The following is a 50,309-nucleotide window of genomic DNA, read 5'->3' on the forward strand; positions in this document are numbered from 1 at the left end:
CAAGGACTCCGATTTCTACGCCAAGAACGTGGGCGCAGACGTTGCCGTTAAACAGCTGGACGCCAGCACCACCGAGAACTCGCGTGGTATTCGCCTGGGTTCCTTGCCGCAGATTCGTGACATCGAAGACGGTGTGATGGAACAGATTTTTGCTGGCAAAGTCACCCCTGAAGAAGGTTTGAAAGCCATGCAAAGTCGTGGCAACGAACTGCTGGAGCGCTTTGAAAAGAGCGTGAAGTAAGCCCGGCCCGCCTTGCGCGGGTGGTTTACAATCGAGCGTATGAGTGTGCGGACGGCGTCTTGTCTAGGCCTCAGGCCAGCAAACTGTCACCATCTTGTCCAAGCCGCTCATACGCTTTTCGTTTCACTAGAAGTCTGTCCACCCTGATGGTGGCGCTCCCTTCCCATTGCGCGCAAACCTATGGAAAAACGTGTCGTCTTTCGTCATAAGACACTGCCCTATTTGCTACTTGCTCCGCAGCTAGCCATTACCCTGATCTTCTTTTTCCTGCCTGCCGGACAAGCGCTGTGGCAGGCTTTTCATTTGGAAGATCCCTTTGGCCTGTCTTCGCAGTTTGTAGGCCTGGACAATTTTGCCGAGCTGTTCAGCAGCTCGGAATATATGGCCTCGTTCAAGACGACGGCAGTATTTTCGCTTGCCGTGTCGGTACTGGGCCTGGTGGTGGCGCTGGTTCTGGCCGTGATGGCGAACCGGGTGATACGGGGTGCCCTGCTGTACCGCAGCTTGCTGATCTGGCCATATGCCGTGGCAACGGCGGTAGCCGGGGTGTTGTGGTTGTTCCTGTTTTCCCCTTCCGTGGGGATTGTGGCCGTGTTCCTGCTGGAGCATGGCATTCAGTGGAATCCACGCTTGAATGGCAATGACGCCATGTTGCTGGTGGTGATCGCTTCGGTCTGGAAGCAGATCTCTTACAATTTCCTGTTTTTCCTGGCCGGCCTGCAAGCCATTCCGCGCTCCTTGATTGAAGCCGCGGCCATGGATGGTGCCGGTCCCATGCGCCGTTTCTGGGGCATTGTGTTTCCTTTGCTGGCCCCGACGACCTTCTTCCTGCTGGTCGTGAACATTATTTATGCCTTCTTTGACACCTTCGCCATTATTGATGTGGTCAGTCAGGGCGGGCCGGGCGAAGCCACCTCGATTCTGGTTTACCGTGTCTACAACACGGGTTTCCGTGGCCTGGATATTGGTTCTTCAGCCGCCCAGTCTGTGGTGCTGATGGCCGTGGTTGTGGCGCTGACGGTGATTCAGTTCCGCTATATTGATCGCAAAGTGACGTACAGCTGATGCGCAGCAAGGAACACAGTCATGGTTGAACGACGCCCTATTCTTGATTTTTTCACGCATCTGACCCTGATTCTGGGTGTGATCGTGATCGCCCTGCCCCTGTACATCACCTTTGTGGCTTCCACCCAGACCAGCGCAGAAGTGGCCCGCGCGCCCATGTCGCTGTGGCCGGGCTCGCACATGGTGGAGAACTACATCACCGCCTTGCAGGGTACGGCTACCAACTCTCCGCCGGTGGGACGCATGTTGCTGGTCAGTATGGTGATGGCGCTGGGCATTGCGATTGGCAAGATCATTATTTCCATGCTCTCGGCCTTTGCCGTGGTGTATTTCCGCTTCCCTTTCCGCATGCTGTTTTTCTGGATGATTTTCATCACCCTGATGCTGCCGGTGGAAGTGCGCATCATGCCCACATACAAGGTCGTGGCGGACCTGCAGTTGCTTGACAGCTACGGGGGCCTGATCCTGCCCCTGATCGCCTCTGCAACCGCTACCTTCCTGTTTCGTCAGTTCTTTCTGACGGTACCCGATGAATTGATCGAGGCTGCCCGTATTGATGGCGCTGGCCCGATGCGGTTTTTTAAAGACGTTTTGCTGCCTTTGTCCAAGACCAGCATTGCCGCTCTGTTTGTGATTCAGTTTATCTACGGCTGGAACCAGTATTTGTGGCCGCTGATCATTACCACTAAAGAAGATATGTACCCGATCGTGGTCGGTATCCGCCGCATGATTTCCGGTGGTGACAGCGTGACCGAGTGGAACGTGGTGATGGCAACGGCCCTTTTGGCCATGATCCCGCCTGCCCTGGTGGTGATGCTGATGCAAAAGTGGTTCGTCAAAGGTCTCATCGACTCTGAAAAGTAATTCTCTACAGGCTTTATTGAATGGCTAGCTTACGATTTGAAGGCGTCAAGAAAACCTACCCGAACGGGACGGTCGTTATTCACGGCATTGATGTGGACGTGAAGGACGGTGAGTTCGTGGTGATTGTGGGCCCCTCTGGATGCGGTAAATCGACCTTGATGCGTATGGTGGCGGGTCTGGAATCCGTCACCGCGGGTCAGGTGCTGATTGACGGCAAAGTGGTCAATGATCTGGAACCGGCGGAACGCGATATTGCCATGGTGTTTCAGAACTATGCGCTCTACCCCCATATGTCGGTCTTTGACAATATGGCGTATGGCTTGAAGATCCGTAAGTTCTCCAAGGATGAGATCAAGCAAAGAGTCAATGCCGCCGCTGCGATTCTGGAATTGGGTGCCCTGCTGGAGCGTCGTCCTGGGCAACTGTCGGGTGGTCAGCGTCAGCGTGTTGCCATGGGCCGTGCGATTGTGCGTGAGCCCAAGGTGTTCTTGTTTGACGAGCCTCTGTCCAATCTGGATGCCAAGCTGCGGGTACAGATGCGTCTGGAAATTCAGAAACTGCATCGCCGCCTGAAAACCACCAGCCTGTACGTCACACACGATCAGATTGAAGCCATGACCTTGGCCGAGCGCATGATTGTGATGAATCAGGGCATGCCCGAGCAGATTGGCACACCGGCCGAGGTGTTCGAGAAGCCTGCTTCTGTCTTTGTGGCCACGTTCATCGGTTCACCGCCCATGAATTTGCTGCCTGTGCAGGTCGATGAGCAAGGCCAGATCAAGCAGGACAATGGTCAGCCTGTACAGTTTGGCCCAGAGATGGTGCCTGCTGCGGTACGTGGTCGCAAGGTGTTCCTGGGTATACGACCAGAGCACATCAAGCTGCATGTGCCCGGTGTGACCACGCAAGTGGAAATGGTGGAAATTCTGGGCTCCGAGCAGTTGCTTCATCTGGGTTGTGGCGATTACCGCATTATCGTGCGCTGCCCGATTGAGCAGACCCGTGAATACCCGATTCAAATTGGCGAGGCCATCCAGATCGGTTACATGCCGCCCCACCCTTTGCATTGGTTCGATCGTGATACGGGCTTGCGTATCGAAGCCTGAGCAAGGGCCCTGATTGGCGGACTTAACGCAAGAACTCCAGAATGATGTGCAAAAAAAAACCGGCCCGAAGGCCGGTTTTTTTACGAGCAAGAATCAGGGATTACTTGCCGTAGACGGTCTTGGAACCGTCAGCGTGCCAGCTGAAGACGTCAAATTTGAAGTCGTTCAGGTCGCCCTGCTTGTTCCAGCTGATTTGACCGATTGGCGTTTTCACGCTGTTGGCGTGCAGGTAGTCGGCCACTTTGACTGGATCGTCCTCGCCAGCGCCCTTGATGCCTTCGGCAATCGCAATCGTGGCTGCGTAAGCGGACAGCTGGAACGCGCCGCTAGGATCGCGCTTCTTGTCCTTGAAAGCCTGGACGATGGCCTGGTTGTCCGGATCTTGCGAGAAGTCCGCAGGCAAGGTCAGCAGCATGCCTTCAACGGCTTTGCCGGCAATCGCATTAATGTCAGGGTTACCCACGCCTTCTGGACCCATGAAATGGACTTTCACGCCTTGCTCAGCGGCTTGACGCAGCAGCAGGCCCATTTCAGGGTGGTAGCCACCAAAGTACACGAAGTCCACGCCGGTGGATTTCAGCTTGGTGATGACGGCGGAGTAATCGCTGTCGCCCGCGTTAATGCCTTCAAACAGGGCAACTTCGGTACCGGCTTTTTGCAGTTCGGAACGAACCGAAGCGGCAATACCTTGGCCGTAGGATTGTTTGTCGTGCAGGACGGCAACTTTAGTGGGCTTGATCTGTTCCAGAATGAACTTGGCAGCGGCTGGGCCTTGCTGATCGTCGCGACCGATGGTGCGCAGGATCATTTCGTAGCCTTTGCCGTCGGTAACAGCAGGTGCTGTTGCCGATGGAGTTACCATCAACACGCCTTCGTTGTTATAGATATCGGTGGCCGCGATGGTTGCACCCGAACAAACGTGACCGACAACATAGTGGATCTTGTCATTCACGATACGGTTGGCTGCGACGGGACCTTGCTTGGGTTCGCAAGCATCGTCAACAGTGACCAGTTCGAGCTGTTTGCCCAGAACGCCACCGGCAGCGTTGATCTGTTCGATGGCCGTATCGACGCCTTGTTTGACCATGTCACCGTATTGGGTAACCGAGCCTGTGAAAGGACCGGCCAGCGCGATACGGATGTTGTCAGCGTGAGCAGCACCGGACAAGAGCAGACCCGTTGCCAGGCTCATGGCCGCTGCAACAGGAGTGAAACGAATTTTCATAGAAAACACCTCCGTGAATATGCAGGAAAGCATACACCGATAACAGGGCTTTATGCCTGCCTTGGAGCCTAATTCAGGGTTTTCTATAGGAGGAACAAGAAGGGCCACCGTTTGGTGGCCCTTTTTTATCGCTATCTGAGGGCGATAAAGCCGGAATTACTGCAGCAGGCTGCGCAGCATCCATGCATTTTTCTCGTGCACGTCCAGGCGCTGGGTCAACAAGTCAGCGGTGGGCTGGTCGTCGGCCGAGTCGGCACGATCAAAAGCGGCACGCGCGGTACGAGCCAGGGCTTCGTTACCTTTGACCAGCAGTTCGATCATGGTGGTGGCATCAGGCACGGAAGCAGGCTGGGTGATGGAGGACAGCTTCTGGAATTCGGCGTAGGTGCCTGGGGCGTAGTGACCCAGGGCGCGGATACGCTCGGCGATGTCATCCAGGGCTTGCCACAGTTCGGTGTACTGCGTCATGAACAGCTCATGCAGTGTCTTGAACATGGGGCCGGTGACGTTCCAGTGGAAGTTGTGCGTCATCAGATACACGGTGTAGGAGTCGGCCAGTACCTTGGACAGCTCTTTCACCACAGCAGCACGGTCTGCCGTCGAAATGCCGATATCAATCTTTAGTGCGCTGCTGGCAGCGCTGGCAGGTGCAGCGGGCTTGGCGGCGGCAACAGGCTTGGTCGCGGCAGGCTTGCGGGCAGCGGCTGGTTTGGCAGCAGGCTTCGCAGCGGGTTTAGCAGCCGCCTTGGCGGGAGCTTTGGCTGCGGTGGCAGGCTTTTTGGCGACGGCCTTTTTAGCGGTCACTTTTTTGGCGGGGGCCTTGGCGGCTGCCGGTTTTGGTTCAGCCTTTACATCGGCTGCAACTGCGACCTTGGTATCAGTGTTCGGGGCTTCTTCGGCCTTGCTGACCTTGGCTGTTTTACTCACTGCTTTCACGGCTTTTGCCATAGTGGACTCCTGTTGAACAGAGGGCTAAATAGGTACTGAAGCAGAATAACACGCAGTAGGTGTGCGACTTACGCTAGTTCAGGATACGGGAAATTGCTGTTGTATTCGACTTTTAAGTAGTTGACCCCCGCCAAGCCACTTTCCATGATCCCACGGGTCAAGGCATCAATGGCGGAGATACGTGGAAAACTTTTGCGCCAGACCAAAGCAATGCGCCGATCTGGAATGGGCTTTTTGAAGGGGACATAGGCCAGCAGTTCATTGGCCTGGCCGGGGGCTGTCAGCGAGCTGGCAGGCAGCACTGTCAGACCGATGCCGGTGGCCACCATATGACGGATGGTTTCCAGCGAAGAGCCTTCAAAGGTACGCTGTATGCCTTCGCTGGACGCGGAAAAGCGCGACAGTTCCGGGCACACGTCCAGCACCTGATCGCGGAAACAATGACCGGCACCCAGCAGCAACATGGTCTGGTCTTTCAGCTGTTCAGGATCAATTTCCTTGCGCTTGGCCCAGGCATGTTCATGGGGCATGGCCACTACAAAAGGCTCGTCGTACAGCTCGCGGATGACCAGGCCGGTTTCGGGTAAAGGCAAGGCCACAATGGCGCAATCAATCTCACCTTGGCGCAACAGTTCCAGCAGGCGCACAGTAAAGTTTTCTTGCAATAAAAGTGGCATCTGCGGGGTCAGCTCGATCTGTTTGGGAACGAGCTTGGGCAGCAGGTACGGTGCCACCGTGTAAATAATGCCGACGCGCAAGGGACCAGCCAAAGGATCGTGACCCTGGCGGGCAATCTCACGCAGGTTGGCGCCCTCTTCCAGTACTTTCTGGGCCTGGGTGACAATGCGCAGTCCAATGGGGGTAATAGCCACTTCGGGCCCGCCACGCTCGAAGATGACCACGCCTAACTCGTCTTCCAACTTCTTGATGGCCACCGACAGGGTCGGTTGGCTCACAAAGCAGGCTTCGGCAGCACGGCCAAAATGACGCTCGCGTGCTACGGCAACGATGTACTTCAGCTCGGTCAATGTCATGACAATTCCTTGTGCAAAACAGCATTAAGACCTTGGGTTAACTACGGAGTAATTCTTCCCGGCCCTTCATCCAGCGCTGTAAATGGTGGTAAGCGTGGTCTGGATAATCACGGCGAAAGGTGCTGGCCAATGTTTGGGCCTGCTCGATCAAATCTTCATCGGACTCCAGGCTGGCAAAACGCAAGCCTGCCTGCCCGGATTGGCGCATGCCCATGAACTCGCCCGGGCCGCGTTGCTCCAGGTCGCGGCGGGCAATCTCAAAGCCATCAGTGGTTTCATACATGGCGCGCAAGCGCAGGCGGGCAATAGCTGACAGCGGTGCCTGATACAGCAAGACGCAGACGGACTGAATCTGCCCCCGCCCTACCCGGCCGCGCAACTGGTGCAGCTGGGCCAGGCCGAAGCGTTCGGCGTGTTCAATAATCATTAAAGAAGCATTGGGCACGTCTACGCCGACTTCAATCACGGTGGTTGCGACCAGCACGTCCAGATTGCCGCTGCGAAAGGCTTCCATGACCTCCGCCTTTTCCGTGGAGGACAGGCGGCCATGAATCAGGCCAACCCGCAAAGGGGCCAAGGCTTGCTCCAGAGCGGCATGGGTATCCACGGCGGTTTGCAATTGCAGTGCTTCGCTTTCTTCAACCAAGGGGCAGACCCAATAGGCTTGTCTGCCTTGGGCGACTTCGGCCCGGACTCGTGCCATGATTTCATCACGGCGATTATCCGCGGCCAGCTTGGTAATGATGGGACTGCGGCCTGGGGGCAGCTCGTCAATCGCGGAGACATCCAGATCGGCGAAAAAAGCCATGGCCAAGGTACGTGGGATGGGCGTGGCACTCATATTGAGTTGATGCGGCAAGTAGGCTTGCCCTTTCTTGTCCTGCGCATCCCCTTTGCGGTTCAGTTCCAGACGCTGGCCAACACCAAAGCGGTGTTGTTCATCCAGAATCACCAAGCCCAATTGCTGGAACTGCACATTGTCCTGAATCAGGGCCTGGGTGCCGATGGCCAGTCTGGCTTGTCCGGAGCTGATGGCTTCATAAGCCAGACGTTTGGCTTTGACGCCCAAACTGCCGCTTAACCAGGCCAGCTCGACGCCTAAAGGCTCCAGCCAGGCACGCATTTTCAGATAGTGCTGCTCGGCCAGAATTTCAGTCGGTGCCATCAAGGCTACTTGAAAACCGCTGGCAATTGCTTGCACAGCGGCAATGGCCGACACAATGGTTTTGCCGCTACCCACATCCCCCTGCAAGAGCCGATGCATGGGATATGAGCGCTTCATGTCCGCGCTGATTTCTTTGACGCAGCGTTTTTGAGCTGCCGTTAGTTTGAAGGGCAAAGAGGCCAGCAAGGCTTTGGCCAGATCACTATTGCCTTCACGCATGGGCTTGGCGCGCTGAGCCTGACGGGCGGCGCGAGCCTGGGCCAAGGACAATTGCTGAGCCAGCAATTCATCAAACTTGATGCGGCTCCAGGCCGGATGACCATGCTCGAACAAATCGTCATAGCTGAGTTCGGGCGGCGGGTAATGCAACAGCCGGATAGCCTCGTTAAAAGGCATCAAACCATATTCGGTACGCACTTCTTCAGGCAGGGTGTCGCGCAGATCCGCATTATTGAGTGCATCAGCAATGGCTTTGCGCAGCTGTACCTGGCTCAAGCCATCGGTAGTGGGATACACAGGGGTCAAGGCCTGGGCCAGCGGCTGGCCGGCTTTGGTGACCTTGGGATGCACCATTTCCAGGCCATGAAAGCCCTGACGCACTTCGCCGCGTACTCGCAGCGGCAAATCCCCTTGCAGCTGCTTGAGCTGGCTGGGATAAAAGTGCAGCCAGCGCAAAGCCAGCTCGCCACTTTCATCGGCAATACGTGCATGCAGCTGCGCACGGGGACGAGCCTGGACGTCTGTACTAAGGATGCGTCCTTCAATTTGCGCCATCTTGCCAGGGTAAAGATGAGCGATGGGCTCGACCTGAGTCTCGTCCTCGTAGCGCAAAGGAAGATGGACCACGAAGTCGGCAGGCTCTCGTAGGCCAAGCTTTTCAAACTTCTGGTCCAGACTGAGCGCTTTGCGTGGCGCAGCCCGTTTGGCCTGAGGCGCAGGCCGACCTGCGGTCATGGCAATACGTCTTTAGAAATTGAGGATAGCCTCGACCTCGAACTGAGCGCCTTTAGGCAAGCTGGCCACACCGATGGTGGAGCGTGCGGGAAAAGGCTGAGGAATCAGTTCGGCCATGATGGCATTGGCGCTGGCAAAACGGGACAGATCTGTCAAAAACAAGGTCAGTTTGACGATGTCGCCAAGATTGGCACCAGCTTCTTTGACCACAGCTTCCAGGTTGGCAAATGCCTGACGTACCTGACCTTCAAAATTTTCAGATACCAGTTCGCCCGTGGCAGGCTCCAGACCGATTTGGCCAGACAGAAATACTGTCTTGCTGCCCGAAGCGATAATGGCCTGAGAGTATGGGCCTACAGCTGCCGGAGCGGCATCGGTGAAGACAACTTGCTTAGTCATAAGAAACCTCTGATGAGTGTTGTACTATCAGAGTTTAAGCGCCTATAGCTAAAATTAACAGATCTTGGCGTGATTATTTTTCCACGAAAGCGCGTTCAATCACATAGTCACCGGGTTGACCCACACCAGGTGACACTTCAAAACCGCGCTTATCGAGCATGGCGCTGATATCGGCCAGCATGGCGGGACTGCCACACAGCATGGCGCGATCCTGAGCGGGGTCCAGTTGAGGAATGCCCAGGTCTTCGCACAGCTTACCGGTCTCGATCAGGTCGGTAATGCGGCCGGTATTGCGGAATTCTTCGCGGGTGACGGTGGGGTAATACAGCAGTTTTTCGCGCACCACTTCACCAAAGTATTCGTTCTGTGGCAATTCGTTCTGGATGAAATCCGAGTAGGCCAGTTCGCTGACGAAACGCACACCGTGTACCAGCACGACTTTTTCAAAGCGCTCGTAGGTGTCAGGGTCCTTGATGATGCTCATGAAAGGAGCCAGTCCGGTGCCGGTACCAAACAGGAACAGATTGCGGCCCGCGCGCAGGTCGTCAATCACCAGGGTGCCCACGGGTTTGCGGCTGACCAGAATGGTATCGCCCTCTTTCAGGTGTTGCAGGCGCGAAGTCAATGGACCGTCCTGCACCTTGATGCTGAGAAATTCCAGATTTTCTTCGTAGTTGGCGCTGGCAATACTGTAAGCGCGCATCAACGGCTTGCCATCGACTTCCAGACCGATCATTACAAAGTGCCCATTATGAAAACGCAGGGCGGCGTCGCGGGTGGTGGTAAATGAGAACAGAGTGTCATTCCAGTGGTGGACGCTAAGCACTTGTTCGGTATTGAAAGCTGCCATGGTAATTGTCGTCTCGTGGGGCAAAAGTGCCCGAATCAGTAAGCAAATATTTGACCATTGTACCGAGTTCCCCAGGTAAATCCATGCTCATTCAGCAATACGGTTTGATCGCAATCAGGACTTACCATTAAGTTTTGAAAGCCGCGATTTTCCTGGTTTGAAAGAGATTTCATCGTGAAAGATGAAGACTGAAGCGCCTGACAGCTAAATAGCTCTTGCCTAGTTTTTGCATACGTTTGATAATCATTCACATTTGCTGGCTTCTGGCCGGTTTTCACGCTATTTCCGCCTGTTTTGGAGTGTTGATAATGCGCTTTACTCTTCGTAGCCGTGCCCTGACCCAAGCTTTGCTTCTGTCCGCTATGGGCACTATGTCGATGGCGGCTTTTGCCTCCGGCGAAGTCAACCTCTACACCACACGCGAACCTGGCTTGATCACTCCCCTGCTGGAAACCTTCAGCAAGGACACGGGCGTGAAGGTCAATACCGTGTTTGTGAAAGACGGCCTGATCGAGCGTGTGAAAACAGAAGGCGACAAGTCGCCTGCCGACATTCTGATGACGGTGGATATCGGTAACCTGCTGGATCTGGTTGAAGCCGGTATTACCCAGCCTATTGAGTCCACCACCCTGGACGGCGCCATCCCCGCCAATCTGCGTGGTGCTGACAAACAGTGGTACTCCCTGTCCTTGCGGGATCGTGTGGCTTACGTTGCCAAGGACGTGGATGTGAAAAGCATTCACTACGAAGATTTCGCTGATCCAAAATGGAAAGGCAAAGTCTGCATCCGCTCCGGCCAGCATCCCTACAACACGGCCTTGGTTGCTGCCATGATTGCCCATAATGGTACGGAAGCGACCGAACAGTGGCTGCGTGGCGTGAAAGACAATCTGGGCCGCAAGGCAGCCGGTGGTGACCGCGACGTAGCCCGTGACATTCTGGGCGGTATTTGTGATGTGGGTATCGCCAACGCCTACTACGTAGGCCGCATGAAGAACGCCGAACCCGGTAGCGATGCTTACAAATGGGGTGAAGCCATCAATGTGGTGCGTCCCACCTTTGCCGACACCAAAGGCGGTGGCACACACGTGAATATCTCCGGTGCTGCGGTCGCCAAGCACTCCCCTAATAAAGACAATGCCGTCAAACTGCTGGAGTACCTGGTTTCCGAGAAAGCCCAGAGCCTGTACGCCAAGGCCAACTACGAATACCCCGTACGCGCCGGTGTTGAGCTGGACCCTGTGGTTGCCAGCTTCGGCCCCATGACGATTGATCCTTTGCCACTGACTGAAATCGCCAAACATCGCAAACAAGCCAGCGAGTTGGTAGATAAAGTTGGCTTCGACAACTAAAATCGCCCTACTCTTTTTCTACGACCGCCAGCTTTGAGAAATCAGAGCGGCGGTCGTCGCGCATTTAAGCGCCTGTAATACCTAGCCTTTCATAATGCCCTTTTTTCGTCGTCTGCCCCTTTGGTCCTTGGCTGCTGCTGTGATTGCCCTGATCGTGGCTGCGCCTGTTTTTACCTTGCTGACTCACGCCTTGGGCGGCTCGACCGAGCACTGGTCACATCTGTTCCAGTTTGTTCTGCCCCAAGCCATGAGCAATACCTTGCTGCTGCTCCTGGGGGTAGGCGTGGTCGTGAGCTGTTTGGGAGTCGGTTCAGCCTGGCTGATTACCGCCTACGAGTTTTCCGGACGACGAGTCTTGCAATGGGCTTTGTTGCTGCCCCTGGCGGTGCCGACATATATCGTGGCCTTTGCCTATCTGGACTTGCTGCATCCGATCGGTCCGATTCAGTCTGCCATCCGCTATGTATTGGGCTATAGCAGCCCGCGTGAGTTTCGTTTGCCGGATCTGCGCTCTTTGGGCGGGGCGATTTTCTTGTTGGGCTCGGTGCTCTACCCCTACGTTTATCTGAGTACGCGCGCCATGTTTGCCACGCAATCGGCCAGCCTGCTGGAGGCGGCCCGCATTATGGGTGAATCGGGTCGCAGCGTGTTTTTCCGTGTTGTGTTGCCCATGGCTCGCCCTGCAATTGCGGTCGGTGTCAGCTTGGCCTTGCTGGAAACCCTGAACGATATTGGTGCCTCCGAGTTCCTGGGCGTGCAGACCCTGACGGTGTCCATCTACACCACGTGGGTGACCCGCTCGGATTTGGCAGGTGCGGCGCAAATTGCCGTTTCCATGCTCTGTCTGGTGGCGGCGCTGATCAGCATCGAGCGCTATGGTCGCCGTCGCCAAGCCTATTCCAGTAATCAACGCTCTGAACCTATTCGGCCTACGCAACTGAAAGGCTCGGCCGCCTGTATTGCCATTGCTTTGGGCGTGGCGCCTGTGCTGGTGGGCTTTGTCGCCCCGTCTCTGTATTTGTTGAACGAGACGGTCAAGCATGTGAGCCTGGCAGGCGGTGTATCGGCACAATTGCTGAGCAGTGCCTGGAACACCTTATATATCGCTGCTCTGGCAACTATTGCGACGCTTTCTTGTGGTTTGATCGTGGCCTGGGCTGCTCGTACGGTACGTTCGGGGCGCAAGCCGCGTCTGGCCCGCTTTCTGGCTGGTGTCAGCAGTCTGGGTTATGCGATTCCGGGAACGGTGCTGGCGATTGGCCTGTTGACGCCCTTGGTCATGTTTGACTCCTTTTACAATCACCTCATGTCCTGGTTGGGTATCTCGGCGACGGGCCTGTTGTTGATGGGGTCCACGCTGGCCTTGGTCCTGGCCTATACCCTGCGTTTTTTGGCGATCTCGATCGGCGGTATTGAAGCTGGTCTGGCTCGTATTCCTGCTTCTTTGGAGCAGGCTTCCCGTTTATTGGGTGAAACCCCGGCAGGTACGCTCAAACGCGTGCACTTGCCCTTGTTGCGTCCCGCCATGGGCGCGGCTGCCCTGCTTATTTTTGTGGATGCCATGAAAGAGCTGCCCGCGACCTTGCTGCTGCGTCCGATGAACTTCGAGACCCTGGCAACCTGGCTGTACGCGGAAGCAGCTCGCGGGACGTATGAGGAAGGTGCAGTTGCTGCCCTGGCCATTGTGCTGGCCGGCCTGATTCCCGTTATTTTATTGGCACGTACTCAATTGATGGCCTCTGGCCCACGCGCATCATGAACGATTTTCTGGATTTGCAGGCGATTACCCTGTCTTACGAAACGTCCGAAGGCTTTCGACCAGTTGTTGACCAGCTCAGCCTGCATCTGCCCCAAGGAGAAATTGGCTGTCTGCTAGGCGCATCGGGCTGTGGCAAGACCACGGTTTTGCGAGCGATTGCCGGTTTCGAGCCCTTGCGTACCGGGCATATTCTGTTGAATGGCCGTGTCTTGTCGGCTGTTGCTCAGCAAGTGCCGCCGGAGGATCGTCATGTGGGCATGATGTTCCAGGATTACGCCCTCTTCCCTCACCTGACGGTAGAGAAGAACGTGGCCTTTGGTCTGCGTAAATGGGATAAAGCCCAGCGTCAGGCCCGAGTTCTGGAAATGCTGGAACTGGTGGATTTGCCGCGTCTGGCGCAGCGTTACCCGCATGAGTTGTCGGGCGGTCAGCAACAGCGTGTCGCCCTGGCACGGGCCTTGGCTCCCAAACCTTCCCTGTTGTTATTGGATGAGCCCTTTTCCAATCTGGATGTGGATACCCGCGAACGTCTGGCCTTCGAGGTGCGCGATATCCTGCAAAGCGCAGGCATTACCGCGATTCTGGTCACGCATAATCAGGCTGAAGCCTTTGCCATTGCCGATCGCATTGGCGTGATGCAGGCTGGCAAGATCATTCAGTGGGACACACCCTACAGCTTGCACCACCGCCCGGTGAATGATTTTGTGGCGGACTTTATCCGTCGCGAAGCCATCATGGCGCAGCGGGCCCAAGCCTTTTTGCGAGGCGAGCCCGCTGAACTGTAAGCAGTACCCAGCCATCTCTGGCAGACTGGGGCTGTGCGCGTATGGCTTCTGGTCTTGTGTACTGCTAAGCGCTTAGCAAGGATGGCTTGATCATCATCCAGACAGCCATCGCAACCATCATCAGGTTTTCAGTGAGCGATACAAAGCCCAGGGGCACCTTGCTGTCGCCACCCACGCAAGCGCATTTCAGTTCGCGCTTGTCGATATAGACCGCCTTGAACACTGACCAGGCACCTATGCCGCCAATAAATAAAGCAATGGGCACAGACAGCCACATCATGGCGCCGGCCAGCATCAATACACCGGCCAACGCTTCGCCGAAGGGATACAGATAGGCATAACGCACCCAGCGCTGGGCCAACAGATCGTAGTTCAGAAACATGGTGGCAAAGCCGTCTACATCCTTGAGTTTTTGAACGGCCAGCAAACACATGGCAATGGCAATAAACCACTCCACCGTCTGCAGCAGCACGATTTGCCCGAAGGCCGCCCATGAAACGGCCAATGCCATCAAGGCAGCCATCACAAACAAGGGGATGACGGGCGTGTAGCTGACGGCATCCTTGTCCTTGACTGTCCCGCCGAAATATTCGACCAGTTCGTCATAGCCCCCTATGCGCTTCCCATCGATAAAGGTTTGGGGGGTAGTGCTGACATGATGCTCAGCCTTGAACGCATCAATCTCTTCGCGATTCCTTAGCCAGTGATCCTCCAGCTCGTAGCCTTTGCGTTTGAGCAGTGCGCGAGCCTTCAGTCCGAAGGGGCAGATATGTTCTGCAGTCACCATGCGGTAAAGCTCGGCGCGTTTGGCGGCGTGTGTAGCCATATGCGACTCCTTTGACGTGATGCTGTTTGTCGGAAGCCCTCCCCTGACGCTCATGCAAGCGTTTACCTGACACCCTAAACCAGGTGCCAGGGAGTATGCGTAAGCAGGTGTAGAGATTTAGTAGTGTTAGTGATCAATTGTTCGCATTTGATCGTCACTCATGCAGGGCTTGGCGGCGGCCCCTCGCATTAAAACGGGCAAGGCAAGCGCGACCAGGGCAGTCAGTAGCAGCAAGACATTCAGCGTTGATAGGGACATGTCCAGCGTACCGAGAAGCAGGGAGGGAACCGCCAAGGCAATAAAGCTGCCTATATGGTTGCTCGTGGTCTGCAAAGCCATGAAACGGCCCCGCTGAGCTTGAGTGGGATAGCTGGCGCTGCAAGTGCTGGCGCACACCAGACGGGTGTAACTGCCAATCATGAACAGGGTCATGAATCCGTAGGCGGTCCCCCACCCCAGGGCCAGCATGGCCAAGGACAAGAGCAAGATCAGCGTGCCCAGATCCGATACCAAGGTCTCCCCCCATTTCTTGATGCCCGTGGCAGACAGGCGTGAGGCCACCAAGGCAGCGACCCCACCCAACATGAATATCGCTGGCATCTGCTGCAATTGAGTGCCATAACGTAGTGCCAGAATGGGGATCAGGACCGGGATCAGTAACAGTGAGCCTGCCTGTGCGATAGCCGGCAGGCTTAGCCAGCGCCAGGCCTCTTTACCCAGAGGCAGCTGTGATGCTTGAGCAGCAAGGGGCTGGCTGGAGGGTAGATAGCGACAGGCAATGGCAGCGGCAAACAGGCAAAGCCCAGCCAGAACCATCAAGGCGATACGCCAACCCAGCTCCACCGCGATGAACAAGGTGGCGGGCATGCCGATAATGCTGACCAAGGCAAAGGCGCTGACCACAATGGCAATCGCGTCGGTCCGTTGCTCCGCATTCATGCCGTTCAGCAGCAAGGTCAGGGCGGCGCTCATCAAGAAACCACCTAACAAACCGGCCCCAAAACGCAGCAAGATAAACAGACCAAACTCTGAGCTGACGGCTCCCAAAGCGGTCAATACAGCCAAAAGAATCAGCGCCAGCAGCAATAAAGGCTTGAGAGTGGCTCGGTGCATCCAGCGAGCGGCCAAGATACCCGATAAAGCGGCGGCGCCCATATAAGCGGAGGCGGCATAACCGGCATAAGTAGCTGGAACAGTAAAGTCCATCGCCATCCAGACGAACAAAGGCGTTAAGGCCATGAACTCCAGAGCATGAACAAACTGGATGAAAGAGACGGCACGGGCACGAAGCCGGGGGTGAAACACTTCAGAATCAGACATGGCGAGACGTATAAAGAGAGAAGGCTCCAGCCTAATTCTTCGTGGTTTTGATAAGTAGTCTCTATAATTTGAATATCAAATTATCAAAACCGGGATAATCCTATGACTTCCCAGCTGAATCTGAATGCCTTGCGGGTTTTTGTCCAAGTCGCTGAAAGCGGTAGTTTTACGGCCGCAGCCCAGGCACTGGATTTGCCAACCTCCAATGTCAGCCGCTATGTGGCGCAACTCGAGCGGCAGATTGGTCAGCGTTTACTGGAACGTAGTTCCCGGCAGTTGCGCTTGACCAGTGTGGGCCAAGGCCTGTTCGATACGGTTCAGCCCTGGTGGGGAGCATTAAAACAAGCCGAGCAGGATTTGCTGGATCAGCGTACCCGTTTGTCGGGACGCTTGCGGATTTGCATCCCCTCCGAGGTAGGGCCGTTTTTATTGGCGGGGATTTTGGCGGATTTTGCGGCGCAACATCCGGAGCTGGAGCTGCACTGTCAGACCAATCTGGAAGGTCCAGGGGTACTGGCGCAGGATTTTGATCTGGCTTTGCTGATGTGTCGGGGGGCTTTGCCGGACAGCAGCCTGGTGGTGCAGGAGTTGTGTTCTTTTGATTGTCAGGTCGTCGCCGCGCCTGCTTTGATCCAGCAATACGGTATGCCCACCAGCCTGGAAGAGTTGGAGCACTTGCCCTGCATTACGACTGATACGGCTTTGGATGGCCAGGCCTGGCAGTTTGTCTTACCCGATGGTCGCTTTCAAATTCTGAATGTTCCCAGCCGTTTTCGTGTGAATAGCGGCTTGCTGGCAGGAGCTGGTGCCGTCAAAGGGCTGGGTTTTGCAATGCTGGCGCAGCAAGGGTGTGAAAAAGAGATCAAACAAGGGCGCCTGGTTTCCGTTCCCCTGCCCTTGCCTCCTGCCCCTTTGCGTCTGGTACTGGCGTATACACATAGACGGCATTTGTCGAACTCGGCGCGTGCCTTGATTGAGTATCTTAAGGCGCAAGACGATATTTCCGCTTTGCCTGGCTTAAGTGAGCAGTAGACCCTATCAAGCGATGACAGCCGCTTTGACCATATCAATATGAGCAATGCCGTCCTCGTCGTAGATCTCGCCCACAGGTTCAAAACCTAAAGAACCGTAGAATTTCTGTAAATGCGCTTGTGCGCCAATGCGTATGCCTGCGCCAGGATAGTGGGTTTCTGTAAAGCGAATGGCTTCAGCCACCAGTGCATAGCCAATTTTCAGGCTGCGGAACTTGGCTAGGGTCAGGACACGGCCAATGGAAGGCTCCTCATACTTCAAGCCAGGCTCCACAACGCGGGCATAGGCAGCCAGTTCGCCGTCTTTGAGCACGGACAAATGCCAGGAATCCAGATCCAGGCCGTCAACTTCCTGGTAGGCGCAAGCCTGCTCCACGACAAACACGGCCTCGCGAGCCTGGATGATTGTGTACATTTCCCGCGTGGACAGATCGTCCAGCCGTTTCCATTGAAAATCCAGGTCCATCTCTGCTTCCATGACGATAGTGATTTATAGACTGCGTATGGTAATCGTCTGAACGGAGAATAAAAAGAGCGGCCCGAAAGCCGCTCTTTTTGATCGTGCTGGCCAACGCCAGCGCCTTCGATCTTACAGGCTGTAGTACATGTCGAATTCGACCGGATGCGGCACCATGCGCAGACGGGTGATTTCGGCTTGTTTCAGCTCGATGAAGGCGTCCAGCATTTCATTGCTGAACACACCGCCACGGGTCAGGAATTCGCGATCTTTGTCCAGGGACTCGATCGCTTGTTCCAGTGACACACAAACGGTTGGGATTTTTGCATCTTCTTCGGGGGGCAGATCGTACAAGTTCTTGTCGGCTGCATCGCCGGGGTGAATCTTGTTCTGCACACCGTCCAGACCGGCCATCATCAAGGCCGAGAAAGCCAGGTATGGGTTGGCCATTGGATCGGGGAAGCGGGCTTCCACACGTCGTGCCTTGGGGTTGCTGACGTAAGGAATGCGGATCGAGGCCGAACGGTTACGGGCGGAGTACGCCAGTTTGACCGGAGCTTCAAAGTGCGGCACCAGACGCTTGTAGGAATTGGTCGTGGGGTTGGTGATGGCGTTCAGGGCACGGGCGTGCTTGATGATGCCGCCAATGTAGAACAACGCGAACTCGGACAGACCGGCGTATTCGTTACCGGCAAACAAGTTCTGGCCGTCTTTCCAGATAGACTGATGCACGTGCATGCCGGAACCGTTGTCACCAACGACGGGTTTGGGCATGAAGGTGGCTGTTTTGCCATAAACATGCGCCACGTTGTGGACGGTGTATTTCAGGATTTGGTTCCAGTCGGCACGCTCGACCAGAGTCGAGAAGCGCGTGCCGATTTCCAGTTGACCGGGGGCCGCCACTTCGTGGTGATGGATTTCAACAGGAACGCCCTGCTGTTCCAGCAACAAACACATTTCGGAGCGCAAGTCGGCAAACGAATCCGTGGGCGAAACAGGAACGTAACCGCCTTTGACACCAGGACGGTGTCCCAGGTTGTTGCCATTGAGTTCCAGACCGCGCGACCAGGGGGCTTCTTCGGAACGAATCTTCACGAAGCTGCCCGACATGTCGTCGTTCCAGGTAATACCGTCGAACACGAAGAATTCTGGCTCGGGACCAAAGTACGCGGTATCGCCCAAACCGCTGGAGCGCAGGTAGGCTTCAGCACGCTTGGCCAGCGAACGTGGATCGCGGTCGTAACCCTTCAGATCGGAGGGCTCGACCACATCGCAGGTCAGAATCAGGGTGGGCTCTTCACGGAACGGGTCCATACGGGCGGTTCTGGCGTCCGGGATGAGCAACATGTCCGAGGCTTCAATTCCTTTCCAGCCAGGCAAGGAAGAGCCGTCAAAAGCGACACCAGACTCGAAGCGATCCTCGTCCACCGCGTGTGCGGGGGTGGTCAAGTGGTGCTCGCGGCCCAGAGTATCGGTAAAGCGGAAATCGACAAACGTGATTTCGCGTTCGGCAATGATCTTCAGAACATCTTCGGGGGAGGACATGATTACTCCAGCGTCAATGACGTTAACAAAAAGTGAGGAGGAGTGGCGCGGATCATTGTGTAACCCACTAAGGCAGGTCTTCAACACGCTTATCAAAATCGGGGCTGAATTGATGCAAACAGACCGGCATCGATAAATTCGTTATGGCATAGGACTTACCAGAAATTAATTGTAGAGCAATTGTGCAGATGCACAATAAAAAATGTCTTAAATAAACAATTAAATGTCAGGAAGCTTCATCAGGCAGGAATGCTTCCTGTAAATCATTTAAGAATCGCCAGCCTAAATCCGTGGTGCGAATACGAACTGGATCGGACGCCAGCAAACCTTTCTCGATATTGCGCTTGATCACGGGCAGGATGTGAGCAAGGGGCACACCCGTGCGTTCCTGGAAGTACTGGGCGGGTACGCCCTCTTTCAGACGCAGCACATTCAGCATGAACTCAAAAGGCAGTTCTTTCGGCATGACGCGGGCATTGTGTGCATAGTGGCTGCCGTCGCGCTTGATGGCGTTCTGCATCCATTGCGCCGGGCTGCGCGTGGTGGCGGTACGGATAATGCGGTCGTGAAAGGACAGTTTGCCGTGGGCACCCGGGCCTATACCGATATAGTCGCCAAATTCCCAATAATTCAGATTGTGGCGGCTATGGCCACCCCGTTTGCTGTAGGCTGAGATCTCGTACTGGTTCCAGCCACGGCTGGCAGTCAGCTCGATCAGGCGGTCCTGCATGGCAGCGCTGTCGTCGTCATCAGGCAAGACTGGCGGATACTTGGCAAAGACCGTGTTGGGTTCCAGCGTCAAATGGTAGAGCGACAAGTGCTCGGGCTCATAAGACATGGCCTGCAAAATGTCCTGCTCGGATTGTGCTGGGGTCTGGCCTGGCAAGGCATACATGACGTCCAGGTTCACGCGGTCTACGGCCTTCATGGCGGCTTCAACGGCCTGCTGCGCTTGCTGGCTGTCGTGAATGCGGCCCAGCGCTTTCAGGGCTTCGTCGTTAAAGCTCTGGATACCCAGGGAAATCCGGTTCACGCCACTTTGCGCAAAATCCATGAAGCGCGAGGCTTCCGAGGCTCCGGGATTGGCTTCCAGGGTGATTTCCGCATCAGGCAACAGGTTCAGATGGGAGCGCAGCAAGGCCAGCATGCGGTCCAGCGCCTGGGCCGACAGCAGGCTGGGCGTGCCGCCACCGATAAAAACGGAAATTACCTGCCTGCCCCAGACCAGCGGCAGGGTTTGTTCCAGATCGGCCTGCAAGGCGTCCAGATATTCGTTTTCGGGCAGTTCAGCGGGTGCTTCGTGTGAGTTGAAGTCACAGTACGGGCATTTGCGTACGCACCAGGGCACGTGCACGTAGACGGACAAGGGCGGCAGGCTGGGCAGCAGAGTGGCAGGTCCAGAGCCAGGCCGGATGCGCACTTCAGGAGAGAAAACAGTCATGTTTTTACTCGGCGGCCAGGCGGGCCAACAAGGCTTGCATGGCTTGTGCCCGGTGGCTGTATTTGTTCTTCACTTCCGGCGAGAGCTGTGCCGCGGTTTGCTTGAACTCGGGCAGATAAAAGTGGGGGTCGTAGCCAAAGCCGTGCTCGCCAGCAGGCTGATCCTGAATTTCCCCTTCCCAGACGCCTTCAATCACGATGGGCCGTGGGTCCTGGGCATGGCGCACATACACCAGAACGGCCACATAACAGGCGCGGCGGTCGCTTTGTCCTTGCAGACGCTGGACCAGCAAGGCGTTATTGGCAGAGTCGGACTTTTCACCGCCCAGTTCGCGGGCAGCAAAGCGCGCGGAGTAGACGCCGGGGGCTTCGTCCAGGGCGCGCACACAGAGGCCGGAGTCATCGGCCAAGGCGGGCAGGCCGCTTAACTGGCTGGCATGACGGGCCTTGGCCAGCGCATTCTCGATAAAAGTGGCAAAGGGTTCCTCAGCCTCGGGAATGTTCAATTGGCCTTGAGGAACCATGCTGATACCGGCCTGGGCCAGGATGGCGGAAAACTCCTTGAGCTTGCCGGCATTGTTGGAGGCCAGCACGACACGCTTGGATTCAGTGTTCATAAGTCGCAGCAGGCGGCAAAGCGCCCTGTTCAGTAAAAATGGCAAGGCGCCGTGCCAGGCAGTGTGTGCTGCATGGGACGGCGTCCCAATAGCGGTTTGTCCCGCTGCCTGGCGGTGTCGCGCAGGGAGCAGGACAGACCCGTTGCATCGTGATCAGCCCTGCAAGGCTTGTTTCTGGGCTTGCATCAGCTCGGCAATGCCCTGCTCGGCCAGATCCAGCAAGCGGTTCAAGGTGGGGCGCGCAAAGGTCTGGCCTTCGGCCGTGCCCTGCACTTCCACCAGATTACCGCTGCCTGTCATGACGATATTCATGTCCACACCGCAGGCGGAGTCTTCCAGATAGTCCAGATCCAGCACGGGGTTGGATTCGAAGACACCGACCGAGACGGCCGCCAGTTGATCCAGAATGGGCGAGGCTTGCAGCTTGCCCTGCTCTTGCAGGCTGCGTACGGCCAGGCTGGCTGCAACCCAGGCGCCCGTGATGCTGGCGCAGCGGGTGCCGCCGTCGGCTTGCAGCACGTCGCAGTCAATGTGAATGGTGCGCTCACCCAGGGCTTTCAGATCGAAGACAGCGCGCAGGCTGCGGCCGATCAGGCGCTGGATTTCCTGGGTACGGCCATTTTGCTTGCCACGGGCGGCTTCACGGTCCGAGCGCGTGTGCGTGGAGCGAGGCAGCATGCCGTATTCCGCCGTGACCCAGCCCTGCTCCTTGCCTTTCAGAAAGGGAGGGACTTTGTCGAGCACGCTGGCATTGCACAGAACATGGGTTTCACCCAGACGGATCAGTACCGAGCCCTCGGCGTGACGGGTAAACCCGGTCACCAGTTCGATAGGACGGCATTGTGCAGCAGATCGACCCGAGGGGCGTGCAATCGTAGCGTTTTCAGACAAGGCTAGGCTCCGGACAAAATTCAAAACGCCTATTGTACGCCTTGCGGGACGGGCCGTAGCGCAACCCCCATGTCCATCCACTTATCGGCCTGGCAGGTGAAAAGCAGGATCTGATGGCGTTGGGCAGCGTCGTGAATAATGCGCTTCATGGCTCCCAGGCGATCGTTGTCACTGTGGACCAGCACGTCATCCAGAATCAGCAAGGTAGGACGGCCTGCCTGTTGCAGCAAATCCGCATAGGCCAGACGGGCAATCAGGCCGATTTGCTCGCGTGCGCCAAAGCTCAGGCCATCAATATCGTCGGCCAGCCCTTGCCCGCTATCGCGCTGCAGCCAGCGTGGGGCCAGATACTCGTCCAGCTCCACCCGTGCCTTGCCCAGAAGCAGGCGCAGATAGTGATTGATGTGCTTTTGTAGAGGCTCGTGCAATTGTTGGGTCAAGGCGTTGCGCTGTTCTCGCAGGACAGACAACAAAAGGCGCAGGGCTGCGACACGGCGCTCGTAAGTGGCACAACGGCGCTGGCAGTCGTGCAGACGTAGCGAGGTCTGGTCGATTTGCTCTTCCAGGCCTTGCGCACCGTGGGTTTCCAGCTTGGTTTGCACCAGTTGGGCGGCCAGACGGGCCTCGTTATAGCTTTGCTCCTGCTGCTGGGCGCTGCGCTCCAGACGCTCCAGGTCCTGCTCAAGAACCGAGACGGGCAAGGCGGCCAGTTCGGCTTCCAACGCCTTTTGATCGGCCAGTTGCTGCTCGCGTTGCAGGCGCAGTTGTCCCCATTGCTGCTCGCGCTCCTGCTGTGCTTGCTGGCGTTGTGGGTCAGCCCATTGTTGTTCCAGGCTATTGGCTTCGGCCTGGGCCTGCTCAAGACGGGCCTGAGTGCGGGCAACAGCTTCGCGGGCATCATGCCAGTCGCTTTCCAGCGCACGGTACTGCTGCTCGGCCATGGTGGCGGCTTGGGCGATACGGCCCAGTTCCGAGGTCTCGATGGCCTCGCCTTGCGGGCGTTGCGGGGCGATGCGTTGTTGAGCCGCCTGAACCAGACCTTGCAAGTGTGCTTTGCCTTGCGGGGCCAGCGCTTTCATGGAGTTGCGTAACAGTCGGTCTTGTTGTTCTTGTTCCCGATATTGCTCGCGGCGGCGCTCCAGCTCTTCCAGGCTTTTCCCGGCCAGTTGGCCAAGCGTCTGTACGTATTCTTGCTGGGTTTGCGCCAATTGTTGCTGCACTTTACCCAGATCGCGACCACCGGGAATGATGCGTAGCTGGCCCATTCCAGGCAGCTCAATCAAAGTGCTGCCGCTAAGGTGGGCGCGATGCTGACCTTGAATGGATTCGCCGTCCAGCAACAGGCTGGCTCCATCTTGCAGTTCGATCTGCAATTCGGTGGAAATCGTCTCCAGTTGGTGCTGCAAGCGCTGAATAAGCTGGTGTTGCTGGCGTAACTGATCCAGTGCCTCGTCACTGATTTTCAACTGCACCAAGGCGGCACCGCATTGTGCCAGCTGGCTTTCCAGCTTGCCCAGCTCTTCCAACTGCCCTTGCACCTGTTGCAATTGCTGTTGCGTGCCTTCAAAGCTGGCTTGATCCTGAAACCATTGTTGCCAGGTGCGAGCGCGTTCCTGTTCCTGCTGGCTGGCGTCTTTATGGCTGCGGGCCTGCTCCAGACGTTGATTCAGGCTATTGAGTGTGCCCTGCTCTTGCTCCAGCTTGGCGACCAAGGACTTCACCTGTGCTGCACGTTGGCTGCGTTGGTTGGCCCATTCCTGGTCGCGTTCCCCGGCCTGCTGATAGAGCTTTTCACGCTCTGCCAGCATGGTCAGTGCTTGTTGCAGTTCCTTGGCCCGTTCCTGTAATTGGCGGGCTTGAAGCAACTGCACTTGTACTTGTTTGGCCTGCTCGCGCAGTTGTTCCCAAGGACGGTTAGCCTCGGCGTGGGCAATTTGCTTGCGGGCCTGCGCCAGTTCGTCCACCCATTGCTGATACTGCTGCAAGGCAGACTGCTGGCTCTGTAACTGCTCTTCCAGCTCCTTGGCTTCTTTCTGCGCTGCCAGCCAGACGCCGCGAGGCTGTCCTTGAGCCTGAGTCACATATTGGTCCAGCTGTTGCTGGGCCTGTTCGATCAGATAATCTCCGTCTGCACTGGTCAGATCAGCAATTTCACTACCCAATGCCTGCTGCAAGGTGCCGCTGGCGTGTTCGACCGAGCTGCGCAGGTCCTGGCCCTGCCCTTGCTCAATCCACAACAGGCCCGGCACGCCCCAGTTACGGGCCTGGCTGCTGCCTTTGGCGGCGTACTCAAAACCCATTTGCTGGGCCAGATATTGCTCGGCCTCGTCATTGTCCAGGTGCTGATTGCCTATATACAGATCGCAGCGTTTGCGCTTCAGGAAACGCTTGCTCAGGCGCATGTCCTGGCCGTTCAGGCTGAAATCCAGCTCGATTTCCGGCGCGGCCGAGGAGTCGCCCCAAGGCAGGATTTTTGTCAGGCTGCCCGTGCCATAGCGCTCGAAAAACACCGTGCGCAAGGCTTCGGCCAAGGTACTTTTACCGGCCTCGTTAGGGGCGCTGATGATATTCAGGCCCGGTTCCAGCTTGTCCAGTGAGACGGGCTGGCGAAAGCGCTTGAATTGCTCTACGCGCAGGGACTTAATGTGCATGACCACCTTCCTTATCGCGCAGCAAACCGGCCAGAATCAACAAGGCATCTTCAGCGGCTTGCTGCTGGCTGCCGTGACGCAGCTCCTGCAGTTGTTTCAGGGCAGCTTGCAGATAACCATCAGCGTGCAAGGCGTCCAGATCTTCTTCAGAAGGCGCCAGACGCAAGGCCTCGCGCTGGCAATCCCAGGCGCGGCAACGGCCTTGGGCCTGTCCCAGAATGCTCTCCAGACGCTCAAAACCGCTCAGGCTCAGTTGGCCAGACAGCTCCAGCTCCACCACGCTTTGATCGGTCAAGGCATTCAATTCCCGCTCCAGCAGGTCCAGCTCCGTGTCGTCATTCAACTGGTGTTGGATGCTGCGCCAAGGGTGCTGTGCAACCGGCAAGGCTTGAACCACGGGCGTTGCGCCCGGTTCGCTGATTTCCACCAGCAAGGCCTGGCCGGAGTCGTTATCCCGAAAGCGGTCCGGCTCGGGTGTGCCGCTGTAGTAACAGCGGTCGTTGATTTTGACGGTGCCGTGCCAGTCGCCCAGCGCCAGATAGTCCAGTTTGGCGCGCTGTACGCGGTTCTGATCAATCAGGTTATGGCTATCCAGATGCTCCAGCAGTCCGCTGACGCTGCCGTGTGCCAAACCCAAACGCCAGTAGCCCGCCGGGCTTTCGGCCTGATCGAACCAGTCGCTCAAGTCCTGATAGGTCTGGCGTTGCGTCAAAGGCGCAGGCAGGACCGCAAGTTTCAGGCTATCCAGCAGAAAAAGCTCCGGTGTATCAAGCACATGCACGTAATCGGGAATGCAGTTCAAGCGACGCGCGCGTGTCCAGACGCTTTCGCTCAAGGCCGCGTCATGGTTGCCAGGCAGGAGCAGCCAGGGTCCGGTAAAACCCGCCATGGCATTGAAACTGCGGCGCAGATTGCGGTCGCTCAGGGTCTGCGAATCAAAGACATCGCCTGCTACTACCAACAAATCGGCATGATGCTCTGTAGCCAGCGCGGCCAGCTTCTCGATAGCCTTGAAACGCGCCTCAGCCAGCGCGGCCGCGTCCTCCAGCTCGAAACGCGAGTACTGGCGACCTATTTGCCAATCGGCTGTATGCAGGATTCGTAGCATGACTGCCCTTAGTGATAAAAAAAATCGGCCCTTGGAGGCCTTGAATACCTGAAGTATAGAGCTTTGTCGCGGCAAGAGGAGCGGCCAAAGCCGGGACCTGAGAGTACAATTGGCGGCTTTATTCCATTCTTAAAGTGACCCACCCATGATCCGTAGCATGACCGCGTTTGGCAGCGCCAAGGCCGAGTCCGAAGCAGGCACCATCAATATCGAGATGCGCAGCGTCAACAACCGCTTTCTGGACCTGAATCTGCGTTTGCCCGAGGAACTGCGCTTTGCGGAGAATCTGCTGCGCGAGCTGGCCGCCCAGGGCGTACAGCGCGGCAAGCTGGAATTGCGGGTCAACTTTGCCCGTAGCGGCACGGACCAGCAACGCAGCCTGGATATGGAAGCGGTGGAGCGCACGGCGCAGATGCTGCAAGTGGCACGCGTCGCCATTCCTGACCTGCCTGCGCCGGAGCTGCATACCTTGCTGAGTAATCAAAGCGGCAATAATTCGGGCATGGACCCCGAGGTCTGGCTTCCTATGATCAGCCAGGCTTTCGAGGCGGCCTTGCAAGATTTTCAGGCGACCCGAGAGCGCGAAGGCCAGCGTCTGGCACAAGCCATGCTGGATATTCGCCAGGACATGAGCGCCATTGTGGACGAGGTCGAGCAGCACCTGCCCTCGATCCTGACGGAACAAAAGAACAAGATTGCCACCCGCTTGCATGACGCCTTGCTGCAAGCCAGCCCGGACGGTTTTGCCCTGATTTCGGGCGAAGAGCTGTCTGCCCGCGTCGCCCAGGAAGCGGCTGTTTTTTCCCTGCGTATTGATGTGGCTGAGGAACTCGCTCGCCTGCGTTCGCATTTGACCGAGCTGGAGCTGATTCTGAACGGCGATACCAGTGTGGCGTCCAACAAGAAAAGCACCCGCCAAGGCAGTACCGGCAAGCGTTTGGACTTCCTGTTCCAAGAGATGAACCGTGAGGCCAATACCCTGGGTTCCAAGGCAGGCAGCATGGACATGACGCGTGCCTCTATCGACCTGAAGCTGTGTATTGAGCAGCTGCGCGAACAGACCCAAAACATCGAGTAAAACCAGCCAGCAGCGTATTTTTTGTCTGCCAGCTGTTTGTTTCTTCAGTTGCTGTGTGCTTAAACCGCCGTAAACCCCAGGTTTTATGCGGTTTTTTCAAGAAAACCGTCTTGCTCAGGCCAGGCGGTTTTTTTGTGGGCTTTTTCTGAACAGCCCTAAACTCTCTGCTGCTGTTTTTTTTGAAAGTGGTCTAGTAAAGCCAGGAATAAATACAGACACTTTATAAGCTGCCTTAATATATAAAAATAAAATAGCGATTTTTAAAACAAAAAAATAAAACAAAAATAAGAAATGGTTTTTATAAATAATGAATCCGCTTTTAAAAGTTTAAAAACGAATCGCTGGTTTTAAATAAATCCATACTTAATTATCTATCTACTAATTAGGCGGCTTGCCAGTTTTGTCCTGGGATTTTCTTGACAAGGCCATGTGAAACGTCATCTTTTTGACAGTTGTGTTTCTGGTTTTTAAACGGCGATTTTTTCTCACTCCGGTCTGGACTCCCTGCTCGGCTCTTTGTGTTTTTTTCTGCTTTTTTTCGCCTTCGCCCTTCCCGTACAATAGCCAGCGCTGTGCTGCTCTTAGGCGGCTTATTAAAGGACAGGAAACACATGAATTTCATTTTTCGTGGAAATGAAATATTGGTCAGCAGCCAAGAAGGACAAGCCTTGATTCCCGCCAAACCCGCGCTGGATTTAGCGCCGGCGCAATGGCATGCGCTTTTTCCGGGTGATGATTGTCAGGATTTTGCCTGCCACGTAGCCGCAGAGACCCCGGCTCCAGACGGTTTTATCTTCCGCCACTTGCGCGGCGTGCTGTCGCAGCTGGACGATCAAGCCAGTATTGTGAATCGGGCATTTCAGGTTTCGGAATGGGCACGAAGCCATCGCTACTGTGGTGTGTGCGGTTCGGGCATGGAGCGTGTGAAGCATGAACTGTGTTTTCGCTGCACCTCCTGTGGCTTCTCGGCTTATCCACGAATCTCCCCGGCCATGATGGTGCTGATCCGCGACAAGGATCGTATCTTGCTGGCCAGCCATTCCACCTATGCAACGGCGCGCTACACCGCCCTGGCAGGTTTTGTGGAGGCTGGAGAGAATCTGGAAGAAGCCATTCACCGCGAGGTCATGGAGGAAGTGGGGCTACTCGTGGACAATATCCAGTATTTCGGCAGCCAGTCCTGGCCTTTCCCGCATTCTTTGATGGTGGCTTATACCGCCGAGTACGCCGGTGGCGATTTGCGCATTCAGGCGGACGAGATCAATGACGCGCGCTGGTTTGGCCCTGGTGACGTCCTGCCCGATCTGCCCCATACCGATTCCATTGCGGGTCGTTTGATTCGGGCCAATTTACCGGGTCAGGCCAAACGTTAAAGCGTGATTCAGGTCGCCAGATGGGTGGCGACATTACGCAGCATGCGGCCCAGGTCCTCGCGCTCATTCGGATTGAGCACAGACAGCGCATCATCAATCATTTTCTTGGCGGCGGGCCAGACTTGTGCATAGCGCTCACGGCCCGTTTCGCTCAAGTAGACGCGCATATAGCGACTGTCGTTTTCATCCGTGCGGCGCTGCACCAATTCGCGCTCTTCCATCTGGTCAATCACCCGGCTCAAGACCGGCTGATGCACCACAATGGCCTTGGCAATTTCCCCGATGCTGCGCCCGTCTTTATCCCACAGGTACTGCAAGACCCGGAAGTGCACATAGGTCATATTGTGCTCACGCAGGGTGGTCGATCTCAGGGTTTGGTCCAGCTTGTAGATAATGTTGGCCATCTGGAAGGCCAGATTGGTTTCTACACTGCTGTCAGGGATGGAGACGGGAGTTTTGCTCATAATGCCTTGGGAGAGTCAGTCCTGCGCTTGCCGCCCCATGAAACCGGAGCGACAAGCGGACCGTCAGTATACTAGCAGAGCTCTGCTTGGATGGTTCCCGTAGGCGTGTGACTGGCGGCGCGGAAAATCTGCGCGTAGCTCCAGGGATTGGCCATGGCAGAACGCACGACCTGCGTACGCACGGCATCGGGCAAGGCACTGATCTCGCCATACAGACAGGACCACTTCTGGCAGTGCTCCACAATCTCGCGTTCATTGTTTTCCCAGGCTTCCAGAGCTTCGGGGATGTCACGCGCATCCTGTACCTTTTCCAGGAAGGTGGCCAGAGCCAGACCATTTTGCATGGCCATGCCGCCACCCTGTCCCAGGTTGGGCGGTTGAGCGTGGGCGGCGTCACCCAGAATCGCCGTGCGTCCACTGGACCAGGTTTTGCAACGCGTCACACTGTAACGACCCCAACTGACCGGGCCGTCAGCGCGTTCAATCAGGTGAGCCCAATGCGGGAACAAGGCGGACCAGTATTCCTTGTCGATCTGGGTATTACTGGCGCGCACATCGTCGTGCGGGCAAGTCAGGGCCAGATAGGTTTGGGTTTCGCTTACCGGCGTAATCAGCAAGCGATGCAGACCATTCCAGTTCTCGATGTATTTTTGAGCATCTTGTTCATCGGTGTCGCCTGGCTTGCGCTCGATCATGGTGCGCAAGGCTCCCTCGCGGGTTTGCTCGTGCACCAGTTCCAGACCCAGAGATTGGCGGATGCGCGACCAGATACCATCAGCACCCACGACCAGATCAGCACGTAGACGCTCGCCCGAGGCCAGTTGAACTTCCCCGCGTGCGCTGGCGGCAATGACTTCGACATTGGTGCGAACTTTCACGCCCGCGCGCTTGCCCGCTTGCTCCAGCGATTTCAGCAATTGCGAGCGCATCACGGTAATCAGGCGACGATCGGGCGGTGTGGGGCCGCAATCGATAACTTCATTATTCAGATCGCGCTGCTCAAAATGGCTACCGTAGAAAGCGCCTTCAATCGCTTGTTCGTAAGCCCCCAGGGCTTTCAGAACGCGCAGGCCGTTTTCCCAGATATAGATACCGGAGCCATTGGCGCGCAATTCAGATTGGCGCTCCAGCACGGTGATATCCCAGCCGCGTTGCGCCAAAGCGGCGGCGGTTGCCAAGCCACCCAGGCCACCGCCTGCGATCAGGGCACTTAGTTTTTTATCGGACATGCTCGTTTCCTTAAACTTGCGCCCACAAAGGCAAAGAGTGATTGCTATCCAGAACGCGATCGCCAGCCAGAGTCACGTACCACTCGCTGAGCAAACCATCGGGATCACGCAAGAAGAAAGCGCGCTTCCAGGGCAGGTTCACATCGTGAACGGGAGTGATGTTCCGGGCTTTCAGGCGCTCCAGCGTCTGTTCCAGATCCTGGACGCTGGCCAGCTCGAAACTGCCATGCGAGAAGGAGGCTTCTGCATCACGCACCAGGATCAGGCTGTAATCATAATTGGCCAGACCAGCACGCAAGTAGACAACCTGCTCGTTTTCATAAACCACTTCCAGACCACCCACTTCGGTATAGAAGCGGCGCATGGCGTCCAGTTGGGCGGTACGCAATACGGCGTGGGTGACGCGGCGGGGTTGCACCGGGGCGTCGGCCACGGTTTCCAGAATCGGGTCGGAATCGTAGCGGCCTTCGGTAAAGGGTTCCTGGCCTTCAGGGTCCCAGCGGCTGGTCAGCAACTCCATGGGGCCACCCAGCACGCTGCGCCAGTCTTTAATGGTGTCGCAGTAGAACTCGTTGTAGTTGCCATCGGGGTCAAACATATAGACGCTATGGGCCACCTGGTGATCCACGGTCATGTCAATGTCGCGCCCCTGCTCTTTTGCGCGCTTCCAGCCTGCAACCAGTTCAGCCTCGTTTTCCAGCTCCCAGGCCAGGTGATTCAGGCCGGGTTTCAGGCCGATTGTTCCGGGCAGTTGCAGCAGACCATCGCGGCCATAACGATTCACGCCTTTGGTCGTTTCCATCATGCCCAGGTCATGAGGCGTGTGGCCGGTACCCAAAAAAGTGGCCACCAGATCAGGTTCGGTAAATTCCACTTTCAGGCCGCAAACCTGGCTGTAAAAATTTTCACCGCGTTGCAGCTCATCAACCCACAGGTTGACGTGGCCCAGACGGCGGGGCTCAAAGCACGCGGTTTGAGTGGAGTGGGAAGTTGCTTGTGTCATAGTCTCTCCTCCTGGGTATGACGATTCATGGTCTGCAACACGGCCAGCGTCAATGCGCTGTCGCTCTGTTCCAGATCCATCAAGACGTTGAAATGATTACGGTTCGGCACGGTCATGCTTTGCAACAGGCAGCCCGCCAGCTCGCATTGCCGGGCGTAGTGACGGCTTTGTTCTTGCATGACGGCCGGTTCCAGTGCGCCCCAGGCCACCAGCACAGGAACTCCCTGCGCGGGTGGATGCAAGGCCGGGCTGTAACGTTGGGCTTGTTTTTCGTCCAGCTGCAGCCAGTCATTCACGGCGGTCTGCAAGATGGGATGCAAATCCATCACGCCGCTGAGAATGCTGGCGCTGTGGATCAGGCGCTGTTCACGTTGGGCATCGGCCGCCAGCAACATGCCGCTTAAATGGCCTCCTGCCGAGCTGCCACTGATATGAATACGCTGCGGGTCGCCATTAAATTGCGCTGCGTGGGCGTGAACCCATTGCAAGGCGCGTTCGCATTGCGCCACGATTTGCGGCAAGCGGTAAGCCGGAGCCAGACCGTAGTCCAGGCAAATCACCGTGGCACCGGCGGCATGCAGGCTTTGCGCCATCATGGCCGAGTCGTCCTTGGACAACATGCGCCAGTAGCCACCATGAATGAAGAGATAAACCGGGGCACCGGCCTGGCTGGCCGCATAGATATCCAGTTTTTCTGCCGGGTCATCGCCGTAAGCGTGGGTGCTGAAACAGGTGCTCAAGGCAGCGCGGGCCCGTTCGCTGGCCTGCTTGTAGGCGGCCATTTCAGCGTCAAAATCAGCCACCGAGGCCTGGAGCCGGTATTGCTCCAGGTCTGCCGGATCGAAAACGAGTTTGTTCATTTCTTTATTCCGCCTGTGCCGATGGCAAGCGGTTCAACATGAGGAAACCAATGAAAACCAGCACTTCCACAGCCAGGAAGCTGCCAAAGGCCCAGATGTAGGAACCAGTCAGGCTCAGCAGCAAGCCCAACAAGGACGGTGCGACGAAGGTGGCGAACACGCCGCCCATCTCGGCATAGCCAGCGGCACAAGGGCCCAGGTTCACGCCATAGCGTTCACCCACGTAGCTGAAAATGGCGCCGCCATGAAACACCCCTACGCCGCAAAGAATGGCCACGATCAGCAAGCCGCTGTAGGGCAATGCCTGCCAGGCAACCAGAACACAGGCGCTGGCCGCCAGAATGGTGAGCCACATGCCCACACGCATCACACCAACACGAGTGAAGCGATCGCTGACGTAACCACCCAGAATCAGGAAAAAGACTTGGGACAAGCCCATGATGGTGCCGAACAAGGGGGCCTGCTCGGGGGCCATTGTCTGCACATCAATCAAGGCAGGAATCAGCCAGGTAGCCGTTGCGGCAACCGAGAACAAGGCACCAAAAATGGCCAGAATACCCACCCAGATCCAGGGTCGTGCGGCAATGGAGCGCAACACACCGGCATCGGTCTTGATCTTGTCGTGAGGATCTTGATAAGGACCGGCGCGCACTACCAGTTGCGTGATCAAACAGGCGCTTAACGTCAGCCCGCCCAGAACCAGAAAGAAAGCGCGCCAGCCATGCGCCATGGCGTAAGGCAGACCCAGGGCAAAATCCAGGGTAATGGCCAACGAATAGGCGGCCAGAATAATGCCCAGCACCAGGCCCTGGCGGCGTGGCGCAAACCATTGCATGACGATTTTCATGGACCCGACCCAGACGGCGGAATCAAAAAAGCCCACAACCAGACGCAGCAGAAAGAGCTGCGTGAAATCCTGCGCCTGAGTTTGCAACAGCATCAGCAAGCCGCTACCACCCAAGCCAATCAGGTACAGACGGGCCGAACTCATGGAGCGACCGCGTGGTGCCCAGAACAACATGCCCAGCGCAAACGAAACACCGAAAGCGCCCTGCACCAAGCCGGCTTGCGCGGGGCTTAGTGACAGGTCTGCCGACACAATTTTGATAACAGCTGCAAAGCCATAAAAGTCGGCCGCCAGGCACATTTCGCCCATCACGGCCATCAACAGCATGAGCAAGGCCACTGTGCCGCGTGGCTTGGCCTTGTCGAGCGGACTGCCCATAACCCCCTGTTCCACCATGTCATCCTCTCCTTTTGGATAAATGTTCAAGCTGAGTGTTTGTCAGGCACACTCTTCAATTGCTTTAAACATGAAGGATTATGGTGCTTTGATTTAATTCATGTCAATACATATGTATTGGTATATACCCTATAGTGAGGTGCCTTACGAATGGCATATCAGGGTTTTTCTCAGGTCTTTTTTAGGGGTAAAGCCAGGCAAATAGCGGCCAGAATGGCACAAATAAGGGTCACATCAGCCAGATCCCCCCACCAGGCTGACAAGGCCAAGCCCAGGCCCAGCAGCAAGCTGTACATCAAACCAAAGACCGCACCTGCCATACCCGCTACCGAGCGATAGTGCTGCAAGGCGCCGGACAAAAGGTTGGGAATCGCCACCGCGTAGGCCAGCGCAAGCAACATGGCAGGTAGTAGAAAAATCAGGTGTTTGCCTGCAAATTCCAAACCAATAGCCGCTACCGCCAACAGCGTGATACCCCGCCAAATCAGCCTGTGGGACGACTGCCCCGCTGCTAGCCAGCGGCGGTTCAAAAACGCACCCATGAACGTGCCCGCAGCCAACAGGACACCAGCAATCATCATGGGCCAGTTGTCCGAGCCCAGGCCTTGCAGCAAGAAGGGAGCCCACTGATAAAACGCAAAAATCGTGGTGTTGAACAGCGCCACCAGCAAAGCTGATTGCCAGATTGCGGGGTCTTTCAACAAGCGAATCAGAACCTGCCACAAGCTGCTGTGCTGACTTTGTGCGGGGCGGGTTTCAGGAAGTTGCAACAGGCTGACGCCCAGCAGAATCAAGGCCAGAACCAGCAGTCCGATAAAAACCGGCATCACTTGAGCACCCGAGGACAAAGCCACACCCATGGCCAAACCCAGCAAAGGGCTCAGCGCCAGAGCAGCCCCGATGGTGCCGAAAATCCTGGCCAGTTCTTCGGCCTGATAGCGGTCCCGCAGCATGGTTTGCACGCCAATGGAGCCGACCGCCGCACCAAATGCACTAATCATGCGAGCCAGCAAGAGCACCGTAAAATTCGGGCTGAACAGGGCCAGCAGACAACCCAGGCCATACACCGTCAAACCAGCCAGAACAGCTGGCCTGCGTCCTGCCCGATCGCACAGCCAACCCCAGAACAGTACACCGAGCGCAAAGGCAATAAAGTAGACGGACAAGGTTTGCCCCGCCTCACTGGCCGATACCGCGTAGCTCTGGGCAATAAGCGGCAAGGCGGGGCTATAGGCGGTCTCCACCACCTGCGGAAACATGATCAGGGCGATCATCAAGAGAAGAAAACGAGTCATGCCAATTCACACATCAATTTGAAAAGAATCAGCGTAGCTCTGGCCAGTTTTTTCTATTACACGTATTCTGATTAAAAACCCATGAAATCGGACAATCATGCCTTGGTTAGAAGCCAGTGACCCCTTTCCCGACCTGACAGGCCGCCATGTGCTGGGTATTGCCGCCCGTTTGGCACAACATGATTCCGGCCTGCACCAGCATCCCTGGGGCCAGATCCTGTACACGCACAGCGGCTGCATTACTGTCACCCTGGATCAGCAATTGTGCTTGTTGCCTCCGGGACGCTTGATCTGGATCCCCGCCCTGCTGCCGCATCAGGCGCAAATGAGCGAACAAGTAGATTACCGATCGGTGTATCTGGACCCGACTCATTACCCCGATTTGCCTTCGCAAGTCCAACTGCTGGCGGCAAACGATTTGCTGACCGCCGCGCTGGACCGTATCGCTCAAGCGGATCTGGATGAAAACTGGGCTCAGCCTCCGGGCTTACATGTCATGCTGGTCTTGCTGGACGAGCTGCAACGCGCACCCGATCAAGCCCTGTTTCTGCCCTTGCCCCAAGATAGCCGCTTACGGCAAATCCCGCTGGATACGCTGCCCCCCGCCCTGAATGAATTGGCAAGTTATTTGGGAGCGAGCGAGAAAACAATCAGCCGATTATTCAAGCGGGATACCGGCCTGAATTACCAACAGTGGCGACAGCAATGGCGTTTGCTCAAGGCAATTGAGCAACTTTCTACCGGGGGCCAGGTGACCCGCCTGGCTGCGGACTTGGGCTTTGCCAGCGACAGCGCTTTTATTGCCTTTTTCAAGGAGCAGACAGGGCTGACTCCCGGCCATTACGGTCGGCAAAAACGCTATTTTGATTAGCCCTTTATAAGGATAAGCATCGCGCTGCACTAGGGGATTCAACTAGTATAAGTGTCAAAGAATTGCTCCGTTTACTGTATATGGCAGTGCTATGATCAGTCGCTATTACGACTAAAAAAAAGAGGGGACCCTATGAAGCATTCATTTCGCCTGAGCCTGTTGGCAGCAACATGTTTAATGGCCGGTACGGCTTTGGCGCAAGCCAGTAATCCCATGATGGATACGGCGTTGAGCAAGGCCGATGCGCTGGAGCAGCAGGTTATTGAATGGCGCCGCCACATTCACCAGAATCCCGAGTTGTCTTACCAAGAGCACAACACAGCCGCTTATATCAAGGCGGCCTTGGAAACGATGCCCGGTTATCAGATTCAGACCGGCATTGCGCAAACTGGCGTCAAGGCCGTATTGAAAGGCGGAAAACCGGGCCCGGTTGTGGCCCTGCGTGCCGATATGGATGCCCTGCCTGTACAGGAACGCAATGACCTGCCCTTCAAGTCCGTTGCCAAAGGCACCTGGCAAGGCAAGGAAGTGTCGGTATCGCACGCTTGCGGTCATGACACTCACGTGGCCATGTTGTTAGGCGCGGCCAAGGTATTTTCGGACATGCGCGATGAACTGCCCGGCACGATTGTGCTGCTGTTCCAGCCTGCGGAAGAACAAGGCCCTGGCAAACCTTTGAGCGGTGCCAACGCCATGATGGCTGAAGGCGTGCTGGACCAGCCTAAAGTGGATGTGGTGATGGGCCAGCACATTGGACCCTCCTACCCTGCTGGCAGTATCGGCTACCGCCAAGGCAGCCTGATGGCCAGTGGCGATGTGTTCTCCATCTCTTTGGCAGGTAAAGGCGGCCATGGCTCCTCGCCCTGGAATGCCGCCTCGCCCGTGGTTGCTGCGGCTGAAACCGTTGTGGCCTTGAACAACATCATTGCCCAGCGCACCAATCCCCAGGACGGCACCACTGTGGTGACGGTAGGCTCGCTGCAAAGCGGTAACCGTCCCAATGTACTGCCTGAAAGTGCTGACATCAGTGGCACCGTGCGTTCCCTGTCCAAGCAGAACCAGGCAACGGCACATGAGCTGATTCAGCGTTATGCGCAAAACATTGCTGCGAACCATGATTTGAAGGCCACTGTGCGTATCGACACGGGCTACGAAGTTCTGGTCAGCGATCCTAAAGCCACCCAAACCGTGATTCCAGCTCTGGATCTGGCCACTGACGGGATTGGTGCCAAGGAAGTGGCCCCTGGCATGGGCTCCGAGGACTTCGGTGCGTTTGGCAAGAACGTGCCCGTGGTTTTCTGGCGTCTGAACGCCTCGCCCTATTCCGACAAGATGGGAGCACCTAACCATTCGCCTGAATTCATGATTGATGAAAAGGCTTTGCGCATCGGCACTCGTGCTTTGGTGGCCAGCTCTTTGACTTATATGATGGATCACAAAAAACCGTAGTCATCTTGATGGTTTCAGATGGAGAACAAAAAAACCGCGCCATTTATGGCGCGGTTTTCAATTCAACAGGCTTGTTTAGCGAATTTCCAGCTTCTTGGCCCCTGTTCCACTCTTTTTCTTGGGCAGAATCAGCTCCAGTACGCCGTTCTCGCATTTGGCGCTGGCCCGGGACTCGTCAATATCCTGCGCCAGGCTGAAGCGACGGGTCTGCACCCCGTAATAGCGCTCGCTGCGCAAGACCGTATCCCCGTCTTTCTCTTCCTGAGTACGACGGCTTTCCACGCGGATGGAAACAATATTGCCCTCCACGCTGACGTGGACGTCTTCTTTGTTGATGCCAGGCACTTCTGCGCTGACTTGATAGGCCTCTTCGTTCTCGTTGACATCCAGGCGGATGCTGGGCGGTGTATTTCCGGCCAGAGAGCCAACAACGGGGACGCGACGGAAGATGTCTTCAATATCTCGCCACGTGTCCAGACCTGCCAGATCCCCAAACGGATTAAAACGTGTCAAATTGCTTGCCATGCTTGATCTCCATTTTTCCTTTGCTGAGCCCTGCTGCAATGGAAGGCGTGGGCTCGGTCGCCTACGTAAGAGGAGATGAGGTTAGTCCCTGAGATTTCAAGTGCTTAGATTAAAAAAAACCGCCTTGCTCTCTAGGGAGACAAGGCGGCTAAAGGTACGACCTTATGTTCTTTTAGCAGCGTTTTATGGCTTCAGGTGCTACTTAAACCCGGCTTTGTGTGCAGCACAGCAGGCTGTTCGGGTGCCGGGTGTTCATCCGCAATAATCGGGATTTCCTTGCCGTCCTTGTCCATGATCTTGCCGTTTTCAACGTAGTCACCCTCGTTCAGGTTTACCACGTCCGAGACCCGCAGATAGCGGCCCCCACCGGCAGCAAAGACAGAAGGCTGATCAGGATTGCCCAAGGTGAAGTGGTTGAACAACAGGTTCAGCACAATCGCCACCAGGGCGGCCGAGCTGATGCCGGAGTGGAAAATCGTCGCAAACCAGACCGGGAAGTGCTCGTAGAACTTGGGAGCCACGATCGGAATCATGCCGGCACCGATAGCCGTGGCCACGATGATCAGATTCATATTGTTTTCGTAGTTCACCTTGGCCAGCGTACGGATGCCGCTGGCAGCGACGGTGCCAAACAGAACCATGCCCGCGCCACCCAATACGGCTGGGGGAACAGCGGCAACCAGCCGGCCCATGATGGGCAGCAGGCCCAGCGCGATCAGAATCAAGCCACCAAAGGCCACGACGTAGCGGCTTTTCACGCCGGTTACCGCCACCAGACCGACGTTCTGGGCAAAGGCGCTTTGTGTGAAGGAGCCAAATACAGGGGCAATCAGGCTGGAGAGCATATCGGCGCGCAGCCCATCGCCCAGACGACGAGCATCGACTTTGGTGTCGATAATGTCACCCACGGCCAGAATATCAGCCGAGGTTTCCACCAGCGTAACGATGATCACAATGAACATGGAGATGATCGCGGCAGTCTGGAAGGTAGGCATGCCAAAGTGGAACAGGCTGGGCAAGGCAAAGACCTCACCTTCGCTGACGGCGGAGAAATCTGCATGGCCCATGGCAACCGCAATAACAGTACCGATGATAATGGCCAGCAAGATGGACAGGCGGGAGATGGTGGCGCTGCCCAGCTTGCTTAACAGGAGCACGATCACCAAAGTCATGGCGGCCAGGGAGATATTGCCTACGCTGCCAAAATCCGGTGCCGAAGGGTTGCCACCCATGGCCCAGAATGCGGCCACCGGCATCAAGGTCAGGCCGATGGTTGTGATCACGCAGCCTGTCACCAAGGGCGGGAAGAAACGAATCACCCGTGAAAAAACCGGCGTAATCAGCAGGCCGATTAGCGAAGCGACAATGACCGCGCCAAATACGGCTGGCAAACCGCCGCCCGTACCCAAAATGGCGATCATGGTGGCGACGCCAGAAAACGACACCCCTTGAACCAGCGGCAAGCGGCAACCAAAAAACGGCACGCCCAATGTTTGCAGCAAGGTGGCCAGACCACCCATGAACAAGCAGGCGGTAATCAGCAAACCTGTTTCACTGGCAGGCAGACCAGCAGCCTCGCCAATAATCAGGGGCACGGCAATAATGCCGCCGTACATGGTCAATACGTGTTGAAAGCCATAGGCCAGATTCGCGCCCAGGCCAAGATTCTCGTCTTCGGGGCGTTGAGCAGTCGCTGCACCCGTCGCCCTTGTCGGTGTTGTCATTGTTTGTCTCCGAAAATAAATAGGCAGGGCTCTAGAGGCCCTGTCACTACTGAACTCAAGCTGTCGCTACGGTATCGAGTACCTTGTCGCGCAAACGACGCGCAGCGGCTTGATGGCGTTGCATCAGGTCTTGCAAATCAATGCCGCAGGGTTGGCCGTCAATCACGCGCCACTGACCAGCGACCATTACGCGGTCGGCTCGGTCCGCGCCGCAAAGCAGCAAGGCGGCCAAGGGATTTTCTGCGCCGGAAAAGCGCAATTCATCCAGGGTGAACAAGGCCAGGTCGGCCTGCTGTCCGACGTTCAGGCCACCAATATCCTCGCGCCCCAAACAGCGGGCCGAGCCTTGAGTCGCCCAACGGATAACGGCTTGATGGGTGACCTGGCCCGGCTCGTAGCGCAGGCGGCCCAGCAAGAGTGCCTGTCGCATCTCTTGAGCCAGATTGGAGTGGTCATTGGAGGCCGAGCCGTCTACGGCCAGACCGACGGGGGCACCGGCGGCTTCCAGCTCGATGGTGCGGCATAGGCCGCTGCCCAGGACCATATTGGACGAGGGGCAATGGGCAATACCCGTGCCTGCGCGGCCCAGGCGCTGGATTTCTTCGTCGTTGAAGTGAATGCCGTGCGCCAGCCAGGTGCGATTGCTTAACCAGCCCTGCTGATCCAGATAGTCAAGTGGACGCATGCCAAAGAGGCGTTCGCAGTAGGCGGTTTCATCGTCGGTTTCAGCCAGGTGCGTGTGCAGGCGTACGTCTTCGCGTTCAGCCAGCTTGGCGCTTTCGCTCATCAGCTCGCGGCTGACGGAGAAAGGCGAACACGGGGCCAGGGCCAGCGTAATCATCGCCCCATCCTCGCGCTGGTGATATTGGCGAATCAGGCGCAGGCTGTCGTCCAGAATGGTTTGTTCGTCCTGTACGACGTTTTGCGGGGGCAAGCCACCCTGGTCACGGCCTACGCTCATGGAACCACGCGTCAATGCGGCACGTACGCCCAAACGTTGAGCCGTTTCTGCCTGGCAATCAATGGCATGTTGCAAGGCGCCCGAAAACACATAGTGGTGATCGGCCACCGTCGTACAGCCCGATTGCAGCAGTTCCACCATGGCCAGCTCGCTGGCTACCTGCATTTGCTCGTCGTCCAGACCGGCCCAGACGTCATACAGCGTGGTTAGCCAGGGGAACAAGGGTTTGTTCAGGGCGGGGGTATAGGCCCGTGTCAGGGTTTGGTAAAAGTGATGATGCGTATTCACCAAACCAGGCAGCAAAACGTGCCGGGAAGCATCCCAGTTTTGGTCGTAAGCCTGCTTGGGCTGCTGACCGGCGGCTACTTTTTCGATGATGCGACTGTCTTGCACCAGGACGCCACCGGCAGCTTGCGCATCTGAACAGGCCAGTGGATCGCGAATCCACAGGATCGGGGAACGGCTAGTCATTATTGAGTCTCCTGCGTTTTATTTGCTTTTTATTGTTGTCAGTTCGACTTGCCGACTTATATACCCGTTGTGATAAGGGTTATTTGGGGCCGAACCATAGCCATGCCCTTTTCCGCTCCAAGCCTTGAGTCTTGCTGGGCCATTCAGGAACTCTTATGTCTTCTATAAGGATTCTTATATAGAGAGCTGCCGTTTTTTTTACGGCATGTCGCGACATAAAAAACTTGCTCAAAATCAGGATTTATCCTCTGGACAAAAACCGGGGATTATTGTCCTTTAATCACTTAAAGCCTAAATCATTGACTCGCTTAAGAATTTATTTATTGGCATAAAAAAACATATAAACCCGCATATCCACACATTTTGACCGTGCCTGTTCAGTCATGTTAATGATGTCGCCAAGCGCACTAAAAGCGCTGTTGTGCGGACCTCGCACACATTATTCGGAGAACACATGCAGCATATAAAAATCAAACCCGGCGCACCCCTGGCCGAGCAAGCTGAAATCGGGCACAACCGATGGCACCCGGACATTCCAGACCTGACCAGCGTGAAACCTGGCGAAGAAATGATTCTGGAATGCATGGACTTTCTGGACGCCCAGATCAAAAACACGGACAGCGCCAACGACGTACGCGATGTTGATCTGACCCGCGCTCACCCTCTGACCGGCCCTATCCATGTAGAGGGCGCTGAGCCAGGCGACATTCTGGTGGTGGATCTGCTGGATATTCGCGCCATTACTCCTGTAGGTTTCTCGGGTATTTTTGCCAAGGAAAATGGCGGTGGCTTTTTGGCCGAGCATTTCCCCGAAGCCGACAAGGCCATCTGGGACCTGCATGGTGTTTACGCCACTTCGCGTCACATCCCTGGCGTACGCATTGCGGCCATGATGCACCCCGGCCTGATTGGCACCCTGCCCTCGCACGACCTGCTGCGCGAGTGGAATCGCCGTGAAGCCCTGCTGGTGCCCAAGGGCCACGCCAACCCGCCCGATGCCAAAACAGCCGTATTACGCGGTGTGAAAGGCGCGGAATTTGACCGCATGGCGGCAGAAGCTGCCCGTACCGTGCCGCCACGTGAGCACGGCGGCAACCTGGACATCAAGAACCTGACCATTGGCTCGCGGATTTACTTCCCCGTCTATGTGAAGGGAGCTGGCCTGTCCATGGGTGACTTGCACTTCTCCCAGGGCGATGGCGAAATCTCCTTCTGTGGCGCCATTGAAATGGACGGCGCGGCCCACCTTGGCTTTGATCTCATCAAAGGCGGTATGGCCAAATACAATCTGACCGCGCCTATCTATGTTCCAGGCCGTCACGATCCCAAGTACGATCAGTGGATGCACTTCACCGGCATCAGTGTGGAAGAAGGCGTCAACTACTACCTGGATTCCACGGTTGCTTACCGTCAAGCCTGTCTGGCTGCGATCGATTACATCAGCCGCACGACTGACCTGTCGCGCGCACAGGCGTACATGCTGCTGACAGCGGCTCCAGTTGAAGGCCGTTACGGTGGCGTGGTGGATCTGCCCAACAGCTCTGCTTCTCTGGCATTGCCTACCGGTATTTTTGATACCGATATTCTGCCTAAAGGTGCCTTGAATGATGCGGCCCGTTTCGGCCGCCCTGGTACACGCTGTAACCTGACCTGATCGGTCTCCGGCCCTGGCTTCTTTTAGAGGCCAGGGCTCGCTTTACTCGGATTCGCCATGCCTTTGTACGACTACCTTTGTAATCATTGCCTGCAACGCAGCAGCCATCTGCGCAGCATTGCCACCCGCAATGCCCCCCAGACCTGCCCTGCTTGTGAAAAAGGCAGCCTCTTGCTGCAAATAAGCGCACCGCGCCGTCTGTTCAGCAAAGCCAGCCCCACACGTGGCCTGACGCCTCAGCAAGCCCTGGCAGGCAATAATGTGACCGGGCCTGGCACCCGTTCCAGCACCCGGAATTCCGTGATTCATACTTGTATGGGCCCTGGCTGCAGCGTTTGCGCCTAAATACAAGCTGCTCTCTTGCTACGCAAGCTGTCAGCCTTGACAGGCCGCTGCTTTGAGTGCGGCGGACCTGGCCAAGCGTGAATTTGTGCCGTTAAATGTGTTGGTTTTACGAGATTAACGCCTTGTAACATGGCCAGCCCTGCTTATAATCGGGAATCAATCTCATTATCACTGGGTGTTCATTATGTCGGTGTCCTCGTCTTTCGCCGCTAAGCGCCACATGCCTAGCGGCGTATCTTTTATGCCTTTAAGCAGTCTGGCCGTAGCTTTATTGTTGGCATTTCCCTATCAGACGCAAGCGCAAGAGGTCGAGGAGCTGGACCGCATTGTGGTCAAGGCCGAGCAGGAGCTCAAGCAAACCTTGGGTTCGTCCATCATCACTGCTGAGGACATCCAGAAATCCCCTCCCGCCAACGATATCTCCGAAGTGTTACGTACCATGCCGGGTGTCAACTTGACCGGCAACTCGGCCAGCGGCCAGCGCGGCAACAATCGCCAGATCGATATTCGTGGCATGGGCCCGGAAAACACCATGATCCTGATTGACGGCAAACCCGTCAGCTCTCGCTCTGCCGTGCGGTTTGGCTGGCGTGGCGAGCGCGATTCGCGTGGTGACACTAACTGGGTGCCTGCCGAACAGATCGAACGAGTGGAAGTGTTGCGCGGCCCGGCAGCGGCCCGTTACGGAAACGGCGCTGCGGGTGGTGTGGTCAACATCATCACCAAACCGACAACAGACACCTTCCAGGGCACTTACTCCCTGTACGGCAACCTGCCCGAGCATAGCGATGAAGGCGCTACGCGTCGCATGAGCTTTGGTTTGAGCGGCCCGATCAGCGAATCCCTGTCCTTCCGTTTGTACGGAAACCTGAACAAGACAGATTCAGACGATCCGGAGATCAATAAAGGACATCAGACCGAGCGCGGAGGTGCCAATGCGAACAGCTTGCCGGCCGGCCGTGAGGGTGTGCGTAACAAGGACATCAATGGTTTGCTGTCCTGGCGTCTGGATACTCGCCAAACCGTGGATCTGGAGGCTTCTTATAGCCGTCAGGGCAATATCTACACGGGTGATACCCAGAACACGAATACCAATGACGAGGTGAAACGTCAATTGGGCGACGAAACCAACAAGATGTATCGCCAAAGCTACTCGCTGACGCATCGTGGCGACTGGAACGACAAGACAAATTCCCTGGCCTACTTCCAGTACGAAAAGACGCGCAACTATCGTCTGCTTGAAGGTCTGGCCGGTGGTACTGAAGGCGCCTTTAACGATCCAACTCGTGTAAACGACGGTGGTTTTGGCACCGCAGACTTGACGACTCTTACGGCCCACGCCGAAGCCAGCCATCAATTCAAGACCGGCAGCGTTGAGCAGTACGCCACGATCGGCATGGAATGGGTAGGACAGGAGTTGAATGACCAGTCGTCAGATTTGGCACAGCGCAACCCGACTCGTATTCCAGGCGTCCCCAATAAATACAAACCCAAGTCACGGGCGAATATCTACTCTGTTTTTGCAGAAAACAATATTTATGCGACGGACAAGACGACCGTTACCCCCGGTCTGCGGTTTGACTATCACGACAAACACGGCAGCAATTGGAGCCCTTCGCTGAACCTGACGCATGCCGTGACGGATAACTGGTTGCTGAAAGCCGGTATTGCCCGCGCTTACAAGGCTCCCAACCTGTATCAAAGCAATGATGGCTACACCTTGTACAGCCTGGGTAACGGCTGCTGGGGCAATACCACGGGCAGCAGTACGGGTTGTTTCCTGCAAGGTAATTCGGACTTGAAGGCTGAAACCAGCATCAACAAAGAGCTGGGTGTCGAGTACGTGGGTGATAATGGCCTGGGTGCCAGCTTGACCTACTTCCACAACGATTACCGCAACAAAGTAGAAGCTGGTCGTTTTGCCGTGGATAGCTTTACGGCCTTGAACAATCAGCAATTGATCCTGCAATGGGAAAATATTCCCAAAGCCGTGGTTTCTGGTCTGGAAGGTAACTTGACCCTGCCTCTGGCTGAAAACTGGATGTGGTCCACCAACTTTACCTACATGATCGAGTCCAAAAACAAGACCACAGGTGAAGCGCTATCGACCATTCCCAAGTACACCATCAACACAACTTTGGACTGGAACGTGAATGCTGACTGGTCGCTGCGCGCCAAGGCAACCTTCTACGGCGAGCAAAAGCCACCGAAATACGATTACTACGGTCAGCCTTTGACGGGTTCTGCAACCGACAAGGTCTCCCCTTACGCCTTGTTTGGTTTGAGCACGCAGTACAAGATCAACAAGCATTTCCGGATCAATGCAGGGGTTGATAACCTCTTTGACAAGCGTCTGTTCCGCCGCGGCAACGCCATCGGGGTGAACCTGGGTACACCCAACTACATCTACGGTGCCGGCGCTCATACGTTCAACCAACCAGGTCGCACTTTCTTCCTGGGATTGAGCGGGACGTTCTAAGCGTCTTCGTCTGCAGGCAAGATACCTGTCGCCCCTCCCCAGAACGGAGGGGCGTTTTTTTATGCCTGACAAATACAGCCGTGCGTCAACATTTCAACCTTTAAATGTTCTTTTTGACCTTCATCAAGACTGGAACTTTGTATTCTTCATATGCTTATAACTACAAATAATGTAAATGGGTTCAACCCAAGCATAAAAAGGAAAACACATGATTCCAAGCTCCGAGCCCAAAAAGGGCAAGCGACGTTTTCTTAAGGAGTTGCTGGGCCTGAGTGCCGGAGCCACGATTATTCCTATTCAGCCTGTTCAGGCCGCAATGAACAGCCAACCTCCACGACGTAGCGGTGGGAAAGATGGGGCCCGCTACGGCATGGTGGTTGATCTAAGAAAATGTATCGGTTGCCAGGCCTGTACGGTCAGCTGTTCTATCGAAAATGCACCACCTATCGGGCAGTTCCGTACCACGGTTCTGCAATACGAGGTGCTCGATGAACAGCAGCAGGCGGCCATGCTGAGCCTGCCACGCCTCTGTAACCACTGCGACAACCCGCCCTGTGTGCCGGTCTGCCCTGTACAGGCGACGTTCCAGCGCGAAGATGGTGTGGTGCTGGTCGACAACGAGCGCTGTGTCGGCTGTGCCTACTGTGTGCAAGCCTGTCCTTACGATGCCCGTTTCATTAACCATGAAACACAAACCGCCGACAAATGCACCTTTTGCGAGCACCGCCTGGAAGTGGGCCTGTTGCCCGCCTGTGTGGAAAGCTGCGTTGGTGGCGCGCGCGTCATTGGCGATATGAACGATGAAACCAGCACGATTTCCCAGTTGCTCAAAGAGCACAAAGAGGAAATCCGCGTACTCAAACCCGGCATGAATACCAGCCCGCATGTGTTCTACATCGGTTTGCCGGACGAGTTCGTCGATGGTGTGGATGGCCAGGCCAGTGTGCGTCTGACCAATCAGTTCTAAGGGGCCGCTATGTCTATTATCGAAATTCTGACCCCCGCCTATGAAGTTGCCTGGTTACCTTGGGCGGTCCAATATTTTTTCCTGGTCGGTATGGCCGCCACCAGCACTGTATGGGTGTGGCGTTGCGCCTGGTCCAGCGATAGTGCTTTGCGTCGTCTGGAGCCCGCTCTGATGATTGTGCTGCTGTGTAGCAGCATTGCCGCTCCTGTGTCCTTGCTGGCTGACTTGCACCAACCCGGCCGCTTCTGGCATTTCTACGCCCATTTCACTCCCTGGTCGTGGATGTCGCTGGGTGCCGTACTGCTGCCCCTGTTCGTCGGCCTGTCCATGGCCAACGTGCTGGCCTGGTGGTTGAACAAACGTGTACTGTGGCGCTGGTTGAGCCTGGCTCTGCTGGTTTCGGCCTTGTCGATTCTGGTTTACAGCGGTTTTGAAGTGATGGTGCTGCGTTCACGTCCCTTGTGGAATACCGCATTCCTGCCTATCAACTTCGCCTTGACGGCTGCTCTGGCCAGTTTGGGTGCCATCCTGCTGGTGGCTCGCCTCTTGCCAGGTGGCGTAGCTAATTTACCGCTGGAATACGTACGCCGCTGGTCCCTGGGTGTCGTCCTGACCCTGATTGTGGTCGCCCTGTTCTGGGTTGGTTCGGGTCTGTTGGGTTATAGCCATTCCTTCGGCGCGGCCTGGGAACTGTTCCAGAGCTACCCGGTATGGCGTTTGGGCTTTCTGGGCTCTTCAGCGTTTGGCCTGCTGTTGCTGTATATGCTCAGCCGTCCAATCAGCACCCTGCAAGGTAATCTTTACAGCTTGTTCTGTGCGGCTTTCATGCTCGGCTCGGCCTGGGTGTTTCGCTGGATTATTTTCATGGCGGTACAGGGTGTGCCCAAATACGGCGCCGGTTTGTACCTCTACACCATGCCCTTAGGCAGCGATGGTCTGCTGGGGATGCTGGGTGTGCTGGGCTTATGTATTGCCTTGCTCGCCGCCAGCACCACCCTGCTCTCTCTGTTCCCGGCCCGCCGTTCGTCTTTGACGGCCTAGGCCCACAGACTCACTAGCTTTCAGGTACTTATCGTCATGAGCAAGAAAAAAGAAACCCCTAACCTGTCGCGTCGACAGGTATTGACCCGCGGCGGCGCTGCTGTGGGTGGCCTGGCTGTTTTTGCGGCAGGTTATAGCGACACCGTGGTCAAGGCGGTGCAAGGTCTGGGCCAAGGTACCGCCGGTGTGCCGACCGCACACGCCACCCGTGGCAACTCCTTGCAAGCCGAATTCCGCATTGACCCGATTACGGGTTTGCTGGATACACAGCCTGGTCAGATCGTGAGCCCTTCCAGCTGCCTGGGCTGCTGGACACAGTGTGGCGTGCGTGTGCGCATTGATACGGAGAACAACAAGATTCTGCGTATTGCCGGCAACCCTTACCATCCTCTGGCAACCACGCAGTCTGCTCCTATGGAGCAGCCCGTACGCGAGGTTTACGCCATGCTGGGCGGTGAAAACGGCTTGGAAGGTCGTGCCAGCGCCTGTGCCCGTGGTGCTTCCATGCTGGAACAGCACAGCAGTCCTTACCGTGTTCTGTCGCCTTTAAAGCGTGTTGGCCCCCGTGGTTCGGGTCAATGGGAACGCATCAGCTTTGAACAGCTGATTGAAGAAGTCTGCGAAGGCGGCGACCTGTTCAAGGAAGGTCATGTCGACGGTTTGCGTGCTATTTGGGATCACGAAACCCTGATTGATCCGCAAAACCCCGAGTTTGGTCCGCTGGCCAACCAGTTGCTGTTCACGGATGCCGCTAACGAAGGCCGTACACCGCTGGTCAAACGCTTTGCCGAGCAAGCTTTTGGCACGATCAACGTCAGCAACCACGGTTCTTACTGTGGCCAAAGCTTCCGTGTCGGCACGGGTGCGGCCATGGGCGATATCAAAGGCATGCCACACGGCAAGCCTGACTGGAAAAACGCCCGATTTGGTCTGTTTATTGGTGCTGCGCCGGCTCAATCCGGTAACCCTTTCCAGCGCCAAGGCCGTGAATTGGCAGAAGCCCGCTCGCGTCCTGAAAACACCTTTAAATACGTGGTGGTTTCCCCGATTCTGCCCACCTCGTCCAGCCTGGCTTCGGGCAGTGGCAACCGTTGGCAGCCTGTTCTGCCCGGCACTGACCTGTCGTTGGTCATGGGCATGTTGCGCTGGATTCTGGAACAAGAGCGATTTGATGCAGAGCACCTGTCCCTGCCCCACGCACCTGCCGAGCAGGACGAAAACACCGCTTCCTGGACTAACGCCAGCCATTTGCTGATCGCTGACCCTGAACACCCAGGCTTTGGCCGCTATTTGCGCGGTATAGACCTGGGTTGGGAAGTGGCCGAAGGCACTGAATCGCCCTTTATCGTCCAGGACGAACAAGGTGAACTGCGCGCCCACACCGATCTGGATCGCGCCACGCTATTTGTTGACCGTAGCGTTGAGCTGGAAGGCAAGGATGTGCGCGTTTGTACTGCGTTGAACATGCTGCGCGAGCGCAGTCAGGAAAAATCCATTGCCGACTACGCCAAGGGCTGCGGCATGGACGAAGAAACCCTGATCGAGCTGGCCCGTGAGTTCACCAGCTACGGCCGCCAAGCTGTAGCCGATGCGCACGGCGGCACCATGAACGGTTCCGGCTTCTACACGGCTTACGCCATTGCCATGTTGAATACGCTGGTGGGCAACCTGAATCTGAAAGGTGGTTTGGTGCTGGACGCCGGCCCATTTGGTCCATTTGGCCCCGGCCCACGCTACAACTTCGCTCAATTCCCCGGAAAAGTGACGGCCAAAGGCGTGTCCTTGTCGCGTCATCGCTTCGCTTACGAAAAATCCAGCGAATTCAAGCGTCGTCAGGCGAATGGTGAAGCCCTGTATCCGGCTCCTGCTCCCTGGTACCCCGCCGTGGGTGCTTTGAGCAGCGAAATGATTGCATCGGGCCTGAACGGCTACCCTTACACCAGCAAAGTGTGGATCAACCACATGAGCAACCCGGTCTACGCAATTGCAGGCTTTAAAAATGCCTTGCTGCACAAACTGAAAGACCCTGCTGTGCTGCCTTTGTCGATTTCGATCAACCCGTTCATCAACGAAACCAACGCCTACGCAGACTACATCGTGCCAGACACGGTAACTTACGAAAGCTGGGGTGTTTCAGCGCCTTGGGCCGATGTAATCGCCAAGTCCTCGACCCTGCGTTGGCCTGTGGTACAGCCGCGTGTGGATCGCACGGCTGATGGTCAGCCCATTAATCTGGAAAGTTTCCTGTTTGCAGTAGCCTTGCGTCTGGAATTGCCAGGTTTTGGTAAAGGCGTTCTGAAAGACAAGGCAGGCAATGCCCATGATTTGCTGCGCGCCGAGGATTTTTATCTGCGTGGCATGGCCAATATCGCTTTTGGTGCTGGCCGCCCGGTTGGCGACGCATCCGACGACGATATGCGCATGACAGGTGTGGATCGCCTCTTCCCGGATCTGCAAGCGCGCCTGCATCCTGAAGAGCAGCGCAAAGTGGCGATGTTGCTGACTCGTGGCGGCCGGTTCGACCGCATTGAGAACGCCTGGAAAGGTAATCAGCTGAAGAACCGTTATGACAACGCTTTGCAGATCTGGAACGAGGAATTGGCCAAGATGCGTCACACCATGACGGGTGAGCGTCTGAGTGGCTGCCCAACCTGGTACCCTACCCGTCTGGCCGACGGCAGCCCAATGCGTGAGCATTTCTCGGAACAAGAGTGGCCATTGCTGATGAGCTCCTACAAATCCAATTTGATGAGTTCCATGTCTATCGGTATGTCCCGTCTGCGTCAGGTGCACCCGCACAACCCGATTTCATTGAATCTGGAGGATGCAAAGAATATGGGCATCCGTAACGGTGATCGCATTCGCGTCAGCACACCAGGTGGTGCGGTTGAAGGTGTGGCTTTGGTGCGTGGCGGTATCATGCGCGGGGCCATTGCCATCGAGCACGGTTTTGGTCATACCGAGCTGGGTGCGCGCTCACACCAGATTGATGGCCAAGCTATGCCTCACCTGAACGATCTGGCTGCTGGCGTGAATTTGAACGAGTTGGGTTTTGCCGACCCAACCCGTGGTGATGGCCAGGACAACGTCTGGATTGACTGGGTTTCTGGCGCGGCCGTGCGCCAAGGCCTTCCAGCCAAGGTAGAGAAGTTGTCGGCCTAAAAGCGCCCCCTCTTTCAAGAGGTTTTTGAAAGATAAAAACGCCGATTGTCCTTTGGATGATCGGCGTTTTTTTTTGGCTTGCTTATGAGCGTATAGAGATTTGTTTGTTCAAAGCTCTAAGCTGTTCTTACAGAGAGATTTTGATGTGAATGTGTGGAGCAAGCGTATGGGAACAAGAAATACTCCCTATCAGTGCACTTCCTTCTGATGCCGTATCAACAAGCAAGCAAAGGGCAAGGAAAGCCGCCCTCTTTTTGCTGAAGACTATCTCTTCAATAAAGAAAACTCTTTTCCGTTAATTGCATTTTATGATTTCCAGGTTGATCTGCTTGATGTGTGAACTGGTGCATGGGTATAGGAAACGCGTTAAAATCGCATGATCTTCGCGGATATCTGTTCCGGATTTCCCCACTCTACATCCATCCCTACATCCCTACATCCCTACATCCCTACATCCCTACATCCCTACATCCCTACATCCC

At 56.2% G+C, this 50,309-nt stretch carries 42 protein-coding genes (1 of these 42 cut by a window edge); 18 read left to right on the plus strand and 24 right to left on the minus strand.

Going from position 1 to position 50,309, the window contains the following annotated elements; genetic code table 11:
* The 4 genes from ugpB to Q9R35_RS04855 form a co-directional block, all read left to right on the plus strand.
* Positions 1-241, plus strand: partial view of a sn-glycerol-3-phosphate ABC transporter substrate-binding protein UgpB gene (gene ugpB / locus Q9R35_RS04840; RefSeq protein ID WP_063690237.1) — the 3' portion only. The gene continues 1,067 nt to the left of window position 1, outside the view; only the last 241 of its 1,308 coding nucleotides appear in the window; its start codon lies off the left edge, out of view; the stop codon is at positions 239-241.
* 180 nt (positions 242-421) lie between these two features.
* Entirely contained in the window at positions 422-1,306 is an 885-nt protein-coding gene (ugpA, locus tag Q9R35_RS04845) for a sn-glycerol-3-phosphate ABC transporter permease UgpA (RefSeq protein WP_042480610.1), read from the plus strand.
* Positions 1,307-1,327: 21 nt separating this feature from the next.
* Positions 1,328-2,170, plus strand: a complete 843-nt coding sequence (gene ugpE, locus Q9R35_RS04850; protein WP_063690234.1) for a sn-glycerol-3-phosphate ABC transporter permease UgpE — start codon at positions 1,328-1,330, stop codon at positions 2,168-2,170.
* A 20-nt stretch (positions 2,171-2,190) separates the two neighbouring features.
* Positions 2,191-3,276 carry a sn-glycerol-3-phosphate import ATP-binding protein UgpC gene (locus tag Q9R35_RS04855; RefSeq protein WP_042480606.1) on the plus strand — a complete coding sequence of 362 codons (1,086 nt, stop codon included), beginning with the start codon at positions 2,191-2,193 and terminating at the stop codon, positions 3,274-3,276.
* A gap of 100 nt (positions 3,277-3,376) precedes the next feature.
* On the opposite strand, the gene Q9R35_RS04860 is transcribed toward Q9R35_RS04855, so the two are convergent.
* From Q9R35_RS04860 to Q9R35_RS04885, 6 genes are all read right to left on the minus strand, one after another.
* On the minus strand, positions 3,377-4,501 hold the full coding sequence (locus tag Q9R35_RS04860) for a branched-chain amino acid ABC transporter substrate-binding protein (RefSeq protein ID WP_026482583.1): 1,125 nt from the start codon (positions 4,499-4,501) through the stop codon (positions 3,377-3,379).
* A gap of 156 nt (positions 4,502-4,657) precedes the next feature.
* Positions 4,658-5,119 carry a Dps family protein gene (locus Q9R35_RS04865; protein ID WP_042482117.1) on the minus strand — a complete coding sequence of 154 codons (462 nt, stop codon included), beginning with the start codon at positions 5,117-5,119 and terminating at the stop codon, positions 4,658-4,660.
* Between the two features lie 398 nt (positions 5,120-5,517).
* Positions 5,518-6,483, minus strand: a complete 966-nt coding sequence (locus Q9R35_RS04870; RefSeq protein WP_042480603.1) for a LysR substrate-binding domain-containing protein — start codon at positions 6,481-6,483, stop codon at positions 5,518-5,520.
* A 37-nt stretch (positions 6,484-6,520) separates the two neighbouring features.
* Positions 6,521-8,602 (minus strand): ATP-dependent DNA helicase RecG, encoded by a 2,082-nt coding sequence (gene recG / locus Q9R35_RS04875; protein WP_311219436.1) that lies wholly within the window; start codon positions 8,600-8,602, stop codon positions 6,521-6,523.
* A 12-nt stretch (positions 8,603-8,614) separates the two neighbouring features.
* Entirely contained in the window at positions 8,615-9,001 is a 387-nt protein-coding gene (locus Q9R35_RS04880) for a Rid family detoxifying hydrolase (RefSeq protein ID WP_252605020.1), read from the minus strand.
* A gap of 73 nt (positions 9,002-9,074) precedes the next feature.
* Entirely contained in the window at positions 9,075-9,851 is a 777-nt protein-coding gene (locus Q9R35_RS04885; protein WP_042480593.1) for a ferredoxin--NADP reductase, read from the minus strand.
* 308 nt (positions 9,852-10,159) lie between these two features.
* On the opposite strand from Q9R35_RS04885, the gene Q9R35_RS04890 reads away from it, so the two are divergent.
* From Q9R35_RS04890 to Q9R35_RS04900, 3 genes are all read left to right on the plus strand, one after another.
* Complete coding sequence (locus Q9R35_RS04890) at positions 10,160-11,203, plus strand: Fe(3+) ABC transporter substrate-binding protein (protein ID WP_125304473.1); 1,044 nt, start codon at positions 10,160-10,162, stop codon at positions 11,201-11,203.
* Positions 11,204-11,297: 94 nt separating this feature from the next.
* Positions 11,298-12,962: an iron ABC transporter permease gene (locus tag Q9R35_RS04895; RefSeq protein WP_311219437.1), complete on the plus strand. Its 1,665-nt coding sequence runs from the start codon at positions 11,298-11,300 to the stop codon at positions 12,960-12,962.
* Positions 12,959-13,747, plus strand: coding sequence for an ABC transporter ATP-binding protein (locus tag Q9R35_RS04900; protein ID WP_252605017.1), 789 nt, complete (start codon positions 12,959-12,961; stop codon positions 13,745-13,747). The genes Q9R35_RS04895 and Q9R35_RS04900 overlap by 4 nt, the downstream gene beginning before the upstream one ends.
* Positions 13,748-13,811: 64 nt before the next feature.
* Here the strand turns inward: Q9R35_RS04900 and Q9R35_RS04905 are convergent, their stop codons facing one another.
* Both Q9R35_RS04905 and Q9R35_RS04910 read right to left on the minus strand, forming a co-directional pair.
* The gene (locus tag Q9R35_RS04905; protein ID WP_311219438.1) at positions 13,812-14,573 is read right to left on the minus strand and encodes a MauE/DoxX family redox-associated membrane protein; all 762 of its coding nucleotides are present in this window, start codon (positions 14,571-14,573) and stop codon (positions 13,812-13,814) included.
* A gap of 126 nt (positions 14,574-14,699) precedes the next feature.
* Complete coding sequence (locus Q9R35_RS04910) at positions 14,700-15,893, minus strand: MFS transporter (RefSeq protein ID WP_311219439.1); 1,194 nt, start codon at positions 15,891-15,893, stop codon at positions 14,700-14,702.
* 102 nt (positions 15,894-15,995) lie between these two features.
* On the opposite strand from Q9R35_RS04910, the gene Q9R35_RS04915 reads away from it, so the two are divergent.
* Entirely contained in the window at positions 15,996-16,925 is a 930-nt protein-coding gene (locus Q9R35_RS04915; protein WP_042480577.1) for a LysR family transcriptional regulator, read from the plus strand.
* 6 nt (positions 16,926-16,931) lie between these two features.
* On the opposite strand, the gene Q9R35_RS04920 is transcribed toward Q9R35_RS04915, so the two are convergent.
* From Q9R35_RS04920 to Q9R35_RS04950, 7 genes are all read right to left on the minus strand, one after another.
* Positions 16,932-17,390 (minus strand): GNAT family N-acetyltransferase, encoded by a 459-nt coding sequence (locus Q9R35_RS04920; RefSeq protein WP_042480573.1) that lies wholly within the window; start codon positions 17,388-17,390, stop codon positions 16,932-16,934.
* 123 nt (positions 17,391-17,513) lie between these two features.
* Complete coding sequence (gene glnA / locus Q9R35_RS04925) at positions 17,514-18,926, minus strand: type I glutamate--ammonia ligase (RefSeq protein ID WP_042480569.1); 1,413 nt, start codon at positions 18,924-18,926, stop codon at positions 17,514-17,516.
* Positions 18,927-19,152: 226 nt separating this feature from the next.
* Positions 19,153-20,367 (minus strand): radical SAM family heme chaperone HemW, encoded by a 1,215-nt coding sequence (gene hemW, locus Q9R35_RS04930; protein ID WP_063690203.1) that lies wholly within the window; start codon positions 20,365-20,367, stop codon positions 19,153-19,155.
* 4 nt (positions 20,368-20,371) lie between these two features.
* On the minus strand, positions 20,372-20,983 hold the full coding sequence (gene rdgB / locus Q9R35_RS04935) for an RdgB/HAM1 family non-canonical purine NTP pyrophosphatase (RefSeq protein ID WP_042480563.1): 612 nt from the start codon (positions 20,981-20,983) through the stop codon (positions 20,372-20,374).
* 153 nt (positions 20,984-21,136) lie between these two features.
* The gene (gene rph / locus Q9R35_RS04940) at positions 21,137-21,874 is read right to left on the minus strand and encodes a ribonuclease PH (RefSeq protein ID WP_026482596.1); all 738 of its coding nucleotides are present in this window, start codon (positions 21,872-21,874) and stop codon (positions 21,137-21,139) included.
* Positions 21,875-21,903: 29 nt separating this feature from the next.
* Positions 21,904-24,525 carry an AAA family ATPase gene (locus Q9R35_RS04945; RefSeq protein ID WP_311219440.1) on the minus strand — a complete coding sequence of 874 codons (2,622 nt, stop codon included), beginning with the start codon at positions 24,523-24,525 and terminating at the stop codon, positions 21,904-21,906.
* Positions 24,515-25,633, minus strand: a complete 1,119-nt coding sequence (locus Q9R35_RS04950; protein ID WP_311219441.1) for a DNA repair exonuclease — start codon at positions 25,631-25,633, stop codon at positions 24,515-24,517. The genes Q9R35_RS04945 and Q9R35_RS04950 overlap by 11 nt, the downstream gene beginning before the upstream one ends.
* A 145-nt stretch (positions 25,634-25,778) precedes the next feature.
* Between Q9R35_RS04950 and Q9R35_RS04955 the strand changes: the two genes are divergently transcribed.
* Entirely contained in the window at positions 25,779-26,711 is a 933-nt protein-coding gene (locus Q9R35_RS04955; RefSeq protein ID WP_063690191.1) for a YicC/YloC family endoribonuclease, read from the plus strand.
* A 611-nt stretch (positions 26,712-27,322) separates the two neighbouring features.
* Positions 27,323-28,084 carry an NAD(+) diphosphatase gene (gene nudC, locus Q9R35_RS04960; protein ID WP_042480550.1) on the plus strand — a complete coding sequence of 254 codons (762 nt, stop codon included), beginning with the start codon at positions 27,323-27,325 and terminating at the stop codon, positions 28,082-28,084.
* A gap of 8 nt (positions 28,085-28,092) precedes the next feature.
* On the opposite strand, the gene Q9R35_RS04965 is transcribed toward nudC, so the two are convergent.
* From Q9R35_RS04965 to Q9R35_RS04990, 6 genes are all read right to left on the minus strand, one after another.
* Positions 28,093-28,548 carry a MarR family winged helix-turn-helix transcriptional regulator gene (locus tag Q9R35_RS04965; protein ID WP_042480547.1) on the minus strand — a complete coding sequence of 152 codons (456 nt, stop codon included), beginning with the start codon at positions 28,546-28,548 and terminating at the stop codon, positions 28,093-28,095.
* Positions 28,549-28,619: 71 nt separating this feature from the next.
* Positions 28,620-29,777, minus strand: a complete 1,158-nt coding sequence (locus Q9R35_RS04970) for an NAD(P)/FAD-dependent oxidoreductase (protein ID WP_042480545.1) — start codon at positions 29,775-29,777, stop codon at positions 28,620-28,622.
* A gap of 10 nt (positions 29,778-29,787) precedes the next feature.
* Complete coding sequence (locus Q9R35_RS04975; protein WP_042480542.1) at positions 29,788-30,780, minus strand: VOC family protein; 993 nt, start codon at positions 30,778-30,780, stop codon at positions 29,788-29,790.
* Positions 30,777-31,640, minus strand: a complete 864-nt coding sequence (locus tag Q9R35_RS04980; RefSeq protein ID WP_125304482.1) for an alpha/beta hydrolase — start codon at positions 31,638-31,640, stop codon at positions 30,777-30,779. The genes Q9R35_RS04975 and Q9R35_RS04980 overlap by 4 nt, the downstream gene beginning before the upstream one ends.
* A gap of 4 nt (positions 31,641-31,644) precedes the next feature.
* Positions 31,645-32,883 carry a nitrate/nitrite transporter gene (locus tag Q9R35_RS04985; protein WP_125304483.1) on the minus strand — a complete coding sequence of 413 codons (1,239 nt, stop codon included), beginning with the start codon at positions 32,881-32,883 and terminating at the stop codon, positions 31,645-31,647.
* 170 nt (positions 32,884-33,053) lie between these two features.
* Entirely contained in the window at positions 33,054-34,178 is a 1,125-nt protein-coding gene (locus Q9R35_RS04990) for an MFS transporter (RefSeq protein WP_311219442.1), read from the minus strand.
* A 97-nt stretch (positions 34,179-34,275) separates the two neighbouring features.
* On the opposite strand from Q9R35_RS04990, the gene Q9R35_RS04995 reads away from it, so the two are divergent.
* Together Q9R35_RS04995 and Q9R35_RS05000 are read left to right on the plus strand one after the other, a co-directional pair.
* A complete protein-coding gene (locus tag Q9R35_RS04995) occupies positions 34,276-35,049 on the plus strand; it encodes a helix-turn-helix domain-containing protein (protein ID WP_063690173.1) in 774 nt (257 codons plus the stop codon).
* Between the two features lie 132 nt (positions 35,050-35,181).
* Positions 35,182-36,498 carry a M20 family metallopeptidase gene (locus tag Q9R35_RS05000; protein ID WP_026482608.1) on the plus strand — a complete coding sequence of 439 codons (1,317 nt, stop codon included), beginning with the start codon at positions 35,182-35,184 and terminating at the stop codon, positions 36,496-36,498.
* A gap of 75 nt (positions 36,499-36,573) precedes the next feature.
* Here the strand turns inward: Q9R35_RS05000 and Q9R35_RS05005 are convergent, their stop codons facing one another.
* The 3 genes from Q9R35_RS05005 to Q9R35_RS05015 all read right to left on the minus strand — a co-directional run bounded on the left by Q9R35_RS05005 (position 36,574) and on the right by Q9R35_RS05015 (position 40,179).
* Positions 36,574-37,023: an Hsp20/alpha crystallin family protein gene (locus Q9R35_RS05005; RefSeq protein WP_026482609.1), complete on the minus strand. Its 450-nt coding sequence runs from the start codon at positions 37,021-37,023 to the stop codon at positions 36,574-36,576.
* A 191-nt stretch (positions 37,024-37,214) separates the two neighbouring features.
* Positions 37,215-38,747: a nucleobase:cation symporter-2 family protein gene (locus tag Q9R35_RS05010; protein ID WP_311219443.1), complete on the minus strand. Its 1,533-nt coding sequence runs from the start codon at positions 38,745-38,747 to the stop codon at positions 37,215-37,217.
* 55 nt (positions 38,748-38,802) lie between these two features.
* Positions 38,803-40,179 carry an 8-oxoguanine deaminase gene (locus tag Q9R35_RS05015; RefSeq protein ID WP_042480521.1) on the minus strand — a complete coding sequence of 459 codons (1,377 nt, stop codon included), beginning with the start codon at positions 40,177-40,179 and terminating at the stop codon, positions 38,803-38,805.
* Positions 40,180-40,633: 454 nt separating this feature from the next.
* Here Q9R35_RS05015 and fmdA point away from each other — a divergent pair, with 454 nt between their 5' ends.
* The 6 genes from fmdA to Q9R35_RS05045 all read left to right on the plus strand — a co-directional run bounded on the left by fmdA (position 40,634) and on the right by Q9R35_RS05045 (position 49,827).
* A complete protein-coding gene (fmdA, locus tag Q9R35_RS05020; RefSeq protein WP_042480518.1) occupies positions 40,634-41,833 on the plus strand; it encodes a formamidase in 1,200 nt (399 codons plus the stop codon).
* Between the two features lie 57 nt (positions 41,834-41,890).
* Entirely contained in the window at positions 41,891-42,178 is a 288-nt protein-coding gene (locus Q9R35_RS05025) for an FmdB family zinc ribbon protein (RefSeq protein WP_311219444.1), read from the plus strand.
* A 241-nt stretch (positions 42,179-42,419) separates the two neighbouring features.
* Positions 42,420-44,657: a TonB-dependent siderophore receptor gene (locus Q9R35_RS05030; protein WP_096917382.1), complete on the plus strand. Its 2,238-nt coding sequence runs from the start codon at positions 42,420-42,422 to the stop codon at positions 44,655-44,657.
* Between the two features lie 208 nt (positions 44,658-44,865).
* Entirely contained in the window at positions 44,866-45,624 is a 759-nt protein-coding gene (dsrO, locus tag Q9R35_RS05035) for a sulfate reduction electron transfer complex DsrMKJOP subunit DsrO (protein WP_125304490.1), read from the plus strand.
* A gap of 9 nt (positions 45,625-45,633) precedes the next feature.
* Positions 45,634-46,665 carry an NrfD/PsrC family molybdoenzyme membrane anchor subunit gene (nrfD, locus tag Q9R35_RS05040; RefSeq protein ID WP_063690165.1) on the plus strand — a complete coding sequence of 344 codons (1,032 nt, stop codon included), beginning with the start codon at positions 45,634-45,636 and terminating at the stop codon, positions 46,663-46,665.
* 36 nt (positions 46,666-46,701) lie between these two features.
* The gene (locus Q9R35_RS05045) at positions 46,702-49,827 is read left to right on the plus strand and encodes a tetrathionate reductase subunit A (RefSeq protein WP_311219445.1); all 3,126 of its coding nucleotides are present in this window, start codon (positions 46,702-46,704) and stop codon (positions 49,825-49,827) included.
* Positions 49,828-50,309: the final 482 nt, after the last annotated feature.

The sequence above is a fragment of the Alcaligenes sp. AB3 genome, assembly GCF_031844565.1.
Classification (GTDB): domain Bacteria; phylum Pseudomonadota; class Gammaproteobacteria; order Burkholderiales; family Burkholderiaceae_B; genus Alcaligenes; species Alcaligenes faecalis.

Coding starts and splice junctions, on each gene's coding strand:
- ugpA (WP_042480610.1), top strand. CDS start 422: ATGGAAAAACGTGTCGTCTTTCGTCATAAGACACTGCCCTATTTGCTA.
- ugpE (WP_063690234.1), top strand. CDS start 1,328: ATGGTTGAACGACGCCCTATTCTTGATTTTTTCACGCATCTGACCCTG.
- Q9R35_RS04855 (WP_042480606.1), top strand. CDS start 2,191: ATGGCTAGCTTACGATTTGAAGGCGTCAAGAAAACCTACCCGAACGGG.
- Q9R35_RS04860 (WP_026482583.1), bottom strand. CDS start 4,501: ATGAAAATTCGTTTCACTCCTGTTGCAGCGGCCATGAGCCTGGCAACG.
- Q9R35_RS04870 (WP_042480603.1), bottom strand. CDS start 6,483: ATGACATTGACCGAGCTGAAGTACATCGTTGCCGTAGCACGCGAGCGT.
- recG (WP_311219436.1), bottom strand. CDS start 8,602: ATGACCGCAGGTCGGCCTGCGCCTCAGGCCAAACGGGCTGCGCCACGC.
- Q9R35_RS04880 (WP_252605020.1), bottom strand. CDS start 9,001: ATGACTAAGCAAGTTGTCTTCACCGATGCCGCTCCGGCAGCTGTAGGC.
- Q9R35_RS04885 (WP_042480593.1), bottom strand. CDS start 9,851: ATGGCAGCTTTCAATACCGAACAAGTGCTTAGCGTCCACCACTGGAAT.
- Q9R35_RS04890 (WP_125304473.1), top strand. CDS start 10,160: ATGCGCTTTACTCTTCGTAGCCGTGCCCTGACCCAAGCTTTGCTTCTG.
- Q9R35_RS04895 (WP_311219437.1), top strand. CDS start 11,298: ATGCCCTTTTTTCGTCGTCTGCCCCTTTGGTCCTTGGCTGCTGCTGTG.
- Q9R35_RS04900 (WP_252605017.1), top strand. CDS start 12,959: ATGAACGATTTTCTGGATTTGCAGGCGATTACCCTGTCTTACGAAACG.
- Q9R35_RS04905 (WP_311219438.1), bottom strand. CDS start 14,573: ATGGCTACACACGCCGCCAAACGCGCCGAGCTTTACCGCATGGTGACT.
- Q9R35_RS04910 (WP_311219439.1), bottom strand. CDS start 15,893: ATGTCTGATTCTGAAGTGTTTCACCCCCGGCTTCGTGCCCGTGCCGTC.
- Q9R35_RS04915 (WP_042480577.1), top strand. CDS start 15,996: ATGACTTCCCAGCTGAATCTGAATGCCTTGCGGGTTTTTGTCCAAGTC.
- Q9R35_RS04920 (WP_042480573.1), bottom strand. CDS start 17,390: ATGGACCTGGATTTTCAATGGAAACGGCTGGACGATCTGTCCACGCGG.
- glnA (WP_042480569.1), bottom strand. CDS start 18,926: ATGTCCTCCCCCGAAGATGTTCTGAAGATCATTGCCGAACGCGAAATC.
- hemW (WP_063690203.1), bottom strand. CDS start 20,367: ATGACTGTTTTCTCTCCTGAAGTGCGCATCCGGCCTGGCTCTGGACCT.
- rdgB (WP_042480563.1), bottom strand. CDS start 20,983: ATGAACACTGAATCCAAGCGTGTCGTGCTGGCCTCCAACAATGCCGGC.
- Q9R35_RS04945 (WP_311219440.1), bottom strand. CDS start 24,525: ATGCACATTAAGTCCCTGCGCGTAGAGCAATTCAAGCGCTTTCGCCAG.
- Q9R35_RS04950 (WP_311219441.1), bottom strand. CDS start 25,633: ATGCTACGAATCCTGCATACAGCCGATTGGCAAATAGGTCGCCAGTAC.
- Q9R35_RS04955 (WP_063690191.1), top strand. CDS start 25,779: ATGATCCGTAGCATGACCGCGTTTGGCAGCGCCAAGGCCGAGTCCGAA.
- nudC (WP_042480550.1), top strand. CDS start 27,323: ATGAATTTCATTTTTCGTGGAAATGAAATATTGGTCAGCAGCCAAGAA.
- Q9R35_RS04965 (WP_042480547.1), bottom strand. CDS start 28,548: ATGAGCAAAACTCCCGTCTCCATCCCTGACAGCAGTGTAGAAACCAAT.
- Q9R35_RS04970 (WP_042480545.1), bottom strand. CDS start 29,777: ATGTCCGATAAAAAACTAAGTGCCCTGATCGCAGGCGGTGGCCTGGGT.
- Q9R35_RS04975 (WP_042480542.1), bottom strand. CDS start 30,780: ATGACACAAGCAACTTCCCACTCCACTCAAACCGCGTGCTTTGAGCCC.
- Q9R35_RS04980 (WP_125304482.1), bottom strand. CDS start 31,640: ATGAACAAACTCGTTTTCGATCCGGCAGACCTGGAGCAATACCGGCTC.
- Q9R35_RS04985 (WP_125304483.1), bottom strand. CDS start 32,883: ATGGTGGAACAGGGGGTTATGGGCAGTCCGCTCGACAAGGCCAAGCCA.
- Q9R35_RS04990 (WP_311219442.1), bottom strand. CDS start 34,178: ATGACTCGTTTTCTTCTCTTGATGATCGCCCTGATCATGTTTCCGCAG.
- Q9R35_RS04995 (WP_063690173.1), top strand. CDS start 34,276: ATGCCTTGGTTAGAAGCCAGTGACCCCTTTCCCGACCTGACAGGCCGC.
- Q9R35_RS05000 (WP_026482608.1), top strand. CDS start 35,182: ATGAAGCATTCATTTCGCCTGAGCCTGTTGGCAGCAACATGTTTAATG.
- Q9R35_RS05005 (WP_026482609.1), bottom strand. CDS start 37,023: ATGGCAAGCAATTTGACACGTTTTAATCCGTTTGGGGATCTGGCAGGT.
- Q9R35_RS05010 (WP_311219443.1), bottom strand. CDS start 38,747: ATGACAACACCGACAAGGGCGACGGGTGCAGCGACTGCTCAACGCCCC.
- Q9R35_RS05015 (WP_042480521.1), bottom strand. CDS start 40,179: ATGACTAGCCGTTCCCCGATCCTGTGGATTCGCGATCCACTGGCCTGT.
- fmdA (WP_042480518.1), top strand. CDS start 40,634: ATGCAGCATATAAAAATCAAACCCGGCGCACCCCTGGCCGAGCAAGCT.
- Q9R35_RS05025 (WP_311219444.1), top strand. CDS start 41,891: ATGCCTTTGTACGACTACCTTTGTAATCATTGCCTGCAACGCAGCAGC.
- Q9R35_RS05030 (WP_096917382.1), top strand. CDS start 42,420: ATGCCTTTAAGCAGTCTGGCCGTAGCTTTATTGTTGGCATTTCCCTAT.
- dsrO (WP_125304490.1), top strand. CDS start 44,866: ATGATTCCAAGCTCCGAGCCCAAAAAGGGCAAGCGACGTTTTCTTAAG.
- nrfD (WP_063690165.1), top strand. CDS start 45,634: ATGTCTATTATCGAAATTCTGACCCCCGCCTATGAAGTTGCCTGGTTA.
- Q9R35_RS05045 (WP_311219445.1), top strand. CDS start 46,702: ATGAGCAAGAAAAAAGAAACCCCTAACCTGTCGCGTCGACAGGTATTG.